The 57485-nt window shown below is 71.3% G+C and carries 48 protein-coding genes (1 of these 48 only partly in view); 21 read left to right on the forward strand and 27 right to left on the reverse strand.

Features of this window, described 5'->3' with window-relative positions:
- Positions 1-65: 65 nt before the first annotated feature.
- On the reverse strand, positions 66-1061 hold the full coding sequence (locus ABCS02_RS16335; RefSeq protein ID WP_345836721.1) for a stage II sporulation protein M: 996 nt from the start codon (positions 1059-1061) through the stop codon (positions 66-68).
- 17 nt (positions 1062-1078) lie between these two features.
- On the opposite strand from ABCS02_RS16335, the gene ABCS02_RS16340 reads away from it, so the two are divergent.
- Entirely contained in the window at positions 1079-1942 is an 864-nt protein-coding gene (locus ABCS02_RS16340; protein ID WP_345836722.1) for an RDD family protein, read from the forward strand.
- A 46-nt stretch (positions 1943-1988) separates the two neighbouring features.
- Positions 1989-2891 carry a cyclase family protein gene (locus ABCS02_RS16345; RefSeq protein ID WP_345836723.1) on the forward strand — a complete coding sequence of 301 codons (903 nt, stop codon included), beginning with the start codon at positions 1989-1991 and terminating at the stop codon, positions 2889-2891.
- 20 nt (positions 2892-2911) lie between these two features.
- On the opposite strand, the gene ABCS02_RS16350 is transcribed toward ABCS02_RS16345, so the two are convergent.
- Genes ABCS02_RS16350 through ABCS02_RS16365 form a run of 4 tightly spaced genes read right to left on the reverse strand, consistent with a single transcriptional unit; the run spans position 2912 to position 6667 of the window.
- Positions 2912-3463 (reverse strand): GNAT family N-acetyltransferase, encoded by a 552-nt coding sequence (locus ABCS02_RS16350; protein ID WP_345836724.1) that lies wholly within the window; start codon positions 3461-3463, stop codon positions 2912-2914.
- Complete coding sequence (gene ahcY, locus ABCS02_RS16355; RefSeq protein WP_345836725.1) at positions 3463-4944, reverse strand: adenosylhomocysteinase; 1482 nt, start codon at positions 4942-4944, stop codon at positions 3463-3465. The genes ABCS02_RS16350 and ahcY overlap by 1 nt, the downstream gene beginning before the upstream one ends.
- A 43-nt stretch (positions 4945-4987) precedes the next feature.
- Entirely contained in the window at positions 4988-6430 is a 1443-nt protein-coding gene (locus ABCS02_RS16360) for a phosphomannomutase/phosphoglucomutase (RefSeq protein WP_345836726.1), read from the reverse strand.
- Between the two features lie 24 nt (positions 6431-6454).
- Complete coding sequence (locus ABCS02_RS16365) at positions 6455-6667, reverse strand: DUF3499 family protein (protein WP_345836727.1); 213 nt, start codon at positions 6665-6667, stop codon at positions 6455-6457.
- 42 nt (positions 6668-6709) lie between these two features.
- On the opposite strand from ABCS02_RS16365, the gene ABCS02_RS16370 reads away from it, so the two are divergent.
- A complete protein-coding gene (locus ABCS02_RS16370; protein ID WP_345836728.1) occupies positions 6710-7153 on the forward strand; it encodes a metallopeptidase family protein in 444 nt (147 codons plus the stop codon).
- A 25-nt stretch (positions 7154-7178) separates the two neighbouring features.
- On the opposite strand, the gene ABCS02_RS16375 is transcribed toward ABCS02_RS16370, so the two are convergent.
- The 5 genes from ABCS02_RS16375 to ABCS02_RS16395 form a co-directional block, all read right to left on the reverse strand.
- The gene (locus tag ABCS02_RS16375; RefSeq protein WP_345836729.1) at positions 7179-8609 is read right to left on the reverse strand and encodes a DUF5719 family protein; all 1431 of its coding nucleotides are present in this window, start codon (positions 8607-8609) and stop codon (positions 7179-7181) included.
- Positions 8602-11877, reverse strand: coding sequence for a glycosyltransferase (locus ABCS02_RS16380; protein ID WP_345836730.1), 3276 nt, complete (start codon positions 11875-11877; stop codon positions 8602-8604). The genes ABCS02_RS16375 and ABCS02_RS16380 overlap by 8 nt, the downstream gene beginning before the upstream one ends.
- Positions 11878-11948: 71 nt before the next feature.
- Positions 11949-12269 (reverse strand): WhiB family transcriptional regulator, encoded by a 321-nt coding sequence (locus tag ABCS02_RS16385; protein ID WP_345836731.1) that lies wholly within the window; start codon positions 12267-12269, stop codon positions 11949-11951.
- A 183-nt stretch (positions 12270-12452) separates the two neighbouring features.
- A complete protein-coding gene (gene galE, locus ABCS02_RS16390) occupies positions 12453-13415 on the reverse strand; it encodes a UDP-glucose 4-epimerase GalE (RefSeq protein ID WP_345836732.1) in 963 nt (320 codons plus the stop codon).
- Positions 13416-13497: 82 nt separating this feature from the next.
- Complete coding sequence (locus ABCS02_RS16395; RefSeq protein WP_345836733.1) at positions 13498-14676, reverse strand: acyl-CoA dehydrogenase family protein; 1179 nt, start codon at positions 14674-14676, stop codon at positions 13498-13500.
- Between the two features lie 109 nt (positions 14677-14785).
- On the opposite strand from ABCS02_RS16395, the gene manA reads away from it, so the two are divergent.
- From manA to ABCS02_RS16410, 3 genes are read left to right on the forward strand one after another with little or no spacing between them, the layout of a single operon-like run.
- Positions 14786-15943, forward strand: coding sequence for a mannose-6-phosphate isomerase, class I (gene manA, locus ABCS02_RS16400; protein WP_345836734.1), 1158 nt, complete (start codon positions 14786-14788; stop codon positions 15941-15943).
- 14 nt (positions 15944-15957) lie between these two features.
- Positions 15958-17304, forward strand: a complete 1347-nt coding sequence (locus ABCS02_RS16405) for an O-antigen ligase family protein (protein ID WP_345836735.1) — start codon at positions 15958-15960, stop codon at positions 17302-17304.
- Positions 17305-17314: 10 nt separating this feature from the next.
- Positions 17315-18604, forward strand: coding sequence for an O-antigen ligase family protein (locus ABCS02_RS16410; RefSeq protein WP_345836736.1), 1290 nt, complete (start codon positions 17315-17317; stop codon positions 18602-18604).
- An 18-nt stretch (positions 18605-18622) separates the two neighbouring features.
- Here ABCS02_RS16410 and ABCS02_RS16415 read toward each other — a convergent pair whose 3' ends face one another.
- Positions 18623-20659 carry an FG-GAP-like repeat-containing protein gene (locus ABCS02_RS16415; RefSeq protein WP_345836737.1) on the reverse strand — a complete coding sequence of 679 codons (2037 nt, stop codon included), beginning with the start codon at positions 20657-20659 and terminating at the stop codon, positions 18623-18625.
- A gap of 197 nt (positions 20660-20856) precedes the next feature.
- Here ABCS02_RS16415 and ABCS02_RS16420 point away from each other — a divergent pair, with 197 nt between their 5' ends.
- Positions 20857-23520 (forward strand): GH25 family lysozyme, encoded by a 2664-nt coding sequence (locus ABCS02_RS16420; RefSeq protein ID WP_345836738.1) that lies wholly within the window; start codon positions 20857-20859, stop codon positions 23518-23520.
- A gap of 39 nt (positions 23521-23559) precedes the next feature.
- Here the strand turns inward: ABCS02_RS16420 and ABCS02_RS16425 are convergent, their stop codons facing one another.
- Both ABCS02_RS16425 and ABCS02_RS16430 read right to left on the reverse strand, forming a co-directional pair.
- Positions 23560-24540, reverse strand: coding sequence for a glycosyltransferase family 2 protein (locus tag ABCS02_RS16425; protein ID WP_345836739.1), 981 nt, complete (start codon positions 24538-24540; stop codon positions 23560-23562).
- The gene (locus tag ABCS02_RS16430) at positions 24540-25811 is read right to left on the reverse strand and encodes a glycosyltransferase family 2 protein (protein ID WP_345836740.1); all 1272 of its coding nucleotides are present in this window, start codon (positions 25809-25811) and stop codon (positions 24540-24542) included. The genes ABCS02_RS16425 and ABCS02_RS16430 overlap by 1 nt, the downstream gene beginning before the upstream one ends.
- Before the next feature lie 131 nt (positions 25812-25942).
- On the opposite strand from ABCS02_RS16430, the gene ABCS02_RS16435 reads away from it, so the two are divergent.
- On the forward strand, positions 25943-27103 hold the full coding sequence (locus tag ABCS02_RS16435) for a hypothetical protein (RefSeq protein WP_345836741.1): 1161 nt from the start codon (positions 25943-25945) through the stop codon (positions 27101-27103).
- Complete coding sequence (locus tag ABCS02_RS16440; protein ID WP_345836742.1) at positions 27100-28191, forward strand: glycosyltransferase family 1 protein; 1092 nt, start codon at positions 27100-27102, stop codon at positions 28189-28191. The genes ABCS02_RS16435 and ABCS02_RS16440 overlap by 4 nt, the downstream gene beginning before the upstream one ends.
- On the opposite strand, the gene ABCS02_RS16445 is transcribed toward ABCS02_RS16440, so the two are convergent.
- From ABCS02_RS16445 to ABCS02_RS16455, 3 genes are read right to left on the reverse strand one after another with little or no spacing between them, the layout of a single operon-like run.
- Positions 28167-29327, reverse strand: coding sequence for a glycosyltransferase family 4 protein (locus ABCS02_RS16445; protein ID WP_345836743.1), 1161 nt, complete (start codon positions 29325-29327; stop codon positions 28167-28169). The genes ABCS02_RS16440 and ABCS02_RS16445 overlap by 25 nt on opposite strands.
- Positions 29324-30979: a DUF2142 domain-containing protein gene (locus tag ABCS02_RS16450; protein ID WP_345836744.1), complete on the reverse strand. Its 1656-nt coding sequence runs from the start codon at positions 30977-30979 to the stop codon at positions 29324-29326. Before ABCS02_RS16450 ends, ABCS02_RS16445 begins: the two co-directional genes overlap by 4 nt.
- A 7-nt stretch (positions 30980-30986) precedes the next feature.
- Positions 30987-31703, reverse strand: a complete 717-nt coding sequence (locus ABCS02_RS16455; protein WP_345836745.1) for an acyl-ACP--UDP-N- acetylglucosamine O-acyltransferase — start codon at positions 31701-31703, stop codon at positions 30987-30989.
- An 87-nt stretch (positions 31704-31790) separates the two neighbouring features.
- On the opposite strand from ABCS02_RS16455, the gene ABCS02_RS16460 reads away from it, so the two are divergent.
- From ABCS02_RS16460 to ABCS02_RS16475, 4 genes are read left to right on the forward strand one after another with little or no spacing between them, the layout of a single operon-like run.
- Complete coding sequence (locus ABCS02_RS16460; RefSeq protein WP_345836746.1) at positions 31791-32891, forward strand: DegT/DnrJ/EryC1/StrS family aminotransferase; 1101 nt, start codon at positions 31791-31793, stop codon at positions 32889-32891.
- The gene (locus tag ABCS02_RS16465) at positions 32888-33853 is read left to right on the forward strand and encodes a Gfo/Idh/MocA family oxidoreductase (RefSeq protein WP_345836747.1); all 966 of its coding nucleotides are present in this window, start codon (positions 32888-32890) and stop codon (positions 33851-33853) included. Before ABCS02_RS16460 ends, ABCS02_RS16465 begins: the two co-directional genes overlap by 4 nt.
- 2 nt (positions 33854-33855) lie before the next feature.
- Positions 33856-34329, forward strand: coding sequence for a GtrA family protein (locus tag ABCS02_RS16470; RefSeq protein ID WP_345836748.1), 474 nt, complete (start codon positions 33856-33858; stop codon positions 34327-34329).
- A 2-nt stretch (positions 34330-34331) separates the two neighbouring features.
- Complete coding sequence (locus ABCS02_RS16475) at positions 34332-35294, forward strand: glycosyltransferase family 2 protein (protein WP_345836749.1); 963 nt, start codon at positions 34332-34334, stop codon at positions 35292-35294.
- A 64-nt stretch (positions 35295-35358) separates the two neighbouring features.
- Here ABCS02_RS16475 and ABCS02_RS16480 read toward each other — a convergent pair whose 3' ends face one another.
- The 3 genes from ABCS02_RS16480 to ABCS02_RS16490 all read right to left on the reverse strand — a co-directional run bounded on the left by ABCS02_RS16480 (position 35359) and on the right by ABCS02_RS16490 (position 42047).
- Positions 35359-36750, reverse strand: a complete 1392-nt coding sequence (locus tag ABCS02_RS16480; protein ID WP_345836750.1) for a hypothetical protein — start codon at positions 36748-36750, stop codon at positions 35359-35361.
- A 97-nt stretch (positions 36751-36847) separates the two neighbouring features.
- Positions 36848-39403 (reverse strand): hypothetical protein, encoded by a 2556-nt coding sequence (locus ABCS02_RS16485; RefSeq protein WP_345836751.1) that lies wholly within the window; start codon positions 39401-39403, stop codon positions 36848-36850.
- A 145-nt stretch (positions 39404-39548) separates the two neighbouring features.
- The gene (locus tag ABCS02_RS16490; RefSeq protein ID WP_345836752.1) at positions 39549-42047 is read right to left on the reverse strand and encodes a glycosyltransferase; all 2499 of its coding nucleotides are present in this window, start codon (positions 42045-42047) and stop codon (positions 39549-39551) included.
- Between the two features lie 198 nt (positions 42048-42245).
- On the opposite strand from ABCS02_RS16490, the gene ABCS02_RS16495 reads away from it, so the two are divergent.
- Together ABCS02_RS16495 and ABCS02_RS16500 are read left to right on the forward strand one after the other, a co-directional pair.
- Entirely contained in the window at positions 42246-43172 is a 927-nt protein-coding gene (locus ABCS02_RS16495; protein ID WP_345836753.1) for an ABC transporter permease, read from the forward strand.
- 3 nt (positions 43173-43175) lie between these two features.
- Positions 43176-44435 (forward strand): ABC transporter ATP-binding protein, encoded by a 1260-nt coding sequence (locus tag ABCS02_RS16500; protein WP_345836754.1) that lies wholly within the window; start codon positions 43176-43178, stop codon positions 44433-44435.
- 25 nt (positions 44436-44460) lie between these two features.
- On the opposite strand, the gene ABCS02_RS16505 is transcribed toward ABCS02_RS16500, so the two are convergent.
- Together ABCS02_RS16505 and ABCS02_RS16510 are read right to left on the reverse strand one after the other, a co-directional pair.
- Entirely contained in the window at positions 44461-45438 is a 978-nt protein-coding gene (locus ABCS02_RS16505) for an NAD-dependent epimerase/dehydratase family protein (protein WP_345836755.1), read from the reverse strand.
- Complete coding sequence (locus tag ABCS02_RS16510) at positions 45395-46372, reverse strand: glycosyltransferase domain-containing protein (protein WP_345836756.1); 978 nt, start codon at positions 46370-46372, stop codon at positions 45395-45397. Before ABCS02_RS16510 ends, ABCS02_RS16505 begins: the two co-directional genes overlap by 44 nt.
- 66 nt (positions 46373-46438) lie before the next feature.
- On the opposite strand from ABCS02_RS16510, the gene ABCS02_RS16515 reads away from it, so the two are divergent.
- Positions 46439-47296, forward strand: a complete 858-nt coding sequence (locus tag ABCS02_RS16515) for a hypothetical protein (RefSeq protein ID WP_345836757.1) — start codon at positions 46439-46441, stop codon at positions 47294-47296.
- A 60-nt stretch (positions 47297-47356) separates the two neighbouring features.
- Entirely contained in the window at positions 47357-48223 is an 867-nt protein-coding gene (locus tag ABCS02_RS16520; protein ID WP_345836758.1) for a glycosyltransferase family 2 protein, read from the forward strand.
- 19 nt (positions 48224-48242) lie between these two features.
- Here ABCS02_RS16520 and rfbA read toward each other — a convergent pair whose 3' ends face one another.
- Both rfbA and rfbC read right to left on the reverse strand, forming a co-directional pair.
- Positions 48243-49106 carry a glucose-1-phosphate thymidylyltransferase RfbA gene (gene rfbA, locus ABCS02_RS16525; protein WP_345836759.1) on the reverse strand — a complete coding sequence of 288 codons (864 nt, stop codon included), beginning with the start codon at positions 49104-49106 and terminating at the stop codon, positions 48243-48245.
- A gap of 15 nt (positions 49107-49121) precedes the next feature.
- Positions 49122-49727: a dTDP-4-dehydrorhamnose 3,5-epimerase gene (gene rfbC, locus ABCS02_RS16530; RefSeq protein WP_345836760.1), complete on the reverse strand. Its 606-nt coding sequence runs from the start codon at positions 49725-49727 to the stop codon at positions 49122-49124.
- 71 nt (positions 49728-49798) lie between these two features.
- Here rfbC and rfbB point away from each other — a divergent pair, with 71 nt between their 5' ends.
- The 3 genes from rfbB to ABCS02_RS16545 are packed head-to-tail and all read left to right on the forward strand — an operon-like array spanning position 49799 to position 52795.
- Positions 49799-50788 carry a dTDP-glucose 4,6-dehydratase gene (gene rfbB, locus ABCS02_RS16535; protein ID WP_345836761.1) on the forward strand — a complete coding sequence of 330 codons (990 nt, stop codon included), beginning with the start codon at positions 49799-49801 and terminating at the stop codon, positions 50786-50788.
- Entirely contained in the window at positions 50788-51675 is an 888-nt protein-coding gene (rfbD, locus tag ABCS02_RS16540; RefSeq protein WP_345836762.1) for a dTDP-4-dehydrorhamnose reductase, read from the forward strand. The genes rfbB and rfbD overlap by 1 nt, the downstream gene beginning before the upstream one ends.
- On the forward strand, positions 51647-52795 hold the full coding sequence (locus tag ABCS02_RS16545; RefSeq protein WP_345836763.1) for a glycosyltransferase family 1 protein: 1149 nt from the start codon (positions 51647-51649) through the stop codon (positions 52793-52795). Before rfbD ends, ABCS02_RS16545 begins: the two co-directional genes overlap by 29 nt.
- A gap of 58 nt (positions 52796-52853) precedes the next feature.
- Here ABCS02_RS16545 and ABCS02_RS16550 read toward each other — a convergent pair whose 3' ends face one another.
- From ABCS02_RS16550 to ABCS02_RS16565, 4 genes are all read right to left on the reverse strand, one after another.
- Positions 52854-54059 carry an acyltransferase gene (locus ABCS02_RS16550; RefSeq protein ID WP_345836764.1) on the reverse strand — a complete coding sequence of 402 codons (1206 nt, stop codon included), beginning with the start codon at positions 54057-54059 and terminating at the stop codon, positions 52854-52856.
- A 112-nt stretch (positions 54060-54171) separates the two neighbouring features.
- Positions 54172-55530, reverse strand: a complete 1359-nt coding sequence (locus tag ABCS02_RS16555) for an LCP family protein (protein ID WP_345836765.1) — start codon at positions 55528-55530, stop codon at positions 54172-54174.
- Positions 55527-56030: a 5-(carboxyamino)imidazole ribonucleotide mutase gene (gene purE, locus ABCS02_RS16560; RefSeq protein ID WP_345836766.1), complete on the reverse strand. Its 504-nt coding sequence runs from the start codon at positions 56028-56030 to the stop codon at positions 55527-55529. Before purE ends, ABCS02_RS16555 begins: the two co-directional genes overlap by 4 nt.
- A gap of 80 nt (positions 56031-56110) precedes the next feature.
- The gene (locus ABCS02_RS16565; RefSeq protein ID WP_345837330.1) at positions 56111-57301 is read right to left on the reverse strand and encodes a 5-(carboxyamino)imidazole ribonucleotide synthase; all 1191 of its coding nucleotides are present in this window, start codon (positions 57299-57301) and stop codon (positions 56111-56113) included.
- A 68-nt stretch (positions 57302-57369) separates the two neighbouring features.
- Between ABCS02_RS16565 and ABCS02_RS16570 the strand changes: the two genes are divergently transcribed.
- Positions 57370-57485, forward strand: the start of a protein-coding gene (locus tag ABCS02_RS16570; RefSeq protein WP_345836767.1) for a GtrA family protein. It continues 451 nt past the right edge of the window; 116 of the gene's 567 nt are visible here — the first part of the coding sequence; the start codon lies at positions 57370-57372; the stop codon falls past the right edge of the window.

Raw genomic sequence — 57485 nt, forward strand, 5'->3', positions numbered from 1 at the left:
AACTTCGGCCCCGTTGGGGGTTTTCGCCGCCCCTACCCGCGCCTTGCGCCACGAATCGTGAGGGCTCAGCCGGCGACGACGCGGCGGTCGCCGGCCTCGAACTCGGTGAGGTCGCCGGTCTCGCCGGCGCGCACGGCGCGGCCGCCGACGAACAGCATGTAGAAGAGGTACGCGCCGAGCGCGAGCGCGCCGATGGCGATCTTCAGCCAGACCGGGAGCGCGGACGGCGTCACGAAGCCCTCGATCAGGCCGGAGACGAACAGGCTGATCACACACCCGATCGCGACCGTGAACAGCGCGCGGCCGTCCTCCGCGAGCGCCTGCCCGCGCGTGCGGGCGCCCGGCGCGATCCACGCCCAGAAGATCCGCAGGCCCGCCGCGGCGGCGACGAACACGCTGGTGAGCTCCAGGAGGCCGTGCGGCAGGATGTACGAGAACAGCACGTCGCCGCGGCCGTACGCGAACATGACGCCCGCCGCCGTGCCGATCCCGACCGCGTTCTGGATGAGCACGTACGGCACCCACAGCCCGGTGATCCCGAACGCGATGCACTGCGCGGCGATCCAGGCGTTGTTGGTCCACACCTGGCCGGCGAAGGACGCCGCCGGGTTGTTCGAGTAGTAGTCGACGAACGAGTGGTTCACGTACTGCTTCAGGGCGGCATCGTCGCCGAGGTTGCGCAGCACCTCCGGGTTACCGGTGATCCACAGCGCGTAGAGCGTGGATACGATGACCGTCGCGACCGCCACCGCCAGCACGATCCAGCGGATCCGGTAGAGCGCCGCCGGGAGCTGGAGGGCGAAGAACCGCGGGACCTGCGAGAACAGGTTCGAGCCGGCGCCCGTGAAGCGCAGCCGCGCCGAGGCGAGCGTCACCGAGAGCCTGTCACCCACCGCGGTCGAGCCTGCGCTGGTCTGGATGGCCGACAGATCGGCCGCCCCGGACTGGTACAGGTCGATCAACTCGTCGGCGTCGCGGCCGTCCAGGCGACGGCGGCGGGCCAGCCGGGAGAGCCTGTCCCAGTCGGCGCTGTGCGCGGCAGTGTATGCGTCGAGATCCATCTGCTTGAATGATAGCCATGACGGCATCCGCGCCCCTCCTCCCGAGTGGGGGCCTTTCGGCCACCGGGCCTGCGCCCGAGCGAGAGCTGGTCACGGGCGAGGCCGTCACCCTCGACGTCAAGCCGGCGAGCTACATCCTCCGCGCGGCCGGGACGATCATCGACTGGCTGTTCTCCATGCTCGTCATGCTCGGGCTGATCCTGCTCCTGGTGGGGACCGGCGGCGGGCTCGACCAGGCGCTGCAGCGCGCGCTGGTCATCCTCATCCTCGTGTTCGGGACGGTGATCATCCCGACCGGGATGGAGCTGCTGACCCGCGGACGTTCGCTGGGCAGGCTTGCGGTCGGCGCCCGCATCGTGCGCGACGACGGCGGCGCGACCGGCTTCCGCCACGCGTTCATCCGCGCCCTCGCCGGTGTGCTCGAGATCTACCTGAGCTTCGGCGGCATCGCCGCCCTGACCGGCCTCCTCAACTCCCGCTCCAAGCGCCTCGGCGACCTGCTGGCCGGCACCTACAGCCAGCTGGAGCGGGTCCCCCACCCGCAGCCGCTCACGCTGTACCTGCCGCCGCAGCTCGCGGGCTGGGCGCTGAACGCGGACGTCGGGAGGCTGCCCGACCGGCTGTCGCGCCGGATCGCTCAGTTCGTCCGGCAGGCCCCGCAGCTGACCGCCGCGGCCAGGTACGGGCTGAGCACCGAGCTGGCCCGGGAGGCGGCGCCGTACGTGTCGCCGCTGCCGCAGGTCGACGCCGAGGCGTTCCTCGTCGCGGTCGCCGTGCTCCGCCGGCAGCGGGACGCCGCCGGCCTGGCGCTGGAGGCCGAGCGGCTGCAGGGGCTGGAGCCGGTGCTCGACGCGCTGCCGCACTCCTTCCCGGACCGCTGACCCGCCGGCCGCTGACCCGTCCCCTCCCGCACACCCAGGAGCGCCGATGACCGAGTACCGTGCCCACTTCGACGCGAGCGTGTCGTTCGTCAACGGCGGCGGCCTGACCGCGGAGGGGTTCCGACTCGACGTGCCGTCGGCGTCGATCGGCGAGGCGGAGGTCGCGGAGCTCTTCGTCCGCCACCTCGGCCTGGCGCTCGTGGGCGCCGTCGAACTGCGGGGGCTGCGGATCGTGGCCGAGCCGCACCGCGGCAGCCGCGGGATGGCGACGCCGTCGCCGGACGCCCCGGCGCGCCGCGTGGTCGACCTCAGCCACCGCATCCGCGCCGGACTGGTCACCTACCCGGGCCTCCCCGAGCCGGTCATCACCCCGCACCTCACCCGGGAGGACTCCCGCGCGCGCTACGCCCCCGGCACCGAGTTCGCGATGGACGTCATCACGATGATCGGCAACACCGGCACGTACATCGACAGCCCGTACCACCGCTACGCGGACGGCGGCGATCTCGCCTCGCTCGACCTCGCGACCCTGGTCGGGCTGCCCGCCGAGGTGTTCCACCTGGAGGACGCCGCCGAGCGCGGCATCCCCGCCTCGGTGTTCTTCGACCGCGACCTGGCGGGCACAGCCGTGCTGCTGCACACCGGCTGGGACACCCGCTTCGGGACGCCGGCCTACGCGTCCGGAGCGCCGTACCTCACGGAGGCCGCCGCGCAGCACCTCGCCGACGCGGGCGTGACGCTCGTCGGGATCGACTCCCTGAACATCGACGACACCGAGAGCGGCGGCTCACGCCCGGCGCACAGCATCCTGCTGGCGCACGGCATCCACGTGGTGGAGCACCTGACGCGGCTGGGCGACCTGCCGGCGCGGGGGGCGCGGTTCACGGCGGCCCCGCCGGCGGTGGAGGGGTTCGGGACGTTCCCGGTGCGGGCGTTCGCGGAGGTGTGACGAGCCCTCCTGAGCCCCGCTCAGTCGTGCAGGATCCGCTGGAACAGCACGTGGTCCTGCCAGCGCCCGGCGATCTTCAGGTAGTTCGGCGCGACGCCGATCCGCTCGAAGCCCGCGCGGGTGAGGACCGACTGGGAGGCGTGGTTGGCCAGTAGGGTCGCCGCCTGGACGCGGTGCAGGGCGTAGTCGTCGCGGGCGGCGTCGAGCAGGGCCGACAGCGCCACCGACGCCAGGCCGCGGCCGGTGTGGTCGCGGTCGAGCCAGTAGCCGACCATCGCGCTCTGGAAGGCGCCGCGGACAATGTTGCTGAGGTCCATGCCTCCCGCGATCTCATCCCCGTCCACGATCACGAGCGGCACCGCGGTCTCCAGCGAGCGGAGCGCCAGGAGCTCCAGCGTGCGGGCTCGCTGCCCGGCCTCGGTGAAGAACTCCTCCGAGCGCGTCGGGTCCCAGGGGGCCAGGTGGCCGCGGTTGCGGACGTAGGCGGCGGCGAGCGCCGCGGCGTCCTCCTCCCGGCGCAGGCGCAGGAGGAGGCCGCCGGGGAGCTCCCGGTCTGCGAAGTCGAGCGCCATCAGTAGCGGTAGTGGTCGACTTTGTACGGGCCGTCGACCGGCACGCCGATGTAGGCGGCCTGCTCGTCCGTGAGGGTGGTGAGCTGGACGCCGAGGGCGGCCAGGTGGAGGCGCGCGACCTTCTCGTCCAGGTGCTTCGGCAGCACGTAGACGCCGATCGGGTAGTCCTCGGTCGAGACGAAGAGCTCCAGCTGGGCGAGCACCTGGTTGGCGAACGAGTTGCTCATCACGAAGCTCGGGTGGCCGGTGGCGTTGCCGAGGTTCATCAGGCGGCCCTCGGACAGCACCAGGACGCTGCGGCCGTTCGGCAGCCGCCACTCGTGCACCTGCGGCTTGATCTCCACCTTCTCGGCGCCGGGCAGCGCCTCCAGGGAGGCCATGTCGATCTCGTTGTCGAAGTGGCCGACGTTCGCGACGACGGCGAGGTGCTTCATCGCGAGGATGTGGTCGAGCGTGACGACGTTCACGTTGCCCGTGCCGGTGATGAGGATGTCCACCTGGTCGATGACCGACTCCAGCGTGGTGACCTGGAAGCCGTCCATCGCGGCCTGGAGGGCGTTGATCGGGTCGACCTCGCTCACGATGACGCGGGCGCCCTGGCCGCGCAGCGCCTCCGCCGCGCCCTTGCCCACGTCGCCGTAGCCGGCCACGAACGCGACCTTGCCGCCCATGAGCACGTCGGTGGCGCGGTTCAGGCCGTCCGGCAGCGAGTGGCGGATGCCGTACTTGTTGTCGAACTTGCTCTTGGTGACCGAGTCGTTGACGTTGATCGCCGGGAACAGCAGCTCGCCGTGCTTGGCCAGCTCGTACAGGCGGTGGACGCCGGTCGTGGTCTCCTCCGTGACGCCGAGGATGCCGTCGGCCACGCGCGTCCAGCGGTCGGGAGAGGTCGCCAGGGAGGCGCGCAGCGCGGCGAGGATGACGCGGTACTCGTGGCTGTCGCCCTCGGCGTCGGCCGGAACCGCGCCGGCGAGCTCGAACTCGCGGCCCTTGTGGACCAGCAGGGTGGCGTCGCCGCCGTCGTCCAGGATGAGGTTGGGGCCGGTCCAGTCGGCGCCGGCGGCCGCGGCCTCCGCGCTCCAGTCGAAGATCTGCTGGGTGCACCACCAGTATTCGTCGAGGGTCTCGCCCTTCCAGGCGAACACCGGGACGCCGGCGGGCGCCTGGACCGTGCCGTGCGGGCCGACCGCGATGGCCGCGGCTGCCTCGTCCTGCGTGGAGAAGATGTTGCAGCTCGCCCAGCGCACCTGCGCGCCGAGGGCCACCAGGGTCTCAATGAGCACGGCGGTCTGCACGGTCATGTGCAGCGAGCCGGCGATGCGGGCGCCGGCGAGCGGCTGGGAGGCGCCGAACTCCTCGCGGAGGGCCATCAGGCCGGGCATCTCGTTCTCGGCGAGCCGGATCTGGTGCCGGCCCGCCTCGGCGAGCGAGAGGTCGGCGACGCGGAACGGCAGGGACGTGTCAGTGACGGCGGAAGGCATGCCGTCATTCTCCCATGCGCGGCCTGTCGCGCCAGCCGGATGGCTATTCGGCGCGGACGAGCGCGAGCACCTCGTCGCGGATGCGGGTCATCGTGGGGGCGTCCGCCGCCTCCACGTTCAGGCGCAGCAGCGGCTCGGTGTTGGACGGGCGCACCGAGAACCACCAGAACGGCTCGGTCTCGTCCGTGTAGCCGGTGATCGTGAGGCCGTCCAGCTCGTCGAACTCGGCGCGGCCGGTGAACGCCTCCACGACGCGCGCGTAGGCGGCCGGGACGTCCTCGACCGTCGAGTTGATCTCGCCGGACTGCGAGTACGGCGTGTACTCCGCCGCCAGCTCGGACAGCGGGCGCTCCTGCGCACCGAACTCGGCCAGCATGTGCATCGCGGCCAGCATGCCGTTGTCGGCGCTCCAGAAGTCGCGGAAGTAGTAGTGCGCCGAGTGCTCGCCGCCGAAGACGGCGCCCGACTCGCGCATGGCCGCCTTGATCAGCGAGTGGCCCACGCGCGTGCGGTAGGCCGTCGCACCCGCGGCCTCGATCGTCTCCGGGACGATGTTGGACGTGATCAGGTTGTGGATGACCGTGATCTCGGCGTCCGGGTCCTCCGCGCGGGCGCGGTCGATCTCGCGGAGGGCGACGATCGCGGCCACGGCGGACGGCGACACCGCGCCCCCGGTCTCGTCCACGACGAAGCAGCGATCGGCGTCGCCGTCGAAGGCGAGGCCGAGGTCGGCGCCGTGCTCCACGACCGCCGCCTGGAGGTCGACCAGGTTCGCCGGCTCCAGCGGGTTCGCCTCGTGGTTCGGGAAGGTGCCGTCGAGCTCGAAGTAGAGCGGGACGATCTCGATGGGCAGGGCGGGCAGCCCCGCGGCCTCGCCGAGCACGGCGGGGACGGTCAGTCCGCCCATGCCGTTGCCCGCGTCCACCACGATCTTGATGGGGCGGATGCCGCTCAGGTCGACCAGGCCGCGCAGGTACGCGGCGTAGTCGGCGAGGACGTCCTGCTCGCGATAGGAGCCTGGCTCGGCGACGGGCTCCAGCCCCTCGGCCAGGTAGACGGCCGCACGGTCGCGGATGGCGGCGAGGCCGGTGTCCATGCTGAGGCCCTGCGCGCCGGCGCGGGAGAGCTTGATGCCGTTGTAGGTGGCCGGGTTGTGGCTCGCGGTGAACATCGCGGCGGGCGCCTGCAGCGCGCCGGAGGCGAAGTAGGACTCGTCGGTGGAGCACAGCCCGATCGACACGACGTCCGCCCCGCGGGCCTGCGCGCCGCGCGCGAACGCGGCCGCGAACTCCGGCGAGGAGTCGCGCATGTCGTGGCCGACGACGACCTCCGAGCCGGCGGCGCCGATCTCGTCGACGAAGGCCGCGGCGATCGCGGTCACGATCTCGGGGGTCAGGCCGCTGCCGACCAGCCCGCGCACATCGTAGGTCTTGATCACTCCGGAGAGGGCGTCGCGGTAGTCGTCGATCGAGTCAGATGTGTGCACCCGGTCACACTACTTGATCGGGCCCTACCTGACGTCGCCGAAGACCTCGTGCCGGACGATCTGCCAGCCCTGCGGCGCGGACAGGCGCTCCGCGTGGATGGCGCACAGGTCGTACGAGTGCGGCTCGTGGTGGAGGCTGAGCGGGCCGAGCACCGCCATCGAGTCCGCGTAGACGTAGGTGAGCGTCGACACAGCGTCGCGCGGACACGCGACACGGGAACACGGGCGGCTCAACATCGGCCTCAGACTACCCGAGCCCCACCGACGTAGGATTGCGACATGCCCCGCAACCGCCGCACCAGCAGCAACCCCCCGGCGACCAGCCGGTGGCGCAGCCGTCACGGACGCGGCGCGCGCGGGCCCGTCACCGGGCCGCATCTGCCGATGCTGCAGAACCGCATCGACTTCTTCGACATGACCGTGGCCTCCACCGCCGACTACCTCAAGGGCGTCTGGCCGGAGGAACTGGCCGACGTGCACTTCGAGGTCGCCGCCACGCCGGTGGGCAACACCGGGAGCGACGGCGTCGACCGCTGGTACGTCGACCACGCGCGCCGGCGCGTCGTGCTGTACCGCGTGCCGATCCAGCGGCTGACCAAGCTGCACCGCGACGACGACCTCCACCGCCGGATGTACATCGAGGGCTGCGTCTTCCGCGCCGTCGCCGAGCTGCTCGGCAAGGACCCGTGGGACCTCGCGCCCGACCGCTTCCGGCACTTCTGAGCCGAAGCGCGGTCGCGGCCCGGCCTCAGTGCGGGTAGACCTCGATCGGGGCCGCGAGCGGGCCGGCGGGCGAGACCGCGAAGGCGCTCGTCTGCCCGTCGCCGGTGAAGCTGACGCCGACCACGAGGCCGTCGCCCCCGGTTATCGTGTACCGGCCGCTGTGGACCGCCGCGCCGATCCCGCCCTCCGCCGGCACCGTGAGCGCGATCGGCGGGCCGGACTCCGGCTGGATCTTCACCTTGACGTCCTTGTCGGCGGCGTTGGCGAAGTGCAGGCGCGGGCCGGGTCCCGGCGGCACGGCGACAAGCTGGGAGTCCGTGATCGGCGGGGAGGACACGAACCACGCGAAGTCCCGCGTCTTGGTCCCGATGACCGAGGTGCGGACGGCCGCGACGACGGGGACGCTCGATCGCACGGTGACGTCGAAGTTCCCGTCCTTGAGGTGGTCGAGCGGGATCTCGGCGACGTTGCCCGCCTTCACCGTCTGCGCGTAGGAGTTGCCCGCGGCGGTTCCGGTCTCCCCCACGGCGCCGACGGTGATCTGGGCGTCCTGGGTCCCCGGCACGAAGACGCGCACGGTCGGGAACTCGACACTGACCGCCTCCGCCGACTGCGCGGCGGTGACGGCGGCGAGCGAGGCGATGGTCACCCCGGAAATGGTCTGCACCCGGGAGGGCGCGCCCGTCGGGCCGGCGAGCTCCACGCCCCGCGGGTCGATGCCCTGCTCGAAGCTCTGCTGCATGGTGGCCACGACGGCGCCGCCGGTGGTGGTCACGTGGACCACGGGCGCGGTGGCGGAGGGCGCCAGGCCTGCGAGCGGGACGACCTTCTGCGCGCCGGCGGGGACGACGATGCCTGTCGCGCCCGGCGCCGCGACCCGGCCGGTCTCGGTGTAGATGTCGAGGTTGACGGTCGCGTCGACGGAGGTCGGGTTGGAGAGCAGCACGAGGCTGGTCTGGCCGAGGGTGGTCGCGCCGGCGACGAGCCAGCTGTCGGCGCTCGCCTCGGCGCAGGAGGCCGCGGCCAGCCCGGCGAGGTCCGGGCTGCTGACACCCTGCACCTGTGCTCCCGCGAACAGCGGAGGGCGGGTGGCGCCCTGCGGGGTCGCCGCGGTCAGCGCGAGCGGGGCCTGATCGGCCGAGTCGGTCGAGGCGTCCGGCTTGAGGTTCCTGGTCTGGGTGTCGGGCCCGTCGGTGCCGTAGACGGTCGAGAACCGCCCGATGGCGCTCGGCTGCGAGGCCTGGCCGGCGTCGGCGGCGAGGGCGAGCGCGGGACCGGGGCAGACGCGCTGCTGGTCGGCCGGGACGGGGTGGACGGTCTTCGACGGCGCGTCGATCGCGAAGCCGGACAGCGGGAGCAGGGTCGCACCGGCGATGACGACGGCGGCGATGCCGATGCCGACGACGCCTCCGATCGCGCGGACGCCGCCCTGGGCGAGGGCACGGCGGTCAGCCACGGTCGCTCCTCTCGATGGCGGGACGGGGCCGGATGATGGTCTCGTCGAGGCCGTCCTCCAGTGTGGTCGGGGCCTCGAACGAGACGGCGGCCTGGAGGGCGAAGTCGTGCGCGGTCGCGTTCGGGCCGGTGGCGGGCTCCGGCGCGATGGGTTCGGGCTCCTCGACCGGGGCCGCGGGGGCCGCCGACTCGTGCTCGGGCTCTGGCTCCGGCTCCGGCTCCGGCTTCGGGGAGGTGGTCTCCTCCGGCTCCGGTTGCGCCTCGCGGGCCTCGTCCTCGTCCGCGGACTCGACCACGGCCTCGTCCTCCGGCTCGGCGTCCCATTCGTCCAGGCTCTCGCCCGCGACGGGGACGTCGCCGTCCGACGGCGGGACCGGCTCGTCGTCCGGCTCGATGGCAGGAGGCTCCCCGCCGTGCTTGCGCGCAGGGCGGCGGGAGTTCAGCTCGGAGACCCGGTCGGCGGACCGCGTGGTCGGGATGGCCAGCAGCAGCGTGAAGCCGACGATCAGCCCCTGGACGAGGAGCACGATCACGCGCCACATCCCGCCCGCGTCGGGCGGGATCAGCGCCGCGGGCGGCTCGACGGTCGTTCCGCGGTCGAAGGCCCACAGCGAGCCGGTCGTGGTCTGGCCGACGGGTGCGAGCAGCGCGTTCGCGTCCATCGCGACGGCCGCACGCGCTCGGGTCGCGTCGGCCGCGGTGGTGTCCGGCTTGGCGCCCACGTGCTCGTCCAGCGCCGTCGCCGACGGGGTGAGCAGCACGAAGTCGATGCCGAGCCGCTTCAGCTCGCCCGAGGCGTCGAAGCCGCTGCGGGACGCGAGGTTCCCGGCGAGCGTCGCGAGCTCCTGCTGTCCCGACGACAGCGAGCGCTCGGTCGAGCTCAGCGTGGTCTGACCGTCGAGGGTCTGCCCGGCCCCGCGGACGATCTCCGCCCGGATGCCACCGTCCGGCTGGGGGGTGATCCGCAGCGTGCCGGTGCGCGGCTGGGTCGCGGCCTTCGCCGTCACCACCGCCGGCATCGTCCGCCCGTCGCTCGCCGTCACGGAGGCCTGGCCGTCGTGCGTGGCGAGCGCGGACGGCACGGCCGCGATCGCGATGGTCACCATCGCGACCCAGGCCGGTGCGAGCGCGCCGCGCCGGAGCGCCGAGAGCGCGAGCACGGCGGCGCCGATGAGTCCGAGCCAGTAGAGGCTCACGGCGCTCCCGGGCCAGATCGGGACGACCGCGGACCCGGAGACCTCGAGCTCGATGTGCAGCGCCGTCACGGCGGTGAGGAAACCGGCGAGCGCGACCAGCAGCGCCACGACCGCGCGGACGGTCCCGCGCAGGAAGAGCGCGAGGATCGCGAGGATGCCGAGCGGCGCGAGCAGGATGGGCACGATGATCGTGCTCGGCAGTGCGCCGAGCCCGAACGCGTGCGCGAGGGCGTGCCAGCCGCCGAGCGCGCCGTCCGGGAAGCCCAGTGCGAGCTGCCAGGCCGGCGTCTGCCTCGCGTCGAGCGGGACTCCGGGGTCGGCGAAGATCGACAGCCAGGCCCCGCGGGAGGCCTGCTGCCAGACCAGCGGCGCGAACAGCACGACGGCCGGCAGCGGGATGAAGACGATGCGCGCGGCGCGGCGGCCGGCGAACACGATGGCGGCGATCCAGGCGATCACGAGCGCCGGGATGAGCACCGGGGCGCAGGCGACGGTCGCGGCCGCGATCAGGGCCGTCGTGGCGCTGGCCGTCCACGACCGGCGCGCGGCGAGGCCGGCGAAGAACAGCCACGGCAGGAGGATGTGCGCGAGCACGGCGCCGGGACGGCCGCCCTGCAGCGCGACGAACAGGGTCGGCGCCAGCGCGTAGACCACGGCGGCGAAGGCCCGGAGGGTCGGCCGGACGGTCAGCCGCGCGGCGGCGAGCCAGGCGCCGAGCGCCGCCAGCGGCAGGGCGAGCAGCCAGAGCACGACGAGCGAGACGCTCGGCTGCCAGAAGGTGAGGGTGCCGAGCACGGCGAGCACGGCGGAGAATGGGTCGGCGGCGCCGGTGAAGCCGAGGTTGATGTCGCGCCAGCCGTAGCCGAGGTTCGCCCAGAGGTCGCCGACCGAGGTGTTCAGCGGCAGCATCCCGCCGCCGGTGATCGCCCCGGAGCCGGCCAGCGGGTAGAAGAGGAGGACGCCGACGGCCAGCATCGCGAGCACCGCCCAGCCGCCTCCTGCGCCCCAGAAGTCGAGCTCCTGGCGCTCGCCCTGCTGGCGGACCATCGCCGCCTCCCGCTTGAGGGCGCGGCCGCGGCGCACCTCGGCGAACGGCAGCCGCAGCGGCGCGATGGCCGCCCAGCCGACCGTGCGGGCGCGGGAGAGCCGGCGGCGGGCGCTGCCGATCGCCATGCCGGAGAACGCGACCCGGAAGGCCGCGCCCAGTTCGCCGCCGACCGAGCCGGGCTCCTTGCGGAGCAGGCGGAGGATGGAGCGCAGGATCGCCAGCGGCACGAGGGACAGCCAGTGCGGCACCAGCGCCCAGCCCGGCGCGTAGACCATCCGGCGGTGGAGCTGCGCCCTGCGGCGCTCCCCCGCGAGCTTGCGGCGCACCGACCACTTGCGGGACAGGTTGGGGCCGGCCACGCCGTCGCCGCCGACGGCGACCCTGGCCTGGGCGACGAGCGTAACGCGGTAGCCGGCCAGGCGCGCCCTGGTGCAGAAGTCGAGCCCGGTGTCGACGGCGGGCAAGGCCGGGTCGAAGCCGTCGAGAGCGTCCCAGACCGGCTGGCGGACGAGCATCCCGGCGGACGACACGGCGAGCACGTCGCTCAGTCCGTCGTGCTGGGCCTGGTCGAGCTCGTTCTCGACCAGCGGGAGGGAGGCGCCGAAGGGCGTCATCGACTCGCCGAACTCGCGGATGAACGCGGCGTCCTCGGCGTCGACCAGCTTGGGGCCGACGACGGCGACGGACGGCGAGACCTCCAGCGCGCCGATCAGCGCCGCCAGGGCCTCCGGCTCCGGCGCGGTGTCGTGGGCGAGCAGCCAGAGCAGCTCATCGGACGAGGTGGTGGGCGGGAGCACGCGCACGGCGGTGGCGATGGCCGTGCCGAAGGACAGCTTCTCCGGGCTGCGGAGGAGCTGGGTGGGCTTGGCGTCGGCGAGGAGGCGGGCGGCGTCGTCCGTGCTCGCGCAGTCGACGGCGATCACGGCGTCCGGCTGTCGGGTCTGTGCCGCGAGGGCGTCGAGAGTGCGCTGCAGGCTGGTGCCGCCGCTCGGGGCGACGACGATGGCGGTGACTCTCGGATACATCGGGAGTCAGCCTAAGTTGGGGCTGCGCCGATCCCGGTAGTGCATCGGGCGCGGCGCGTATTCGACCCGGCTCAGCCCGCGCGCTTGCGGAGCTTGCGGCGCTCGCGCTCCGAGAGGCCGCCCCAGATCCCGAACCGCTCGTCGTTGGCGAGCGCGTATTCGAGGCACTGGGACCGGACTTCGCACGAGGTGCAGATCCGCTTGGCGTCGCGAGTGGAGCCGCCCTTCTCGGGGAAGAACGCCTCCGGATCCGTCTGCGCGCACAGGGCGTCGGACTGCCAGGCGAGCGGGTTGTCGTCCTCGACAGCCGCCCGGACTCCCGGAACCCCGAGTCGCACCGGATCCACGAACCAGTCGTCGGGTACCCCAGAACGATATTCAGGAATTGCCATATCGGTTCCCCACCCTCTAACTGACGTACACGTTTGTCGTGTCGCAATAATTACACCGTTGTCATTCGCTTCCGTCAAGTCGCGAATCGTAAAGCCCTAACGCCTGGTCGAGACTTCACGACGCGCCGGGGCTCGACAACAATCGCGACACGCCCGACCTGTCTACCCCCGTCGGGCTGCAGGTCAGGACGCCGCCTGCCGTGCTTCCCAGGCGCTGCCTACCATTTCCTCGAGGGAGTGGCGCATCTTCCAGTCGAGGTCGCGCGCGGCGAGCTCTCCTGAGGCAACGATCCTCGCCGGGTCCCCCGGCCGTCGAGGCCCCACTTCTGGGGTGAAGGCGATACCGGTCACACGGGCCACGGTCGACATGATCTCGCCCACGCTGACGCCGTCGCCGCTGCCCAGGTTGTAGACGGGCTGGATCGGCTCCCCCGCGTCCAGGCGCTTGGCCGCGGCGACGTGCGAGACGGCCAGGTCGGCGACGTGGATGTAGTCGCGCACGCAGGTGCCGTCCGGCGTCGGGTAGTCGTCGCCGTTGACCCGCGGGGTCCGGCCGGCGACGAGGGCGTCGAAGACCAGGGGGAACAGGTTGTGCGGGCTGGTGTCGCGCAGCGCGGGGTCGCCGGAGCCGACGACGTTGAAGTAGCGGAGCGAGGTGTGGCGGAGGCTCGCGGCGACGCCCTGGTCGCGCAGCAGCCACTCCCCGATCAGCTTGGACTCGCCGTACGGCGACTCCGGGCTCTTGGGGGTGGACTCGGTGACCAGGTCCACGTCCGGGGTGCCGTACACCGCGGCGGACGAGGAGAAGACGATCGCGTCGACCCCCGCCTCCTGCATCGCGGCGAGCAGCACGGCGGTGGCGGTGACGTTCTGCTCGTAGGTGTGCAGCGGCCGCTGGACGGACACGCCCGCGTACTTGAAGCCGGCGACGTGCACGACGCCGCTCACGGTGTTCTCCCGGAAGATCCGCTCCAGCAGCGCGCCGTCGAGGATGGTGCCGCGGTAGAAGGGCACGTCGGCGGGGACGAACTCCTCATGCCCGCTGGACAGGTCGTCGACCACGACGACGTCGATGCCTTCCGCCCGGAACGCCTGCACCACGTGGGAGCCGATGTAGCCGGCCCCTCCAGTCACCAACCACGCCACGGGCGTCCTCCTGCTTCGAACGGAACGAGGGAATCACTGCAACCCTAGCGTTCGAAGCGATGACGGCCCTCCGGTGGGCCGGTCAGACGAAGGCGGCCTCGCCGGTGATGGCTCGGCCCACGATGAGGGTGTTCATCTCGCGGGTGCCCTCGTAGGAGTAGAGGGCCTCGGCGTCGGCGAAGAAGCGGGCCACGTCGTAGTCGAGGACGATGCCGTTGCCGCCCATCAGCTCGCGGCAGCGCGCCACGGTCTCGCGCATCCGCGCCGTCGCGAACGCCTTGGCCAGGGCCGAGTGCTCGTCGCGCTGCTCGTCGCCGTCCAGCATCTGGGACACCCGCGTGCAGAGGGCGATGGAGGCGGTGATGTCGCCGATGGACTTCACCAGGAGGTCCTGGATGAGCTGGTGCTTGGCGATCGGCTTGCCGAACTGCACGCGCTCCTTCGCGTAGCGCAGCGCCGCCTCGTACGCGCCCACGGCGACGCCGACGGCGGACCAGGCGACCTCGGCGCGGGTCTGCCGCAGCACGGCGGCGGTGTCCCGGAAACTGTTCGCGTTCTGGAGGCGCAGCGACTCGGGCACGCGCACGTTCTCCAGCGTGATGTCCGCGTTCTGAACGATGCGCAGCGAGGTCTTGCCCTCGATCTTGGTCGCGGTGTAGCCGGGCGTGCTCGTCGGGACGATGAAGCCCTTCACCTGGCCGTCCTCGGCGCTCTTGGCCCAGATGACCGTGATGTCGCTGAAGGTGGCGTTGCCGATCCAGCGCTTGGAGCCGTTGAGGATCCAGTCGTCGCCGTCGCGGGTCGCGATCGTGCGCAGGCCCTGGGCGGAGTCGGAGCCGGAGTCCGGCTCGGTGAGGCCGAACGCGCCGAGGACCTCGCCGCTGGCCAGCTTGGGCAGCCACTCCGCACGCTGCTCGGTCGAGCCGCAGATGCCGATCGCGCCGAGCGCCAGGCCGTTCTGCACGCCGACGTAGGTGCTGACGGAGGCGTCGACACGGGACAGCTCCAGGGCGACCCAGCCGCGGAAGACCGCCGAGTTCTCGAACGGCGCGGTCTCCTCGAAGCCGAGGCCGATCGCGCCGGCCCCGTGCAGCACGTCCACGATCTGCCGCGGGAACTCCGCACGCTCCCAGTACTCGTTGACGATCGGCTTCAGCTCGGTCTCCAGCGCCGCGCGCAGGTTCGCGATGAAGTCGCGCTCGCGCTCGGTGAGGAGGTTCTCGAAGCCGTAGAAGTCGCTGGCGAGGGGTTCGAAGGCCATGTGTGCTCCAGTGCATGCGGTCGGCAGAGACCGCCAGCCTAGGGACCGGCCCGGGACGCGGCAAAGCGATTGGTACTTTGGTCTAACCGGATCGAAGGGAACACGACGGATGTTTGTGCGCATCGGCAACACCCCGCGCGATTACGCGTGGGGTTCCACCACCGCGATCGCCCACCTCCTCGGCACGACGCCGAGCGGGGCCCCGGAGGCGGAGCTCTGGCTGGGCGCGCACCCGGGCTCCCCCGCCTGCATCCTCGACCCGGAGGAGGCCGGAGGAGCCGCCGACCTCGCGCACTGGAGCGAGACGGCCGGAAAGCTCCCCTACCTGCTCAAGGTGCTCGCGGCCGCGGGCCCGCTGTCGCTGCAGGCGCATCCCTCGTCCGCGCAGGCCCGCGCCGGGTTCGAGCGCGAGAACGCCGAGGGCCTGGCTCCGGACTCCCCCGAGCGCAACTACAAGGACCCGTTCCACAAGCCGGAGATGATCTTCGCGCTGTCCGACCCGTTCGACGCGCTGTGCGGCTTCCGGGAGCCGGCCGAGAGCCGCGCCGCGCTCGAACGGCTGGCGGGCGGCGACCCCGCGGTGGCCGCGTTCGCCGCCTCGCTCGACGGCGACCCGCAGCAGGCTCTGCGCCGCGCGACCGAGTGGCTCCTGGGCGGCGCGCCGGAGGTCGCGGCGGTCGTCGACGCGGTGGTCGAGGCGGCCAGCACCGCGGAGGGCGTCGACGCCGACACCGTCCGGATGCTGGCGGACGCCTTCCCCGGCGACCCGGGGATCGTCCTCGCGCTGCTGCTCAACCGCGTCGCGCTGCGTCCGGGCGACGCCCTCTACCTCCCGGCGGGCAACATCCACGCCTACCTCCGCGGGCTCGGCGTCGAGCTGATGGCCGCCTCCGACAACGTGCTGCGCGGCGGGCTGACCCCGAAGCGGATCGACGTTCCGGAGCTGGTGAGCATCCTCGACTTCGCGCCGTTCGCGGTGACCCCGATGGTCCGGGAGCGGCCCGCGCCCGGCGTCGAGGAGTTCGTGCCCGACGTGCCGGACTTCCGGCTGGCGCGCGTGGAGATCGGCGGCGAGGTGCCGTCCGCCACGGTCGAGCTGCCGGGCACCGCGATCGCGCTCTGCACGGCCGGGGACGTGGAGCTCCGCGGCGCGACCGGCTTGCTGCGGCTCTCCCGCGGCGAGGCGGCCGTCGTGACGGCGGACGAGGGCACGCTGACCGTATATGCCGGCGCGGGAACACTCTTCCTGGCGACGCCGAACCGGTGAGCTATCCTTCGGGGGTGAGCAGCCCCTCCCCTTCGGCGCCCGGATCGAACCCGCTGCGCGACCGCGTCGACGCCGCCCGCGGCGCCTCCGGCACCGGGGTCTCGGTGTTCGCGGTGCTGGTGCTGTTCACGCTGTTCGCCGGGGACTTCTGGCGCAACCTGATCAGCTGGCCGGGCTACTTCGTGCTCGCCGGTGTGCTGGCGGTGGGGAGCGTCGTCCTCCTGGTGCGGCTGCGCCCGGCCGTGCGCTGGCGCAAGCTGCCGAAGTCGCTGGTGCTCTTCCTCGCGTTCGCGGTGGTCTCCCTGGCCTGGTCGGCGTATCCGGGCGCGACGGCGCTCGGGCTGGTCGCGCAGTTCGCCACGACCGGGGCCGCGCTGTTCCTCGCGTTCTGCCTCAGCTGGCGGGCGCTGCTCACGGCCCTCGCGAACGCGTTCCGCTGGATCCTCGGGCTGTCGCTGCTGTTCGAGCTGATCGTCGCCGTCTTCGTGCGCCGGCCCGTCCTTCCGCTCACGCCCGCGCAGCCGGTGCCGGCGCACATCCCGTCGGCGTTCTACTGGAGCCGCGACCTGCTCTTCCACGGCGGCCAGATCCAGGGGATCGTCGGCAACAGCAACCTCCTGGCGATGGTCGCGCTGCTCGGGCTGGTCGTCTTCGGCATCCAGCTCGCCGATCGGAGCATCCGCCGCGGGACGGCGATCACCTGGATCGTCGTCGCCGTCGTGACCTTCGCACTGACCCGCTCCTCGACCGTGTTCATCGCCGCGGTCTTCACGGCGGTCGTGCTGGGCTTCGCGCTCTGGACGCGCCGCGCCGGGCCCGAGCGGAGGCGGCCGGTGTACCTCACCGCGGCGGCGCTCGCGCTCGTGGTCGTGGTGTCCGTCGTGCTGTTCGCCTCCCGCATCCCCGTGCTGCTCGGCAAGAGCGAGGACCTGACCGGCCGGCTGACGATCTGGAACTCCGTCATCCACCTCGCCCAGGAGCGCCCGGCGTTCGGGTGGGGCTGGGTGAGCTACTGGGCGCCCTGGGTGTCGCCGTTCAAGGACCTCGCCGTGCGCAGCGGCGTCGAGTACCTGCAGGCGCACAACGCGTGGCTCGACGTCTGGCTGCAGCTCGGGATCGTCGGCCTGGTGATCTTCGCCCTCCTGGTGCTGAGCACGCTGTGGCGGTCCTGGTTCCTGGCCGTGGACCGGCCGCGTGTGGCCGTCGCCGACGACCTGCCGTACACGGCGCTCGCCCTCCTGCCGCTGCTGCTGCTGGCCGCACTGCTCGCCCAGAGCCTCGCCGAGAGCCGCATGCTGATCGAAGGGGGCTGGGCGCTCCTGGCGTTGCTCTCCCTGAAGACCAAGCAGTCCGCCACGTAGGATTCTGTCCATGGCCGAACCGCGTCGAACCCTGGTGCCGCCCGCGGTGACCGAGTTCCTCGGATCGGCGCGATTCAACTCGACCCTCGCGCTGCTGGCGGTCGTGACCGGATTCTCGACGCACGCCATCCGCGCGCTGATGGGCTGGCCCGGCCTCATCGGCGTCCTCGGCGCGATCGCCGTCCTGGCGGCGCTGTCGTTCATCGCCCAGCGCAAGCTCATCGAGTGGCACGGCCTGCTGCCGATCTCCGCGCTGGCGTTCGTCGGCTGGTGCGCACTGTCGATCATCTGGAGCGACTACCAGTGGGCGACGGTCGCCGGGGTCCTGTACCAGCTGCTGTTCGCGTTCCTGGCCGTGTACATCGCCCTGGTGCGAGACGCGATCCAGATCGTCCGGGTGGTCGGCGACGCCCTGCGCGTGCTGCTGACCGTGTCGCTCGCACTGGAGGTCCTGAGCGGCCTGCTGCTGGACCTGCCGATCCGGTTCCTGGGAATCGCGGGCAACATCGCGGCGGGAGGACCGATCCAGGGCCTGTTCGGCACCCGCAACCAGCTCAGCATCGTCGCGCTGATCGCGTTCGTCACGTTCCTGGTCGAGCTGCGCACCCGCTCCGTGCGGCCGACGATGGCGGCGTTCTCGATCACGCTCGCCGCGCTCTGCATCCTGCTGGCGCACTCCCCCGTCATCGCCGCGGTGTCGGTGGTGGTCGGGTTCGCCACGCTCGCGCTGTACCTGCTGCGGAAGGTGCCGGCCCACCGCCGGACGCTGGTGCAGTGGGCGCTGGCGGTCGTGACGATCGCGATCCTGGTCACCGCCTACATCTACCGCACCCGCGTCATCGACCTGCTCAACGCCCGCGCGGACTTCCAGGTGCGCTACAAGCTCTGGATCCAGATCTGGGAGCTCATCCCGATCAACCAGATCGCCGGCTGGGGCTGGGTGGGCGCCTGGCCGACCGACCTCTACCCGTTCAACGCCATCCAGGACGCGACCGGCACGTACCACCCGGACGGCCTGAACGCCTACCTGGACGTCTACCTCCAGGTCGGCTTCATCGGCCTCCTCATCTTCGTCGCGCTCATCGCGCTGGCCTTCGGCCGCTCCTGGCTGCTCGCCTCCAACCGCCGCAGCGTCGTCTACGCCTGGGCGCCGCTCGTGCTGGTCGCCCTGCTGGTCACGAGCGTCTTCGAGAGCTCGATCCTGATCGAGTCCGGTTGGATGCTGATCGTGATCTGCACGGTGAAGGCGTCGCAGGGCATGAGCTGGCGGCTCCGGCTGCCGCACCGCGACGGGGCCTGAGCCGGACCTGCGCTCCGGTCAGCCGATCCAGGACATGATGTTCCAGCCGGACCCGATGACCCGGGGCGTGCCCCACCCGGACTGCCCAGTGGTGGGATAGAGGACGAGCGCGCCGTCGGAGCGCTGCGCGATGACGTCGTCATGCCCGTCGCCGTCGAAGTCGCCGACCGAGACGATCGCGGTCATGCCGCCCCAGCCGCTGCCCACGACCTGCGGGGTCGCCCACCCGGACGGCGTGTGCCCGTACAGCCAGAGCCGCCCGGAGCCGTCCCTGGCCAGGATGTCGGGCTTGCCGTCGCCGGTGAAGTCGCCGATGCCGAGGACCGCCGTCATGCCGCCCCAGCCCGAGCCGATCTGCTGGCGCGCCAGCCAGCCGCCGTGACCGTTGCCGGGGTAGAGCCAGAACGCCCCCGCGGAGTCGATCGCGGCGACATCCGCTGTGCCGTCGCCGTTGAAGTCGTGCGCGGCGATGATCCTGGTCATGCCGTTCCAGCCCGAGCCGACCAGTTTGCGCGGGAGCCAGCCGCTCGCGCCGTCGCCCGGGTAGAGCCAGAGCGATCCGGACGAGTCCCGCGCGAGGAGGTCGTTGCGGCCGTCGCCGTCGAAGTCGCCGGGCGAGAGGATCGCGGTCATCCCGTTCCAGCCGGCGCCCACGGTGACGGCCGCGGGCGAGAGCCAGCTCCCGGAGCCGTTGCCGCGGTACAGCGAGAGCGCGCCGGATGTGCTGCGCGCGAGGACGTCGGCCGAGCCGTCGGAGTTGAAGTCGCCCAACGCCTCCGTCGTGCCGGCGGGCGTCGGGGACGCGAGCGCGCTCACGCCGTTCGGCGTGCCGAGGCCGGTCGGGCCGTCGTAGCCCGGGCCGGCCGTGCACAGCTGCGCCGGGGTGCAGCCGCTGCCGTTCGAGCCGGTGGTCACGTCGTTCAGCGCGGACGGCTTCGCCCACGGGTACGACGCGGGATAGGTCCCGGTCGCGGGCCGGCCCGCCAGGGCGTACATGCCCGCGATCAGCGGCGAGGCGACGCTGGTGCCGCCGAGGACCTGCCACGCCGACGAGTACGGCGCGGTCGTGGTCGGGACGTACCCCGCGACGCCGGTGTTCGGGTCAGCGACGGCGGAGATGTCGGCGACGGCCTTGCTGGCGCATCCGGTGCCCGTCTGCCAGGACGGCCTCGGACTGTAGGAGCTGCAGCCGCTGCCCGCGCCGCTCCAGGCCGACTCCGTCCACGCGCGTGCGCCCGGCGCGGGGTTCTGGACCGGCGACAGTGACGTGCCTCCCACGGCCGTGACGTACTGGGAGGCGGCGGGGAACTGGGTGCCGTAGCCGTTGTCGCCGCTGGCCGCGGTGACGACGACGCCCGGGTGGTCGTAGTACTGGTCGTAGCTGCTGAAGTCGGCGTTGTCGAGTGCGCCGTACGAGTTACTGACGTACTGGGCGCCGAGGGTGACGGCGGTCTGCGCCGCCGCACCGAGGTTGTCCAGGATGTCGTTGTCCGACTCGACGAGCAGGATGCGGCAGTTCGGGCACGCGGCGCTGACCATCTGCAGGTCGATGTCGGTCTCCGGGCCCCAGGAGTGGTTGGGGTCGACGCTCGGGTAGGAGGTGCCGCCGCGCTGGTCGACCTTGCGGAAGCAGCCGTTCGCGGTCGTGCAGGGCGGGAGGCCGTAGCGCGACCGGTAGACCGCGAGATCCGCCTCGGCGGACGGGAGGTCGTAGGCGTCGACGACCGCGACAGTGGCGCCGCCGCCGGCGGTGGCCGCGGTCGAGAGGTCGTATGCGGCCTGGAGGTCGGACGGCCCGTAGCCGGTGGGGTTGCCCGTCGACGGGGAGGCGACGCCCTCCACGACCTCGGCGAAACACGCCGCGTGCCCGGGCCGGGGATCGGCGCAGGTGCGCTTGTGCGGGTGACCGGCGAGCTTCGGCGACGCCGTCGCGGTCGGCGGCGGGGCCGACGGAGACGGCGGCCCTGCGGCGAGCGCGGGCTGCGCCGCGACCCCCGTGAGAGCGGTGGACGCGAGCACGGCCACGATGATGAATGCCCTGGTGAATCGCGGCACCGGCAACCTCCCCGAATAGATCGCCAGTCACAGTACCAGTCCCAGGAGACGGCCTTTCTGCCCCCACTTGTGGGCTGTTCATCGCCGAACACGCGGCGGATCGGGTGACTGCTTGCGTATCCGCGTATACCATCATCGTGCGCGGCGGCCCTACCGACCGGGACCCGACGCGGCGCATCCCGAGCGGGAGGCTTCCGATGCACACCAAAAAAATCCCATCCCTGATCACCGTCGCCACGGCCGTCGTCGTGGCGACTCTTGTGACGTGCGCCGGCCTCGCTCCGGCGACCGCGGCCCCCGCCACGGGGAGCACGGCGACACCGGCCCCGGCGGCGACCGCCGGCGCCACGGCGACGCCCGCGCCGGCCACCAGCCCGGCGAGCACGGCCGCACCGGCCGCGACTGCCGGCCCGGCTGCGCCGACCCCCACTCCGACACCCGCGCCGTCATCCGGGACTTCGCCCGTGACCGGCGCGAACCCGGATCTCGCCACGCAGAACAAGGCGCGCAACCACGCGATGGGATCGACCATCCCGCAGAACCAGCCGGGCTCGAAGACGGCGTCGCCCAACGTGACCGCGTCGCCGAGCGCCGTCCCGCCGGGGCTCCCCGGGCTCGACGTCAGCGGCTGGCAGACCGGCATCAACTGGTCGCAGGTGGCCGCGAACGGCGCGAAGTTCGTCTACATCAAGGCGACGGAGTCCACCGACTACGTCTCCAGCCAGTTCGCCAGCCAGTACAGCGGCTCGTACGCCGCCGGGCTGACGCGCGGCGCCTACCACTTCGCCACGCCGGACACGAGCTCCGGCGCCACCCAGGCCAACTACTTCGTCGACAACGGCGGCGGGTGGTCGCAGGACGGCCGGACCCTCCCGCCGCTCCTCGACATCGAGTACAACCCGTACGGCGCCACCTGCTACGGCCTCAGCGCGCAGGCGATGGTCAACTGGATCGCCGACTTCTCCAACACCGTCTTCAAGCGCACGAGCCGCTACCCCGCGATCTACTCGACCACCGGCTGGTGGACGCAGTGCACCGGCAACAGCGCCGCCTTCGGCATCAACCCGCTTTTCATCGCGCGGTACCCGAACAGCATCTCCGACGGTCCAGGCACCCTCCCCGCGGGCTGGGGTGCATACACGATGTGGCAGTGGGCGGACTCGGGCATCTTCCCGGGCGACCAGGACGTGTTCAACGGCAGTGCGGCCGCCCTCCAGCAGCTCGCCATCACCGGGCGCGCGATGGCGCAGCCGATCATCGGGGCCGGCGACCTGAACGGCGACGGCAAACCGGACCTGCTCGCGCGCAAGCCCGACGGCAGCGTCTGGTTCTACGCCGGGACGGGAGCCAGCGGGTCCTCCGCGGGCTACCTCAACGGGGTCCAGATCATGTCGGGCTTCGGCATCTACGACCAGATCATCGTCGCCGGTGACCTCAACGGCGACGGCAAACCCGACCTGCTCGCGCGCAAGACCGACGGGACGCTGGTCTTCTTCCCGGGGACGGGCGTCATCGACGCCACCCACAGCGGCTTCGGCCCGGCGGTCGTGCTCGGCCAGGGCTGGGACATCTACACCGACCTGATCGCCGCCGGCGACGTGACGGGCGACCACAAGCCCGACCTGCTCGCCCGGCGCCCTGACGGCTCGCTCTGGCTCTATGCGGGAACGGGTGCCGTCTCCGGGAGCAACGTCGGCTTCGCCAACGGCGTGCAGATCGGCGTCTCGTGGAACATCTTCAGCCAGGTGCTCGGCGCGGGCGACCTCGACGGCGACGGCTTCAACGACCTGCTCGGTTTCCGCCCGGACGGCTCGCTCTGGCTCTACAAAGGCTCCGCCTCCGGGTTCGGCACCGGAACCCAGGTCACGATCCCCGGGCTGAGCGCGAGCGACCTGCTCATCTCGTCAGGGGACGCGAACGGGGACGGCAAGCCGGACCTGCTCTCCCGGACCAGCTCCGGCACGCTGAACTTCTTCGCCGGCACCGCGCGCGGCCAGGCGGCCTATGGCGGCGCCCAGATCGTCGGGTCCGGCTGGCAGGCGTTCACCAGCGTCATCGGTTCCGGCGACCTCAACGGCGACGCGAAGCCCGACGTGGTCGCCATCCGGAACGACGGCACGCTCTGGTGCTATCCCGGCCGCGGCACGACCGGCGGAATGAACTCCGGCTACAGTGCGGGCGTGCTGATCGGGTCGGGCTGGGGCTCCTTCACCCGGGTCGTCGACGGCGGTGACGTCGACGGCAACGGGACGCGCGACCTGATCGCCGTCCGGAACGACGGCAGTCTCTGGCTCTACCCGTCCACGGGAAGCGTGTCCACCGGGTCCGGCGCCTATTCGGCCGGCATCCAGATCGGCAGCGGCTGGGGAGTCTTCACGCAGGTGATCGCCGGAGACTACAACGGCGACGGCGTCCAGGATCTGCTCGCGACCCGCGCCGACGGATCGCTGTGGTTCTACCCCGGCATCCGGCACACGTCGTCCTCGACGGCGTGGTTCGGCCAGGGCGTCCAGGTCGGCAACGGCTGGAACGGCTTCACCTTCGCGAGCTCCGGCGACGCCAACGGCGACGGCAAGGCCGACCTCGTCGCGAAGCGCTCCGACGGGACGCTGTGGTTCTACGCCGGCACCGGCAGCACGTCGTCGGGCGGGATCGGCTGGGGCGGCGCCGCGCTCCTGGGCGGCGGCTGGAACACCTTCACCTCGGTCACCGGCACGGGCGACCGTTCGCCCGGACGCTCGGGCGACCTGATCGGCGTGCGCAACGACGGAGCGCTCGTCTACTACCCGAACACGATCATCCCGATCCCCGGCTACGCGTCGGCCGTGACGGCCGGCTCGGGCTGGAGCATGTTCGGCTGACGGCATCGGCCTGAGGCCGTCGCCGTGCAGGTGACGGTCTCAGGCGGGCTGGACGAGGTCGCGCAGCACGTCGGCCGTGCCGCGGCTGGCGAACCGCTGGTACTGACCGGTGCGCGCGAGCCGCAGCACCGGGAGGGCGCGGGCGAGCCGGTTGGCGGGCATCTCCGCCCGCGTGGCCTCGAACGCGGCCTTCGCGCGGGCCGCGTCCAGATAGCCGGGAGGGACGAGGTCGCCGAGCGCGGCCAGCCGGTCGGCGAGCACCGCGAATCGCCGCGCGAGCAGCCGGTTTCGGTCCGCTCTCGGCTCGAGCACGCGCCCGATCTTGCGGCGGAGGGTCGGTGCGCCGACGCCGATCTGGTTGGCTCCGTGCTGGCGGTAGTCGATGGTCGCGCCGGTCTCGACGTCGACCCGTCCCGTCGCGGCGGCGATCGCCGCCAGCCACTCGTCGTGCACCCACGGCTCCGGGAACGGCAGGGCGAGCTCGAGCAGGGACCGCCGGAAGAGGACGGTGGCGCCCGTGGCGAGGTTGCGGCGCAGGAACGCGTCGAAGGCGTGACCCGTCCGCTCGGCCTCCAGCTCCTGGGGCGACACCTCCAGCGACTCGAAGAGCGTGCGGCCGAGCGGCGCGCCCTCCGCGTCCACCAGGTCGGCGTCGGTGTGGAGCAGCAGGAGGTCCGGCTCGGCGGCGAAGCGCCCGGCGAGCGCCGCCAGCCTCCCGGGATGCCAGACGTCGTCCTGGTCGCTCAGCGCCACGACCTCGCCGCCGGCGGCGCTGACCGCGCGCTGGAAGTTCTGCGTCACCCCGAGCGGGCGGTCGCCCTCCAGCACGGTCACGGCCGTCGGCGACGGCTCCTCGGCGACCCTGCGGACGATGTCCAGCGTGCCGTCGCGGGAGCCGTCGTCCGACACCACGAGCTCGTCCGGAGGCGGATCCTGGGCGAGGATGCTGCGCACCTGCTCTTCGACGAAGCGCGCGCCATCGAAGGTGCAGAGCGCGACGCTCGTACGCGGAGCTGTCATCAGCGCCGCTTCAGGCCCACCGACAGAACGCCGAGGAACATACCCGCCATCACCGTCTGCGCGCCGAGGATCATCAGGACGGCGGCCGGGATCGCGGCGCGGACGGTGGCGATCGCGTGCAGAGCGCCGAATCCGGACGACGCCCATCCCGAGAACTGGACGACGCCGACCACCAGGCCGACGAGGAACAGCGCGACACCGGCGAGAGCGCTCGACTCCAGGCTGATCCGCCGCTCCAGCCGGTCGAAGTTGCGGCTGCGCGGAATGCGGAACCCTTCATGCTGAGCGAATATCTTGGTCAGGATCGCGAAGATCACGCCCTGGTAGCCGACGGCGGCGAGCGCGGCGAGGTACACCTGGCTCGCCACGTCGAAGCCGACGTCGCCGACGACCAGCGGGCCGAAGCTGAGGTACAGCGTGCCGAGCATGCCGATCGCGAACGCGGCCGTCCCCGGAACGAGGAACAGCCACCGCGGGCTGAAGATGAGGAGGAACCGCAGGTGGCGCCAGCCGTCGCGCCAGCTGCGCAGGTGCGGAGGCCGCGAGCGCCCGTCCTTTTTGAGGGTCGTGGGCACTTCGCTGACCCGGCGGCCTTCGAGGGACGCCTTCACGACCATTTCGCTGGCGAACTCCATGCCCGTCGTCTGAAGCCGCAGCGACTGGATGGCGGCCCGGTTGAACCCGCGCAGTCCGCAGTGGAAGTCGCGGATCGGCGAGCGGAAGAAGAGCCGGCCGATGGTGGAGAGCACCGGGTTGCCGAGGTACTTGTGCAGGGGCGGCATGGCGCCGGGCTCGATCCCGCCGCGGAACCGGTTCCCCATGACGAGCTCGTCGCCGGCCCGGAGCCGCTCCAGGAAGGCGTCCAGGTCGGAGAAGTCGTAGCTGTCGTCCGCGTCGCCCATGATGACGTAGGTGCCGGACGCGGCCGCGATGCCGCCGATGAGCGCCGCGCCGTAGCCCTTGTCGGGCACGTCGACGACGCGGGCGCCGTGGTCGCGGGCGATCTGCTGCGAACCGTCCGTGCTGCCGTTGTCGGCGATGACGATCTCTCCGACGACGCCACTGCGCCGCAGGTAGCCCTGGGCCTTGTCGATGCAGGTCGCGAGCGTCTCCGCCTCGTTCAGGCAGGGCATCACGATCGACAGCTCGATCGCGTCCACGGACGTCTGCGCGGCAACGGTCGGAGCCGGGACCGCGGGGGCGAGGCGGGCGGGCTCGACCGATCGCGCGAACGGGCCGTCGGCCAGCGCGGGGGTGTCCGTAGTCGTCATGACCGTGGCCGTTCTGTCGTCTGTCAGGGCGTGAGAGCGATCTGATAATAACCGGAAGCGCGCCTGAATCCGGCCAGGAGCGCGCCGGATGCGATAGTGGTGACTGTGACACGCACGATGAGCAGCGGCGAATGAGCCTCGAGCCGCCCCCCGAACTGGGGCTGCGCAGGGCGATGGTCTCGTTCGTGACCCTCGTCGGCGGAGTGCCGCTCGCCGTCATCCCGGCCGCGACCGTCTCGATCGCGTCGCGGGTGTTCCCGCTGCCGGAGCAGGGCGCGATCGCGGTGGCGACGATGGTCGCCACGTTCGTCGGGCAGCTCGTGTTCGCGGTCGTGGTGGAGTCGCGGCTCAGCTCCGCCTCGACCGAGCGCCGGGTCACCTTCCCGCTCTGGCTCGCAGGCCTCTCGATGCTCGCCGCGATCGCGGTCGCTGTCGCCTACACGAACGCCGTCGTGCTCTGCGTGGCCCTGCCGGTGCTGGTGGCCTCCCTCGAAGTCGGGCGCGGAGTCTCGGTGGCGGAACGGCTGGACACCCGCGAGTTCTGGGCGGCCGTCACGGTCGGCGTCGGCGCGCTGGCGGGGGTCGTCGCCGGTTTCGCGCGCATCGAGTGGGCGCTGATCCCCCTCGTCGCCGGCATCTTCGTCGCGACGGTCATCCGCTCGATGCCGGTGTCGCACCACGCCTCGCGGCCCGAGCCGCGCGTGATGGGCTGGGTGGTCACGGACGTGGCGATCACCGGCGGCATCTACCCGCTGCTGAACGCGACGGTCCTCGCGCTGCTCGGGCCGGCCCAGGCGGTGCTGTTCACGTCGATCTCCACGGTCTCCGGACTGCTCGCCATCCCGCTGAACTTCATGCGGCTCCGCCTGCTGAAGGCGCACTCGCGGCTGGACATCGTCGTCTCCGCCGCAGCGGTCGTCGGCGCCATCGTGGTGATCGTCGTGTGCGAGTGGCTCGGCGTGTTCGGCTACGCCTTCCACGGCACCTGGACGGAGGCCGCGACGGCCGTCCCGCTGTTCGTCGCCTGCCTGTGGCGGGCGGCGTCGCTGGCGTCGACCATCCCGTTCGCGAGCCTCCGTCGGATGGGCGAGGCGAAGCTGCTGACGCTGCTGCGGGCGACCGCGGCGGTCGCGACGTTCCTCGCCGCCCTCGCCGTGGTCGCGACGGACGACCTGGTCTGGATCTTCGCCGTCCTGCTCGGCGGCGAGCTCTTCCAGGCCGTGCTCTACGAGTCGGCACGGCGACGGAAGGCCGCGGAGCGCCTCGCCGCGCACGAGGGTGCTGCCGGATGACGGCGCGCATCCTCGTCGACCTCCTGTTCCTGACCGGGGGCAAGGGCGGCATGGAGTCCTACGTGCGCCGGCTCTACGGGGCCATGCCGCGCGCCGCCGACGTGGAGTTCGTCGGGCTGGCGTCCTCGGAGGCCGCGCGGCTCGACCTGTCCTGGTTCCCCGGCGACGTCGTCGACTCGGGCGTGAGCGGCGAGGGCCGCGTGGCGTGGGCGCTGGGCGAGCTGCGCGCCGTGTCCCGGCACGCCCGCCGGATCGGCGCCGACCTCATCCACGCCCCGGCCAACGTCGGGCCGCACCGCGCCCCCGCGCCCGTCGTGCTCACGCTCCATGACGTCCTGCCGTTCGCGCACCCCGAGTGGGTCCCCGGCCGGCACGGCACGGTCCTGCGCTGGCTGATCCGGCGCACGGTCGCGAACGCGGCACGGGTGCTGACCGTGAGCGACGCGTCCGCCGCCGGCATCGTGCAGGCGCTCGGCGTCGACCCGGGGCGCGTCGTCGCGATCCCGCTCGCCGGCGACGCCGCCGCCGTCCCGTCACCCCGCGTCGCGGCGACCCGGCCGGTGGTGCTCTGCGTCGGCAACCGGATGCCCCACAAGAACGTCGAGACGCTCGTGCGGGCCATCGCCGGACTCCCCGCGGAGGCACGTCCCCGCCTCGCCCTCACGGGAGGCGGCGCGGACGACCCGCTCCGGCCGCTGGCCGACGAGCTCGGCGTCTCCGCCGACATCGACTTCCTCGGCTGGGTCTCCGCCGACGAGCTGGAGAGCGCCTTCCGGCGATCGTCGCTCGTCGCCTTCCCGACCCGCTTCGAGGGGTTCGGCCTGCCGGTGCTCGAGGCGATGTCGCGCGGCCGCGCTGTGCTGTGCTCCGACCTTCCCGTGCTCCGGGAGGTCGGCGGTGACGCGGCCGTGTATCTCGACCCGTCCGACGTCGCGGCCTGGACGCGCACGCTCGGCGAGCTGACGCGCGACGACGCCGAGCTCGACCGCCGCGGGGCCGCGGGCCTGGAACGCGCGGGCGAGTTCTCCTGGGAGCATGCCGCCGGCCGCACCCTCGCGGAGTTTCAGTCCGTCCTGGCGCGCTCGTAGCGCCGGAGGAGCTCGTCCACCGACGCCCGCAGGTTGCGGGTGGCGCTGGCCTCGGCGAACCAGCGCCTGGTCGACGCGCGCAGCTCGTCGCCGCCGTCCAGCGCCCGCACCACCGCGCCGCCCAGCTCGGCAGGCGAGACGCTGGGCGACAGGAAGCCGTTGACCCCGTCCTCCACGAGGTCGGCCGCCGCGTTGTCCTCGCCGGCGACGACGACGCTGGGCGTGCCGTGCGACGCCGCCTCGGCCACCACCAGGCCGAACCCCTCCCGGCGGGACGGGTTCACCAGCACGGACGCGCGCGCCATCAGGTCCTCGAGGTCGTCATCGGGGACGCGCCCCAGGACCTCCGGCTCGACGCCGGCCTCGCGCGCCGCGGAGAGCAGCGCGGGAGTCTCCGGCCCCGACCCCGCGACGACCAGCCGCGCGCCGGGGTGCGAGCGCTGGACCACGCGCATCGCGGCCGGCAGGGCGTCGAGCTGCTTGTCCGCGATGTGGCGGCCGGCGAAGAGGATCAGGTCGCGGTCCGTCTCCGGCTCGACGCTCGGCGCCGCCGCCCCGGCGAGGTCCATCAGCCCCAGGACGAGGCCGCCTCGCCCGCGCCGCCGGGCCTTGCGGAGCGTGAACGAGCTGTTGACGGTGACCTCGTCGCTCAGCCGGAGCCCGATGACCTGGAGCAGCCAGGCGACGGAGCCGACGACCGGCCCGGAGTACTCGAACCATTTCCGCAGGGACCACACCTCGAGCCAGTCGGCCACCAGCCAGCTCCTGGTCCCGCGCAGCGCCAGCCGTGCGGCGAGGACGTTGAGCGGGGGAAGCGCGCTCACCACGACGATGTCGTAACTCCCGCGCGAGCGGCGAAGGGCGCGGTACGTCGCCCGCGCGAAGCCGACTGCGGCCCGCGGCATCCGGTCGCCGTGCTCGTCGGCGATCTCGCCCCGCCAGATCTCCCGGATGGCGAAGTCCACGGACGGGGCCTGCCCGGGCGGCCACTGCGCGCGGGTCAGATAGTCGACCGCGGCGCCGCGCTCGGCGAACCGCTCCGCGAGCGCGCGGTACACGCGCTCCCCGCCGCCGGTGTTCACGGGGTAGAGGCAGTCGTAGACGACGGCCACCGTGAGCGGTGCGTCCCCGCTCACCGTGCGACGGCCTCGTCGCCCGCGCGCGGCCCCAGGTCGGCGGCGGCGGCACGACGGGCCAGGAGCCCGACGAAGGCGGCGAACGCGGCCGACAGCACGACGAACAGCACGACCAGCGTCATCCAGCCGAGCGGAGGCTGCCACTGCGCGTGCTGGAACATCCGGGTGATGGGCGTGCTCTCCCCCACCACGTAGCGGCGGAGGGCGAGCACGAACGCGGCGACGCCGAACAGCCACAGCAGGCCGGCGACCACCCAGGTCGCGCGGACGGAGAGGAAGGCGATCCGCCTCCCGCCTCTACGGCCGAGCACCCAGCCGGCGAGGGCGATCACCGAAAGGTAGAGGAACAGCCCGTAGCGGCCCTGCCAGATGACCCCGGTCTGGTGGGTGCTGTACGCCTGCACCAGGACGGGCACCAGGAACGCCGCAGCGCAGGCCACGGCGAGCGTGACGAGCTCGCGCCGCCGCGCGGAGAGGAACGCCAGCCCGCCGACGAGCGCGAGGGCGGCGATCGCCGGCCAGAACGCCCACCCGGGCAGCGGTGCGTCGAACCAGCCGAAGTAGCCCAGCGCCTGGGTCAGGAAAGCGGGGGTGCCGCGGACCATGTACGCCGCGCCTGAGAGGAAGCTCGCGCCGACCAGCGGAGCGTCGCCCTTCTCGGCCTGGCTGGACAGGCTTCCGCCGACGAGCGTCCAGCCGACGGAGAAGACGCCCCCGAGCGCGAGCAGGATCAGCCACGGATACGACGCCCGCCGCCGGAACACGGCCAGGAACGACCGCACCCCCGTCGCGACGACGCACAGCGCGACCAGGACCACGACCCAGAGCGGCCCGAGCGCCCTGGCGTTGGCGAGCACGATCCCGGAGACCGTCACGATGGTCCACAGGTAGCCGAGGCCCAGTCCCGGCGCGGACGACGACTCCGGCGCCTCCGCCCCGAACCGGCGCAGGAGGCGGAGGAGCGAGACCGTGAAGGCGAGGCCCGCGACGATCTCGACGCCGTTCGGGTTGATGGCCCCGTTGAGGTAGACCACCATCGGCAGCGCGGCGAACGACAGCGCGAGCGGCATCCAGCGCGCACGGGGTGACGCGACCGCCGCCTGCACGGCCCAGGCGAAGAACAGCGCGCCGAAGAGCGCGCTCGCGACGCGCATGGCATAGATGCCCGCCGAACCGCCGAGCAGGAGGCTCGGCCAGCCGACGACGTAGTAGTAGATGGGGTTGTACGCGCTCACCCAGCTCGCGGACCAGAGCGTCCCGCCCGGTGCGCCCAGGGAGCTCCCGCAGTCGGCCGGGGTGTTCGGGTGGTACACGAAGCACATGATCTGGGGGTTGACCGCGTACGACGGGGGCAGGTCGACCACAAGGTTGCGGATGCCGGGCTCACGGTGCCCGATGGCCTCGCCGCGCACCTGCGCGATCGCCTTGACGGCGTGGGCGCTCTCGTCGGGGACGGAGAAGATCGGCGAGGCGAGGGCCCAGCTCACGCAGAGCGCTGCGAAGAGGGCGAAGGCCGTCCAGAACACCCAGGCGGTCCGCTGCACGGCGGGCGACGAGGCGCGCTCGGGCGCGGAGACGCCTCGCGCCACGACGTCGTCCGGCACGGAGCCGAGCGCGTCCGCAGCAGGGGCGTCGATTCGGGGTGAGGGCACAGACGGATTATGCCCTGCCGACCGCATCCGTGCGCTCAGCCCACTCCGCGAAGCGAAGCGCGAGGTCGGGGTGCTCCGGGCGCAGCTCCGCGGAGCCTCCCTCGGCGTAGAGGCGGACGAGCTCGTCGACCGCGTCGTCGGGCAGGCCCGCGCGCCGCATCCCCACCGCGTTCGCGCCGCGCACGCGCGCCGGGTTCCCGAAGGCCTTCGCCCACGGCGGCAGGTCCCGGGTCACGACGGCGCCCATTCCCACCATCGCGCCCGCTCCGACGTAGCGCCGCTGGTGCACGGAGACGCCGAGCCCCAGGTTCGCGCCGTCGCCCAGCTCCACGTGCCCGGCCAGGAGCACACTGGAGGCCAGGGTCACGCCGTCGCCGAGCCGGCAGTCGTGCGCGATGTACGACTGGTTCATGATGAACGCGTCGTCGCCGACGACGGTGCGGTCGTGCCAGCCCTGGTGGATCTGCGCGTACTCGCGGATCGTGTTGCGGCTTCCGATCGTGACGCCGTTGCCCGCGGAGAACGACGCGGCGTCACGCGGATGCTCGAAACCCCGCACCTCGGGAGGGGCGCCGACGACGGCGCCGGTCCCGAACCAGTTCCCGTCGCCGATCTCCACCGGGCCGATGATGACGGCGAGCGGGCCGATCGTGTTGCCCGACCCCAGCCGGACGTCGCCGATGAGCTGAGCGGACGGATGGATCGAGTTCGCGGCGTCGCTCATCGCTCGCAGGCCCGGCTCGGAGAGACAAGGTAAGGTGGCAGCGCATACTTTTGTCGCACCCCCATACCCTAACCACACGAAGGCTCCATGATTCCCATCACGACGGTCAAGTTCGGTCCGGAAGAAGAGCGTGAGGTCCTCGAGGTCCTCCGCTCCGGGTCCATCGCTCAAGGCCCGAAGGTGGCGCGGCTCGAAGACGAGTTCGCCCGCATGCACGGCGTCCCGCACGCGATCGCGGTCAACAACGGGACGACCGCGCTGGTCGCCGCTCTGCAGGCACTCGACCTGCAGCCGGGCGACGAGGTCGTCACGTCGCCGTTCACGTTCGTGGCGACGCTGAACGCGATCCTGGAGGCCGGCGCGACCGCCACCTTCGCGGACATCCGCTTCGACGACTTCAACGTCGACCCCGCTTCCCTGAAGGAGGCCGTCGGCCCGAACACCAAGGTGCTCCTCCCCGTGCACCTGTACGGCCAGATGGCCGACATGGCGCCGATCGCCGAGCTCGCCGCCGAGAAGGGCCTGCGCATCCTGGAGGACGCCGCCCAGTCCCACGGCGCGACCTACGACGGCCGCTTCGCCGGCAGCTACGGCCTCGGCACCTTCTCGCTGTACGCGACCAAGAACCTCACCACCGGCGAGGGCGGCCTGATCACCACGAACGACGACGCGATCGCCGACACGCTGCGCGTGATGCGCAACCAGGGCATGCGCGCCAGGTACGTCTACGAGATGGCCGGGCACAACTACCGCCTGACCGACCTGCAGGCGGCCCTCGGCCTCCCCCAGCTCGAGCGCTACGCGTCGATCGTGGAGGCGCGCAAGCGCAACGCCGCCCGCCTCATCGAGGGCCTGGAGGGCGTCCCCGGCGTCGTCGCCCCGCGCGAGCTGCCCGGCCGCTCGCACGTGTGGCACCAGTTCACCATCCGCGTCACCGACGAGGCGCGGGTCGACCGCGACACGTTCGTGCAGCGCCTCGCAGACGAAGGGGTCGGCGCCGGCGTCTACTACCCGCGCCTGCTGTGGGACTACGACGCCTACCGCCACCACCCGCGGGTCCTGCGCCGCGAGGCGCCCGTCGCCGAGCAGGTCGCCCGTCAGGTCGTCTCGCTGCCGGTCCACAACGCCCTCTCCGACGACGACCTCTCGACCATCGTCGCGGCCGTGCGCAAGGTGGCCGGAGCATGACCGCCGCACGCATCGCCCTGGTCGGCGCCGGCACGATGGGCAGCCACCACGCCCGCGTGATCGCCCAGTCCTCGCGCTCCGAGCTGACCGTGCTGGTCGACCCGCGCGAGTCCGTCGGCACCGCGGTCGCCGAGCGCTTCGGAGCGCAGTGGCTTCCCGAGCTGCCCGACCTCTCCGACATCGACGGCGTGGTCGTCGCGGCCGCGACCGAGGCGCACTACGACCTGGCCATGCAGGTGCTGTCCCAGGACACCCCGCTGTTGGTCGAGAAGCCGGTGGCCGACAGCCTGCTGCGCACCGAGGAGATCCTGGCGCTGGCCGACGAGCGCGACCTCCCCTTCATGTGCGGCCTCCTGGAGCGCTACAACCCCGCCGTGATGACGGCGCGCGAGCTGATCGCCGAGCCGGTGCACGTCACCGCCACCCGCCACTCGCCCTACGCCCCGCGCATCCGCACCGGCGTCGCGTGGGACCTCCTCGTGCACGACGTCGACCTGGCGATCGGGATCATCGGCGCCGCGCCCGGCAACGTGGAGTCGCGGCTCGGTCACTTCCACCCCGACTCCCTGGCGGACGCCGAGGACGTGGCGGAGACCCTGCTCGACTTCCCGGGCGGCGCCATCGCGCACATCTCTGCCAGCCGCGTCGGCCAGCGCAAGATCCGCCAGCTCTCGATCTACGAGCGCGACCGCCTGATCGAGGTGGACCTGCTCCGCCGCGATGTCACGGTCTACCACCACGTCTCCGAGAACTCGGTCGACGACGGACGCGGCTACCGGCAGCAGACGGTCATCGAGATCCCGGAGCTGGTCAGCTCGGCGGAGCCGCTCACGACGCAGTTCGGGCGATTCCTCGACGTGATCGACGGCTCGGCCGACGCCGCGGCCGAGCGCGGGACGATCCTGGCCCCGCACCGCGTCATCGACCAGGTGATCGCGCGCCGCCCCGTGCTGCAGGGATGAGCGTGCCCGCCGCCGCAGGAGAGCCCACCGAGGAGAGCAAGCGCGTCCATCCGGTGCGCGCGTTCGCCGACCACCCGGTCGTCCGCTACCTCGTCGCGGGCGGGCTGGCGTTCATCGTCGACTTCACGCTGCTGTGGCTGTTCCACGAGGTCTTCGGCTGGGCCACCTGGCTCGCGGCCGCCGTCGCCTTCGTCATCAGCTTCGCGTTCACCTACACTATCCAGCGGGTGCTGGGCTTCAGCTCGCAGGTGCCGCACGGCCCCGCGCTGATCAAGTACACTCTTCTGGTCGTCGTGAACACCGTGGCGACCGCCGTCATCGTCGCCCTGGTCGACCAGTCCCCGTTGAGCTGGGCGGGCGGCAAGGTCATCGCGACCGCCGTCACGACGGTGTGGAACTACTTCGCGTATCGCTACTGGGTCTTCGCCGGCCCCCGACGATCGAGCACGGCCGCCGAGGCCGCCCGAGAGGACTGAGGATGTACAACGGCGCACGGATCGCCGCAGTGGTGCCCGCCTACAAAGAGGCACTGATGATCAACACGGTCATCGACACCATGCCGGACTACGTCGATCACATCGTGATCGTCGACGACCACAGCCCCGACGACACCAGCGGTGTGGTGAAGGCCAACCCGGACCCCCGCATCACCCTCATCCGGCACGAGGCGAACCAGGGTGTCGGCGGCGCGATCATCACGGGCCACCGCGCGGCGATCGAGCTCGGCGCCGACGTCAACGTCATCATGGCCGGCGACGCCCAGATGGACCCGACCTACCTGCCCGCGCTGATCGACCACGTGACCACGGAGGGCTACGGCTTCGCCAAGGCGAACCGCTTCTTCGCGCCCGAGTCGTTCCACGGCATGCCCCGCTACCGCATCTTCGGCAACATCGTGCTGTCGTTCATGACGAAGCTCGCCTCGGGGTACTGGCACCTGTTCGACCCGCAGAACGGCTACACCGCCATCCGCACGGATGTGCTGCGCCGGGTGCCGCTCGACCACGTGGCACGCCGCTACTCGTTCGAGAACGACCTGCTCATCCACCTGAACATCCTCCAGGTGCCGGCCGTCGACGTCCCCGTCCCCGCGGTCTACGGCAACGAGGTCTCCAGCATCAAGCTCGGCCGGGTCGTGCCCGAGCTGCTCAGCCTGCTGACGCGCGGTTTCTGGCGACGGATCTGGTACCGCTACGTGCTGTGGTCGTTCTCGCCCATCGCGCTCCTGCTGGTGCTCGGCCTGATCCTCTCGCTGTTCGGTCTGGGAGTCGCGATCTGGGTGTGCTTCCAGATCGCCGCCTCCGTGGTCGCCACCGCCGCGACCGTCATGCTCGCGGCGCTCCCGCTCATGCTGGGGACGCAGATGCTGATATCGGCGCTGCAGCTCGACATCCAGGCCAGCCCGTCGAAACCGACCTACCCGCCGTTCTCGGCCACCTAGACGCCCGTACACGACGAAGGGGGCCGCTGCAGTCGCAGCGGCCCCCTTCCTCGTTGTCCGACGGTCAGCCCGGGATGCTCATGACCGCCACGTAGCTGGCGAGTCCGACGGCCGGGGCCAGGTAGCGCGTCCAGACCGCGCGCGTGAACAGCACGCCCGCGCAGGCGAGGAAGAACGGGATGAGCGACATGCCGTACCGCGGCGGGAGCGAGAAGTAGTACCCGCTCACCGCGATGTTCGCGACCGCGAGGATCGGCCCCGCGAGGAGCGCCACCACGAACGACCCGAGCGCCAGGGCTTCGTGCTGGGTGCCGCGCTTGGACGCTGCCAGCAGGCCCAGGACGCCCGCCACGATCACCCAGGTCATCAGGGTCGCCGCGATGACGGCCGCGAAGCCCACCTGGCTGGGCTGGATCGCCCCGTTGGCGACGCCGGGGAAGAACTTGAACACCTCGTCGACGAAGGCCTTCTTGCCGAACGGCGTGGAGACCCCCTGGTCCGGGAAGGTGCCGACGGTCAGGGCGTTCCTGATCAGAATCCAGATGACCTGGCCGACCAGCGAGGCGACCAGGGCGATCGCCCCGATCAGGACGCGACGGTCGCGGAAGAACGTCCTGGTCCGTTCACGCCAGACGCCCTCGGACCGGAAGGCGTCGTTCGCCGCCATGATCAGCAGGATCAGCACCGCCGCGGCGACCGCCATGAGGTTCTGCAGCTTGGCCAGCGTGACGAGCACGCCGAACACGACGAACAGGATCGCGCCGCGTCTGCCCGGTCTGCTCAGCATCGTCAGCCCGAACAGCATGAGCGAGCCCGCCAGCAGTGAGGTGGCGTCGGTGCTGATGTAGGTGTTCGACCAGTACGCGGAGAGCGAGCCGACCATGAGCAGGCCGAGGCCGGCCGCCGTTGCGGGGTGGACCCGGAGCCGACGCAGCGAGAGGTAGAGCAGGATCGCACCGGCCGCCAGCCACGTCCAGCCGGTCAGTCGCCCGGCCTCGGTGATGTCGGTGATGCCGAAGAGCCGGAGCGGTTGGGCCATGAGCCACGTCGCGCCGAAGTACAGCGGTGTGTAGAGGTCGGCCGTGGTCTTGCCCGTGTTGGGCATGCGCGCGACGTCGGCGGCCGTCCAGTGCTCGCAGAACGAGTCCGGGTAGAAGCCGATCGTCCGTACACCGTGGCACGACAGGTAGAGCCGGGCGTACTGGCCGGTCTCCTCACCCTTGTGCACGATGATCTGCGTCGGCACCTTGGCGAGGTAGTCGATGTAGACGTACTCGTCGATCGGCGAGACCGTCGCGTGCTGCGGGGTGATCCAGACGCCGAGCAGCAGGCTCGCGAGGCCCAGAACGACGCAGAGGATCGTGTCGATGAGCCGCGGCCGCGAACGGAACCGGCCGGGGCGGCTCGCGTCCGCTTCGGGACGATCGATGTCGGAGGAGGTCGTTTCGAGGCTCACGCGAGAGTCTCCCCGAGCAGATCTGTGCACTCGAGGGCAGGGGTGTGGGCCAATCTCTTGCCTTTCTGGAGAGGGGTGCACGCGGGAGAGCGTGTCGTCACTTGACGACGACCTGCGTGCATCCCAGGAGTGTAGTCGACCCGAACGGCGTCAGCGGCACGCCCTTGGCGCACAGCTTGTAGGTGCCGGGCTGGGTCACTCCGACCACCGTACCTGAGAATCCGTGGGCCGACCCGAACGCGGGGAACGCCCTGCCGACGTCGGCGCGGGTCCCGGAGGCCGGGACCTGGAGGCTGACCACCGTGTTGTCCGGCTTGGTCACCTCGATCGAGACGGTGGCGGGGCTGGCCGGCACCGCCGGGTCGACGGCCCAGCCGCTGGCGGAGATCGTCCAGTTGCCCGTGGTCCCCGCCGCCGCGGCCCAGTCCAGCGACCCCACCAGCTGGTTGGCGGTGATGGTCAGCGACCGGCAGCCGATCAGCGCGTTGCCCCGGTTGTACGTGGATTGGGCGATGCCGAAGGCGCACAGCCGGTAGGTGCCGGTCTTGGTGACGGTGAAGCTCTGCGTGAAGCCGTGCAGGCTTCCCATCCCCGGGAAGGCCCGGCCGATGTCGTCGCGCGGGTTCGTGGACGCCGTGCGGATCGCCTGCACGGTCCCGTCCGGCTTGTCGAGGTACAGGTCGACGGGGATGGACGTCCCCGGCGCGCCCTGGTCGAGCGCCCACCCGGACGCGTTGACCTGGGCCGCTCCCGCGGTCGCCGACATCCAGAAGCCGTCGAGCGACCCGATCGGGGTCACCTGCGGGACGGTGACCGGGAGGCACCCGAGCATGGCGTTGGCGGCGCCGAACGGGGATTGCCCGATCCCGAACGCGCAGACGTTGTAGGTGCCGGGCTGCGAGAGCACGAGCGATCCGGAGAAGCCGTGCGCCGCCCCCGCGCCGGGGTAGAGGCGCGCGATGTCGTTGCGCGTCCCCGTCGTCGGGACGCGCTGTGCGGCCGTGGTGCCGTTCGGCCTGTCGATGTACACGTCGACGGGGATGCTCGTGCTGAGCCACGCGTTGTCGACGGCCCACCCGCTGAACAGGATCGAGGTGCGGCCGTCCGTGCCGAGCGAGATCATGGCGGAGTCGAGGACGCCGGCCGGATTGCTCGCGCCGAGTTGCACAGTGCGGCAGCCGACCGAGGCGTCGGCCTTGCCCGCCGCCGTGTGGCCGGAGATCGTCACGCAGACCTGGTACGCGCCCGCCGGCCCTGCCGGCACGGTGACCGGGATCGAGAACCCGTGCGCGGCCCCCGCGGCCGGATAGGCCGTGGCGACGTCGGGACGTGCGCCGGACGCCACAGCGGTCGCCGTCGCTTTGGCGCCGGTCGGGCCGGTCACCGTCGCGGTCGCCGTGGCGGCGGTCGCCGCCGACGTCGGGTCGAAGCCCCAGCCGCTCGCGGTGAGGGTGGCGCCGGTCGCCGTCGCCGTCGCGCCCACGGAGTCGAGGCTGCCGATCGCCGCGGTGCCGTTCACGGTCACCGTCCGGCAGCCGAGCAGCCAGCCCCCGGCGCCTCCGGTCATCGGGAAGACGCAGACGTTGTAATTGCCCGGCAGGGTCGCGGGGAACGTCGACTGGTAGCCGTGGTTCGGCCCGGCGGCCGTGTAGACCGCTCCGACGTCCGGGCGGGAGGTGTTCGCCTTGATCTCGTAGCCCTTGGTCGTGCCGTCGGGCTGGTCGATGTAGATGTCCACGAGCGCGGTCGTCGCCGGAGCCGAGCGCTCGATCGCCCAGCCGGACACCAGGATGCCGGCGCCGCTGTCGGTGTAGCGGACGGAGACGTCGTCCAGGCTGGCGAGCGGATCGACGGTGCCCGTCGGCGACCCGAACCACTGGTTGTAGTAGACCCAGAAGTTGCGGTTCCCGTAGCTGGAGCACGAACCGCCGGCGCCGTACAGGTTCGCGAGGGCCGCCTGGTCCGGCTGATACGGCGTGTAGTAGTACAGCGCGGCCGTCGCCAGGTTCTTGATGGTGATGACCGGCGCTGCGCAGCCGGGGCTGGGGCTGTAACGCACCGCCGAGGGCGAGCCGACCGGGAACCAGGTGAAGTAGTTCGAGGTGCCGGGCGGGTTGCCGTAGCGCACGAGCTGGTGGGCGGCGCTGTAGATCTGGTTGAACACTCCGTAGTAGGAGGTGTCGCATCCGGAGGTGTCGGGGCAGGCGTAGCCCATCGCCTTGTTGAGCTGCCCGGTCGTCGGGGCGGCCGCCGTGATCAGGCCCTGCTCCTTCTGCAAGGTGACCAGGATGACCTTCGCGCTGATGCCGCACGCCTGCTGGACCTTGAAGATGATCGCCGCCGTGGACTCCGTGCCTCCGCCCGCGTACGCGTTGCACATGGCGTCCGCCGCCTTGCTCGACGTGGCGAACTGCCCGACCGCGAGGCACGAGCTGGTCTGGCACGACACCTTCGAGCTCAGGAAGGACTGGACCTCCGCCTGGGTCATCGCGTTCGCGTTGTAGAAGTTCGCGTCCGAGATGATGTTGGACGGATCGAAGTCGGAGCCGGACAGCGCGTCGGCGCGATCGGGCGCGGACCAGCCGCCCATGACGGCGGCCGCGATGGCGACCAGGAGCACGAGAGCGCTCGCGACGACGCGTTTCGGAGTCATTCCGGTTCTCCTCGCCCGGTGAGAATGGCCCCAGTGAGACCCGCAGGATGGAACGTTTCGTCCAGCCTATTGGCTCACCACGCGAAAAGCTTGCGTTTTTTGCCGCTCACGCGCGCAAACAGCACCCCCGTTCGGGTGGTGCCCGTCACAGCTCGGAGGCCTGCTTCCGCCGTTCGTTGCGCGCCTTGTACCGCTCCATGACCGCCGACACGCCTCCCTCTTTGAGGTAGTACGCGGCCCGATCCAGGTCGCGGCGGATGCCCGTCCGGGGCACGACCTGGACCTTCTTCACGGCCTTGCCCGCGGAGGACTTCGAGTTCACGTCCTTGTCCGCCGCCCGGACCGGACGCCGGCAGAACTCGATCAGCGGCGCCAGCGCGCGACTCCAGCGGAAGTCCTCGCGGACCCGCGCGACGGCGGCGCGCGCGGAGGCGGCGGCCTCCTGGTCGAACAGGTACCGCTCGATCGCCTCGGCGAGCGCGTCCACGTCCCGCTCCGGCACCGAGGCGCCGAGGCCCTCCTTGGCGACCAGATCGCCGAACGAGTCGCCTGCGGTCGTCACGATCGGCAGCCCCGCCCACAGGTAGTCGAGGATGCGGGTGCGGAACGAGAAGGTGGTCTCGACGTGCTGGAAGTGCGTGGAGACGCCGAGGTCGGCGTCGAGCAGGTAGTTCTGACGCTCCTCGTACGGCACCCAGCTCTCGTTGAAGAACACGTTCGTGCCGAGCAGGCCCAGGTGCTCGGCGAGGACGCGCGCCTGCGAGACGGCCTCCATCTCCGGTACGTCGGGGTTGGGGTGCTTCACGCCCATGAAGAAGAGGCGGAGGTTGTCGTGACGCTCCACGAGCTGCGCGACCGCCCGGATCAGCGTCTGGGGGTCGAACCAGTTGTAGATTCCGCCGCCCCAGACGATGACCTTGTCGTCCTGCCCGATGCCGGGGACCGCTCCGCGGATGGCGTGCTCGGTCTGCTCCGGGTCCTCCGACGGGATGCCGAACGGCGCGATCGCGATGAGCGAGTCCAGCTCGGGGTCGCGGGAGTACGTGTACGCGTTGATCCGGCCGAGCGCGGCGAGCTGGCCGAGCCAGAAGTGCCGCTGCCGGTCGCTGGCGCAGAGGAAGAAGTCGCCCTGGTCGAGCTGCTGGTTGAGCGTCTCAGTGGCGTCGCCGATCTGCTTGTTCCACTGCTTGAACGTGTTGCCGCGGCCCTGCTCGAGCTGCTCGAGGTGCATCGGGTCGTAGACATCGACCACGAGGATCTTCTGCGACTTGGCCAGCGCCGGGAACAGCGCGAGCGCGTTCCCCTGGAGGACGATCACGTCCGCCCACTTCTCGTGCTCGACCACCGTCGAGGGGTGGTGGTGCGAGATCGTCGCGAGCTCGAACGGCGCGTCGATGGGAGACACCGACGTCATCGACAGCAGCCGGACGTCGTGCTCGTGCGCGAGCTCGCCCGCGATGTGCCACGAGCGGATCGCGGGGCCGGCCATCCTGGCCCCGATGGGGTCGCCCGTGATGACCAGCACGCGCCGCCTGCGGCCCGCGTTCTCCAGGACGTCCAGGCTGGCGACGATCTTGGCGTAGCCGTCGAGGTACGACTCGATCGGGTACGCGGGCTCGTCGAGCTTCCCGAAGAGCGTGATGAGCTCGCGGTCCGTGCGCACGCGCGTCGCCTGGATGGCGCGGCGCTTGTCGGTCATCTCGGGGAGGAGCTCCACGAGGCGGTCGATCGCGAAGACGCCCGCCATGGTCGACTTGGGCACGTCGAGCGTGCGCTGGTCGTCGCCGCCCGGGTTGCGGAGGTCGAACTGGGTCGAGTCGAGCCCCCCGCGACCGACGGCGCGGCGGACGGCCAGCAGCAGCGCGGCGGAGAAAGTGTCGTCCAGCAGCTCGTCGCCGAGGTTCTTGTAGAGCGTGTAGAGCGCGTTGCGCTCGAGGAGGTACTCCTCGCGGAAGTTGCCGAACTTGTTCATCGACGCGTGGTGCTTGTGGTAGGCCAGCGACGCCGGCTGGAACCGGAAGCGGTAGCCGGCGAGGTTGAGGCGCCAGCCGAGGTCGACGTCGTCGTAGAACATGAAGTAGTCGTCGTCGAAGCCCTCGAGCTGCTCGAACACCTCGGCGCGGATGAACATCGCCGCACCGGTGCCGAAGAGGACGTCCTTCTCTTTGTCCCAGGAGCCGCGGTCCTGCTCGCCGGCGTGCGGCTTGTAGCCCATCCCGTACCAGGTGATGGCGCCGTCGACGAAGTCGACGTCCGTGCCGTCCCAGTCGAGCACCTTGCTGGCGACCGCCCCGATGTCCTTGCCGGTGGCGAAGGTGTCGATCGCGGTGCGGATCCAGTCGGTGTGAGGTTTCGCATCGTTGTTGAGGAACGCGACGAACTCTCCGGTCGACTTCGAGACGCCCAGGTTGCAGCCTCCGGTGAAGCCGAGGTTCGCTCCGGAGTCGATCAGGACGATGTCGTCGCCGAGGGCGCTCAGCTTCTCCATGCTGTCGTCGCCGGAGCCGTTCTCGACGACGACGATCTCCAGCAGCTCGGCCGGCCAGTTCAGCGCCCGCAGGCCCGCGACGCACTCGATCGTGTCGTCGGCGCCCCGGAAGTTCACCAGCACGACGGAGACGACACCCGGTCGACGCTTCTTCATCATTCGTCTCGTTCCTTAAGTCTTTTCCACTGCGTTCGGCCACGGACCCCGCAAAGTCTAGTCGCACCCGATCACGGCCCCACCGGTGCACGCACAGGCGCTACCGAGGTTCGCACCCGCTCAGCGATTAGAATGACCTTCTGTCAATCGCCGGGATCACCCGCTTCCGGCGCTCACACGAGAAGGCGGACGAGAACGATGAGTACAAGCGCAGCCGACCTCCGGGCGCTCGCCATCGAGGAGACCCCTTTCCAGACGGTCAGTCAGAAGCAGGGCTTCTTCCGTGGAAGCGGACGGTCCATCGCCGACGTCTGGGCGCACAGGGAGTTGCTCGGCCTCCTCGTCAGGCGCGAGATCAAGGCCCGCTACAAGGACAGCTCGCTCGGCCTGGTCTGGAGCCTGGCGCGACCGCTCATCCAGCTCCTCATCTATTACTTCGCGATCGGGCAGGTGCTGGGCGCGGCCCGCAACACCCCGGACTTCGCGATCTTCGTATTCACCGGCCTGACTATCTGGGGCCTGTTCAGCGAGATCGTGTCCAGCTCGACCGGCTCCATCATCGGCAACGGCGGGCTGGTCAAGAAGGTCTACCTGCCGCGGGAGATCTTCCCGCTCAGCAGCGTGGGCGGGGCGCTGTTCAACTTCGGGGTCCAGCTCGTCGTGCTGGTGATCGCCATCCTGGTCCTCTCGCACTTCCCGATCGGCGTGACCCTCCTGCTCGCGCCGCTGTCGATCGTGATGCTCGTGGTGTTCGCAACCGCGGTCGGGCTCGTGCTCTCCGCGGTCAACGTCTACCTGCGCGACACGCAGCACTTCGTCGAGATCGCCCTCCTGGTGCTGTTCTGGGCCTCGCCGATCGTGTACCCGTTCACGTTCGTGCACAACGCCCTGCACGGGAACTGGATCGAGCAGCTCTACCTCGCGAACCCCGTCACCATCGCCGTCATCGGCATGCAGAAGGCGCTCTGGGCCGGCGGCCTGGAGGGCGCGGGCGCGACCGCCCAGGTCTGGCCCAGCCAGCTCGGGCTGCGCCTGGTCATCATGCTCGGCATCAGCCTCATCCTCCTCTGGCTCTCGCAGCGCGCGTTCGCCAGGCTTCAGGGCAACTTCGCGCAGGAGATCTGACCCGTGACCGACATCCCCCTGATCCGCGTCGACGACGTCTCGAAGCGCTTCGTCATGCACAAGGAGAAGTCCCTCAAGGAGCGCATCCTCAACTTCTCCGCGTCGCGCAAGCACCGTGACGACTTCTGGGCGCTCCGCGACGTCTCGCTCGACATCGACATGGGCTCGACGGTCGGCCTGGTGGGCCACAACGGCTCGGGCAAGAGCACGCTCCTGAAGGTCATCGGCGGCATCATCGAGCCGACGACCGGCTCCGTGTCGCGCCGTGGCCGGATGGCCGCCCTCCTGGAGCTCGGCGCCGGCTTCCACCCCGACCTGACCGGCCGCGAGAACGTCTACCTCAACGCCGCCATCCTCGGGCTGACCCGCAAGCAGACCGACAAGTACTTCGACGCGATCGTGGACTTCTCCGGCATCGAGGACTTCATCGACACCCAGGTCAAGTTCTACAGCTCGGGCATGTACGTGCGCCTGGCGTTCGCGGTCGCGGTGCACGTCGACCCCGATCTGCTGCTCGTGGACGAGGTCCTCGCCGTCGGCGACGAGCCGTTCCAGCGCAAGTGCATGGACAAGATCGAGGAGTTCCAGCGCGAGGGCCGCACGATCGTTCTGGTCAGCCACTCCGCGGAGCAGGTCGGCCGCCTCTGCGACCGCGTCGTGGTGCTGAACCACGGCCACCTCATCCACGACGGCAGCCCCACCGAGGGCCTGCGCGTGCTTCGCCAGGGCTTCGAGCAGCAGCGCATCGACCACGACGCCGCGCACCCGACCACCGTCGCCCCGAAGACGGCGACCATCGACAGCATCGTCGCCCTGCCCCGCGTGGACGGCGTCGTCGACACCTCGCGCGAGCCGGCCGACAAGTCGGAGGCCATCCTGCTCGAGCCCGCGTCGGATCTGGTGATCCGCTACCGCTACCGGCTCACCGCTCCCCAGGAGCCGCTCGCCGCCGGCATCGCGATCGAGACCGCGACGGGACTCGCCGTCTACGGCCTCAACACCAAGATGCTGGAGACGACCATCCCTGCCGAGCCCGGCCTCCACGAGGTGGACTTCGTGATCGACCGCAACGCCCTCGGCGCCGGCACCTACTCGGTGCGCGGCAGCCTGGAGGAGGTCGCCGGGACGTCGCTCGACCGGATGACGCCGGCCTCCATGTTCGAGATCGCGCCCTACGACATCGGCTCGGGCATCGTCCGGCTGGACGCGTCGGCGGCGGTCGTCGGAGCCGAGGCGGAGGTGCCGTCCGGGCTCAGCGCCTGAGAGCGCACGCTCCGCGACGGCACGCTCAGAGCGAGCGGATCCACTCCCACTGCCGCCGGAGGCCCTCCTCCAGCGTGACCTTCGGCTCCCAGCCCAGGGCCTCGCGTGCGCGCGTGCTGTCGCCGCCGGTGCGGAACACGTCGCCGCGCACGGGGTCCAGGCGCTGCACGTCCAGGCGCTCACCGGTCACGGCGGCGATGGTGTCGAGCACCTCGTTGACCGAGACGCTGCTGCCGCCGGACAGGTTCATCACCCGCGGCAGGGCCGAGGTCGCGTCCAGGCCGGCGATCAGGGCGTCGACGATGTCGCCGACGAACGTGAAGTCGCGGATCTGCTCGCCCGTTCCGTAGACGGTGATCGGCGAGCCGTCCCGCGCCGCGCCGAGGAAGCGCGTGAAGGCCATGTCCGGCCGCTGCCGCGGACCGTACACGGTGAAGAAGCGGAACGCGGCCGTCTGTACGCCGAAGCTCTCGGCGTAGAGGCCGGTCAGGTGCTCCCCCGCCAGCTTGGTGACGCCGTAGGGCGACAGCGGGCGCGGCAGCATCTCCTCGTGGGTCGGATAGGTCTCGGCCTGGCCGTAGACGGACGACGACGACGCGTAGAGGAACCGCGTGCCAGGAGAGGTCCGCACGATCGACTCCAGCACCCGCTGGGTGGCGTCGACGTTGGCGCGCGTGTACGCCACGAAGTCGTCGCCCCACGACTTGCGCACGCCCGGCTGGCCCGCGAGGTGGACGACGGCGTCGGCGCCGTCGAGGACGGGCGCGAGATCGACCGTGTTGAGGTCGGCCTCCACGACGGTCAAGCCGGGGCCCGCGACGGCGTCGAGCGCGGCGCGCTTGAGCGCCGGGTCGTAGTACGGCGTCAGCGCGTCGACGACGACCACCTCGTCGCCCCGCCCCAACAGGGCGGCGACCAGTGTGCTCCCGATGAAACCGGCGCCGCCGGTGACGATGACCCTAATCGTGGCTTCCTCTCGCCCGCATGCGCTTGGCCGAGTCACCGACCCAGCGGATGGGCGCGGAGGCCTTCCACGAGGTGCTGGTCAGCAGGCCCTGGAGCTGGCCGCGCCACTCCGCCTCGATCCTGGCCTGATCGCGGGCGGCCGCCAGGCGCGTCTCGTGCAGTTCGCGACGCGTCTCCTCCAGCAGACGGTGGTCGTCGGCCTGGTCGGCGAGCTGCTTGGAGAGCTCGGCCGTCTCGCGCTTGAGGCGCGCGACCTCGGCGAGCAGCGGCCCGGCGTTGCGCTTGTTGTTCTTGCCCAGGTGGATCTTGCGGCCGACCTCGACCGGCCAGCTGTGCAGGTCCGAGTCGAAGTTCTCCAGCTCGACCGCGTTGACGCGGAGGCCGGACAGGCTGAGCGTGACGTTCGCGGAGAGCTGGTCGCGGCGCGAGAACCGGAGGACGTGGTCGAACCAGCGCTCCATCGCGACCTGCACCTCCGGGGTGTTGCGCCGGGCGATCATCCCGTTCCAGTAGGGGTGCTGCTGGAGGAGGTCGGGGTAGAGATCGGCGTAGTGCAGCAGCTGCTCCTGCACCCGGGCGGCGTCGTCGTAGTTGAGCGCGACGACCTCGTCGAACTCGTCGATGACGCGCTCCCGGTAGCTGTGCAGCGACACCGCGTAGTCGGCGTCGGCCAGCCACGCGTCGAGGATCTCGTCCGGGGTCTTCTTCAGCAGCACCGAATTGTCGATGTACAGCGTCTCCTCGAACCCGGCCACGTCCTCGTGACCGCGGATCTTGAACTCGCGCTGGCTGCGGACCAAGTCGAGCGGGAACATCGGCTCGACGTGGACGATCCTCCAGGTCTCGCTCGTCAGCGCCGCGTCGTCGGTGAAGCAGATGAACGGGATGTCCGTCTGCGTGGCGACAGGCTGCTCGAGCAGCTCCTCGTATCCACCCAGCAACGCCGTATAGACAGCACGACGTCCGCTCATTGGTTCTGGCTCCTTCGGGTAGACGATCCTGAAGACGATATCACCTGGCCACTGTAGGGTTGTCGCATGCCCCGCCTGGTATTCCTCTACGCCGAGCCGTTCCGAGGAGCCGGCTCGACGGTGATGCGGGGCTTCCAACTCGCCGACCTCGCGCGCGACCAGCTCAGCCGGCACAGCGTGCACGTCAAGGCCCTCGGTTCCCGCGTGCGCAACTCGACCGTCTTCCTCACCAAGGGCGCCCTGAAGCTCGCGACCCCGGCGCAGCTCGACGAGCTCGTGCGCCACGGCAACCGGCTCCTGTTCGACCCGGTGGACGAGCTGCCGCCCGGCACCACCGCCCGGTTCGCGGACGTCCTCGTCGCGAGCTCGCTGACCGCGTTCGAGGAGTACGGCCGCGCCTACCCCGGCACCCGGGTCGCCCTGGTCAACCACCACGTCGACCCGCGGCTCGACACGACGCAGCCGCCGCGCGACACGTTCCGCGCCGGCTACTTCGGCGAGAGCATCAACGCCGTGCTCACCCCGCGGATCGAGGAGACCGTCGACGTCGTCCCGATCGACACCTCGCGCGAGGACGCCGGCTGGCTCGCGCGGGTCGGCGACTACTCGTTCCACTACGCCGTGCGCCTGCACCGCGAGCTCGACCACTACAAGCCGTTCCTCAAGGGCTTCACCGCAGCCCACTGCGGCGCGCCGGTGCTCATCCAGCGCGACCAGCAGGAGGCCGTCCGCTGGCTCGGCGGCGACTACCCGTACCTGATCGACGCCCCGGTCTCGGAGCAGCAGATCCTCGACGCCCTCGCCGAGGCCGAGTCCGACTTCGGCGGTCCGCGCTGGCGCCGGGCGCTGGCAACGATGGCCGGCATCCGCTCGCGCACCACCCCGCAGCGCATCGGCGAGGAGCTCGCGGCGGCGGTGCTGTAGCCGCCGGCCTCCGCGCCCGCGCACCGGTCCTCGCAGGCTGTCGATCTATGCTGGAGGGCGATGTCCTCACCCGTCCCCTCCCGCGCGACCGCCGTCGTCACCGTCAGCTACAACTCGAGCGGCGAGCTCGGCGGCTTCCTCGACTCCGTCGACAGCGGCGAGCTCGCACCGCACACCTACATCGCGGACAACCTGTCGGCCGACCTGGAGGCGACCAGGGCCATCGCGGCCGCGCACAACGCGACGGTCGTGGAGGTGGGCGAGAACCGCGGCTACGGCGGCGCCGTCAACGCGGCCGCGGCGGCCCTGCCGGACGAGGTCCGCTACATCCTGGTGTCCAACCCGGACGTGCGGCTCTCCCCGGACACCGTCCGCGTCCTCGTGCAGACGCTGGAGGACCGCCCGGAGCTCGGCGCCGTCGGCCCCCGCGTGCTCAACGTGGACGGCACGCCGTACCCGTCCGCGCGCTCCTTCCCGTCGCTGCGGACCGGGATCGGCCACGCGGTGTTCTTCTCGCTCTGGCCGGGCAACCCGTGGAGCCGCCGGTACCTGTCGCACCGCGACGGCTCGCTGGAGCCGCGCACGGTCGACTGGCTGTCCGGGTCGTGCGTGCTGGTCCGCCGGTCCGCGTTCGACCAGCTCGGCGGGTTCGACGAGGGGTACTTCATGTACTTCGAGGACGTCGACCTCGGCTACCGGCTCGCCAAGGCGGGCTGGAAGCGGCTCTTCCTGCCGACGACCAGCGTCGTCCACTCCGGGGCGCACTCCACGACCACGGAGTCCGCCAAGATGATCCGCGCGCATCACGACAGCGCCTACCGCTACCTGAGCCGCAAGTACTCCGGCCCGCTGCTGGCGCCGCTGCGCTGGATCCTCCGGCTGGGCCTGGACCTGCGCGCCGCCTACCTCACCCGCCGGGCAGCGTAGGCGTCGGCGGGGGTGGGCGTCAGCCCTCCAGCAGCCGCATGAGGTACTGGCCGTAGCCGCTCTTCACCAGCGGCGCGGCGAGCTCGGCGAGACGCTGGTCGTCGATCCAGCCCGCCCGCCAGGCGACCTCCTCGACGCAGCCGACCTTGAAGCCCTGCCGGTCCTCGATCACGCGCACGTACTCCGACGCCTGCATCATCGACTCGAATGTCCCGGTGTCGAGCCACGCGGTTCCGCGGTCGAGCACCTGGACCTGCAGGTTGCCGGACTCCAGGTAGCGCTCGTTGACCGTCGAGATCTCCAGCTCGCCGCGCGCGCTGGGCTCGATGGTCTTGGCGATCTCGACGACAGAGTTGTCGTAGAAGTACAGGCCGGGGACGGCGTACTTGCTCTTGGGCCTGACCGGCTTCTCCTCGATGGAGAGCGCGGTGAAGTTGTCGTCGAACTCGACCACGCCGTACGCGGTCGGGTCGCTCACCTGGTAGGCGAAGATCAGGGCGCCGTCGATGTCGTTGTGCTGCCGCAGCGACGAGCCGAGGCCGGTGCCGTGGAAGATGTTGTCGCCGAGGACGAGCGCGACCGACTCGTCGCCGATGAACTCCTCGCCGATGATGAACGCCTGCGCGAGCCCGTCCGGCGACGGCTGCACCGCGTACTCCAGCCGGATGCCGAGCTGCGAGCCGTCGCCGAAGAGGGCGCGGAACTGCTCGTTGTACTCGGGCGTGGTGATGATGAGGATCTCGTTGATCCCCGCCATCATCAGCGTCGACAGCGGGTAGTAGACCATCGGCTTGTCGTAGATGGGCATGAGCTGCTTGGAGATGCCCTTGGTGATGGGCCAGAGCCGGGTGCCGGAGCCGCCGGCGAGGATGATTCCGCGCATGGTGTGGGGTCGTCCTTACTTGTCGTTCAGCGAGGCGTAGAAGGCGCGCGCAGCATCCCAGGTGGGGAGCAGTCCGCTGTCTTTCGCCTGCAGGAGGCCGGGGGCGTCGGTGTCCTTGGCGGAGAGCAGGAGGTCGTCCGCCGGCAGGGGGAAACCGAGGGCGATGTCGCCGTCGAGCGGGTTGATCCCGTGCTCACGTCCCGGGTTGTACACGTCGGTCACCAGGTAGCTCACGGTCGCGTCGTCGGTCAGCGCGACGAAGCAGTGGCCGAGGCCCTCCGCCACGTAGATGGCGCGGCGGTCGGTGTCGTCCAGCAGCACGGAGTCCCACTGGCCGAACGTCGGCGAGCCGACGCGGATGTCGATGACGAAGTCGAGCACGGCGCCGCGAGGCGCCATCACGTACTTGGCCTGGCTCGGCGGGATGTCGGCGAAGTGGATGCCCCGGACCGAGCCTCGGCGCGACACCGAGGTGTTGCCCTGCTTGAGGTCGAGCGAGTGACCCACCGCCTCCTCCAACCGGTCGAACCGGTAGAACTCGAAGAACAGGCCGCGGTCGTCCGCGTGCTGCACCGGGGTGATCTCGTAGGCGTCGGGGATCGAAAGTTCTCGGATCTGCACCCGTGGAGTCTACCAACGGGGCCTCACGGTAGACTCGACGCCGGTTCACCGACAGAAAGCAGCCCATCCGCATGAAGATTCTCGTCACCGGTGGCGCCGGGTTCATCGGCTCCAACTTCGTCCGCCGCACCCTGCAGGACGCCTACCCGGGCCTGGAGGGCGCCGAGGTCGTCGTCCTCGACGCACTGACCTACTCGGGCAACCTGGCGAACCTCGCCCCGGTCGCGGACTCCCCGCGCTACACCTTCGTCAAGGGCGACATCCGCGACGGCGGCCTGCTGGACGAGCTGTTCCCGACGATCGACGCCGTGGTGCACTTCGCCGCCGAGTCGCACGTCGACCGCTCGGTGCGCGACGCGTCGATCTTCGTGGAGACCAACGTCCTCGGCACGCAGCAGCTGCTCGACGCCGCCCTGCGCAACAAGGTCGAGCGCTTCGTGCACGTGTCCACCGACGAGGTCTACGGCTCGATCGCGGAGGGCTCGTGGGCGGAGGACCGCCCGCTGGAGCCGAACTCCCCGTACTCGGCGTCGAAGGCCGGCAGCGACCTCCTCGCCCGCAGCTACTTCCGCACGCACGGGCTGAATCTGTCGATCACGCGCTGCTCGAACAACTACGGCCCGTACCACTTCCCCGAGAAGGTCATCCCGCTTTTCGTCACCAACCTGATCGACGACAAGCACGTCCCGCTCTACGGCGAGGGCAACAACATCCGCGACTGGCTGCACGTCGACGACCACACCCGCGGCATCGCGATGGTGCTCGTCAACGGCCGCGCGGGCGAGATCTACAACATCGGCGGCGGCACCGAGCTCACCAACAAGGAGCTCACCCAGCTGCTGCTCGACGCCACCGGCAAGGACTGGTCGTACGTCGACCGCGTCGCCGACCGCCTCGGCCATGACCTGCGCTACTCGGTCGACATCTCCAAGATCCAGAGCGAGCTCGGCTACGAGCCGCTGGTCCCGTTCCAGCAGGGCCTCGCCGACGTCGTGCAGTGGTACCGCGACAACCGCGACTGGTGGGAGCCGCTCAAGGCCCGCGCCGCGCTGGACAACTGATGCGCGTCCTCGTCGCCGGAGCGAACGGACAGCTCGGCCAGGACCTGCAGAAGGCGCTGGCCGCGCACGGGCACGAGGTGACGGCGCTCGGCCGCGCCGGGCTCGACGTGACCGACCGTGAGGCGGCCGTCGCCGCGGCCGCCGGCCACGACGCCGTCGTCAACGCCTCGGCCTACACCAAGGTGGACGACGCCGAGACGCACGAGGACGAGGCCTACGCGATCAACGCGCTCGGCACCGAGAACCTCGCCGTCGCCGCCGCGCAGGCCGGCGCCCGGTACGTGACCGTCTCCACCGACTACGTGTTCGACGGCCACGCCACCGAGCCGTACGCCGAGGACACCGTGCGCGACCCGATCAACGCCTACGGCCGCACCAAGGCGGCCGGCGAGGAGCTCGCGCTCGCCGCCCACCCGGACGGCACGTACGTCGTGCGCACCGCGTGGCTCTACGGCGCGGGCGGCCCGAACTTCGCCAAGACGATGGTGAAGCTCGCCGGCAGCCACGAGACGGTGAGCGTCGTCGCCGACCAGCTCGGCCAGCCGACGTGGACCGGCGACCTCGCCGAACAGATCGTCTCCCTCCTGGAGTCCGACGCTCCCGCCGGGGTCTACCACGGCACGAACTCGGGCCAGGCGAGCTGGTTCGAGTTCGCGAAGGCGGTCTTCAGCGCGGCCGGATTGAACCCTGATAGGGTCACACCGACCGACAGCGCGACGTTCGTCCGTCCCGCACCCCGACCGTCCTATTCCGTGCTCGCGCACGGGGCATGGGCGAAGGCCGGACTGGCGCCGATGCGGTCGTGGGAGGCCGCCCTGGCAGACGCCGCACGGCAGGGAGTCCTGGACCTGGAGACGAATGACGACACTCAGCGTGGTGGTCGATGAGCTCACCTCGGCCGAGACCGGCGGAGCCCGCCGGTACACCGAGGAGCTGACCCGTCAGCTGATCGCCACCGCACCCGCAGGCTGCGAAGTGCGCGCGTACGTGTCCAACGTCCCCGACGAGCAGCTCGCCGAGTTGCGCGCCGCCCTCCCCGGGCTCGCCGACCTGGTGCGGCTGCCGCTCGCCCGCCGCGAGCTCTCGCTGGCCTGGCAGTCGGGCATCGCCGTGGGCGGCGTCCGCGGGATGGTGCACGCGCCGAGCCTCCTCGCTCCGCTGCGCAAGCACGACACCCTGAACAACGGCGACCAGGTCGCCGTGACGATCCACGACACCCTCGCCTGGACGCATCCCGAGTCGCTCGGCACCGCGACGGTGATGTGGACGAAGTCGATGGCCAAGCGCGCCCGCAAGCACGCCGATGCGATCGTCGTCCCCACGCACGCAGTCGCGAACAGCCTCGCGGACTCCCTCGACTTCGGCGACCGCATCCGGGTCATCGGCGGCGCCCCCGCGACGACGCTGCGGCTCCCGGCCGACGCCGACGAGCGCGCCGCCCGGCTCGGCCTGCCGCCGGTCTACGCGTTCACGCTCGGCTCGATCATGCCCCGCAAGGGCATCGCGCCGCTCATCCGCGCCATCGCGCGGCCTGAGGCCCACGACATCCCGCTGCTCATCGCCGGCCCGGACCGCTACGGCGACGGCACGGCGACCGGTGTGGCCGCCGCGGCGGGCCTGCCGGAGGACCGCGTGCGCGCGCTGGGGCGTCTGGACGACGCCGACCTCGCGGTCGTGCTCGACCGGGCAACCCTGTTCGTCTACCCGAGCCTCGCCGAGGGCTTCGGCCTGCCGATCGTGGAGGCGTTCAAGTTCGGCCTCCCGGTCATCCACTCCGACGACCCCGCCCTGGTGGAGGTCGCCGCCGGCGCGAGCCTGGTCGTGGAGCGGCCGGCCTCCGCCGAGGACGACGCCGGCTACAGCGAGCGCCTCGCCGGCGCGATCGGCCGCGTGCTCGACGAGGCGGAGCTGCGCAGCCGCCTGGGCGTGCTCGCCTCCGACCGCGCCCGCGCCTTCAGCTGGCGCGACTCCGCCGAGCGCGTCTGGCAGCTGCACGCCGACCTCTGACGCGATTCGTGCCGAATGGCGCGAATGCGCCGGTGAAAGCCGCCATTCGTGCCGAATGTCAGCGGGTGGCGGCGCGCTCCGCGTGCTCGGCGTGCTCGACGCGCTCAGTGGGCTCGGGGCCGAACCAGGCGCGATAGCGCGCGGAAGCCCACTCGCCGGCGGCCTTCGACCAGCCGTGGCTGCGCTTCTCGATCAGCCAGGTGAAGCCGACCGCGACCAGCCCCGCCAGCGGCACGGCGAACAGCAGCGGCACATACCAGGCCTGCCCGGCGAACAGGTACGTGCTGAACAGGATGATCGGCACGTGCACCAGGTACAGGCTGAACGAGATCGCGCCGAGGAACTGCAGCGGACGCGACTCGAACACCGCACGCAGCGGGGTCCAGCCGATCGCGGCGACCACGAGGCCGGCCGCCGCCAGCGGGAGCAGCCCCTTCAGCACGTTGTCGAGCTCCGGGATGCTCCCCACGCCCGGGCCGATCAGCCACGGCGCGATGAGCAGCAGCGCGCTGCCGACCGTGAGCCCGGCCCACAGCGGGTGCCGGAACCAGCGGGTGTTGATCCGCGCGGCGGCGTCGCGGACCACGTCGAGCCGCACGGCGATGATCGCGCCGACGAAGAACGCCGGGAAGTACTGCAGCTCCCCCGATCCGGCGTGCGCGCCCAGCCAGGTCAGCGCGCAGGCCAGCGCCAGGCCGCCGATCCACCACCTGCGCACGGCGAGCGCCGCGATCGCGAACACCGGCAGCAGCAGCGAGAACGCGAGCTCCCAGCGCAGCGACCACAGCGGGTTGTTGATCTGGCCGTCGCCGCCGAGCAGGTCGATCGCCTTGACGATGTACTCCCACGAGAAGTTCGGGGTCGAGGAGTTGCTGAGCCATGTCCCGCTCGGCTGGGTGCTGACCTGCGGGATGGCGGCCACCCACGCCGCGGCGAGCACGACCGACGCCGCGACCGGCACCATCAGCCGCACCACGCGGCGCGGGAAGTAGGCGACCCAGTCGAAGCCGCGCCGGCGCACCGCGGGCAGCGTCACCACCAGCCCGGACAGCACGAAGAACACGATCACCGACTCCACGCCGGCGGAGGCCAGCTTGAGCGGCGTGTAGCTGATCCACCACATGAAGGACCCGGCTGGGGCGTGGCCGCCGCCCGGGGCCCCGGGGAACTCCGGGTTGGTGTAGAGGGCGTGGTGGAAGACGACGACGACCGCCGCGAGCCCCCGGAGTCCGTCGAGGGCTGTCAGGCGTGCACTGCTGTTCATCCGCGTCTTCTGGTCCACACTTCCACCTGTACCCGTCATAGGCGGGCGACGGTACCGGCGGGCGCTGGGTGGTTCCTGTGACCTGTTCAGGGGTCAGCTGGGACGGGTGGGCTCAGTGGCCGGACGGCGTGGGCGTCGACGGCGTCAGCGCCGTCTTCACGAGCTGGCGGATCTGCGTGTAGTCCGGCTTCGTCGGGTCGATCGCGGGAGGCACGAGCTCCAGTTTGTCGACGGGCTGCGCGCGCGTCTTCATGCCGAGGTCGACGAAGTAGCCGAGCATCGACTGCGGGATGTCGGTCTTCATCACCTGCGCGCCGGCGTGGGCGATGTCCTGGAACTTGGTGACGACGTTGAGCGGGTTGAACTGCTTGAGGATCGCGTCCTGCAGCTGCCGCTGGCGCGCCATCCGGTCGTAGTCGCTGGTGCCGTGCCGTGCCCGCGCGTACCACTGGGCGTGGTAGCCGTCCATGTGGTGCTCGCCGGGCTGGATCCACTCCACGACGCCGTTCAGGTTCTCGTCGCCGCCGATCGGCACCTTCTCGGTCACCGTGATGTCGACCCCGCCGAGCGCGTCGATCAGGTCGGCGAAGCCCTGCATGTCGATGAGCACGTAGTACTGGATGGTCAGTCCGGTCGCGCCTTCCAGCGCGTCGCGCATCGCCTCGATCCCCGGCTCGCTCTGCTGCTTCTTCGCGTTCGGGTACAGGCCGGACTTGTAGAGCTCGACCTCGGTGTAGATGGAGTTGAGCTGGCAGACGTCGACGTCGCACTTGTCGTGGTAGCCGTAGCCGTCCGGGTAGACGGCCCGCAGCGGCGATTTCGGGGAGAACGGCACCGGGTTCAGGTCGCGCGGCAGGCCGATCGTGACGGCCTTCCCGGTGCTCGCGTCGATGCTGACGATCGACATGCTGTCCGGGCGCAGCCCCTGCCGGTCGGGCCCGGCGTCGCCGCCGAGCAGCATGATGTTGTAGCGGCCGTCCACCGGTGCGACGGGGGCGCCGTCGGCGAAGATGTCGCCGAGAGCGCCGCGCGCCGAGCCGGCGACCGCCGAGCCGTAGGCCGCGGTGCCGGCCAGCCCGACCAGCACCAGGACGGAGAACGCGGCGATCCAGCCGCGCATCTTCGCCCGCGCCTTGATCAGCCGGACGAGCCGCAGCGTGTCGAGGGTGAGCACCACCCACAGCACGGCGTACGCGATGAGCAGGATCTGGACGACGGTGAGGCTGCCCGCCTGGGTCGCGAACGTGTACAGCGACGACGGGGACGCGATCACCAGGATCAGCGCCACGAGCCCGAGCAGCCACAGCGCCAGGGTCGCGTAGATCCCCACGCGTCCGAGGGCGCGGTTGCCCGCGACGAGCTGGGGCGTTCCGGGGAGCAGGATGTTGAGGCCGACGAGCCACCATCCGCGCGCGGTCATCTCCCCCGGCGACGACGCGTCGGGGTTCCGCAGCGGGGTCCGCGAACTCATAGCCGCGACTGCAGCGCCCGGTTCTTCTCCTCCACGCTCGCCTCGAGGTCGGCGGCGAAGCGCGCAAGAGCGGCGGACAGCTCCGGGTCGGAGGTGGCGAGGATCTTGACGGCGAGCAGCCCGGCGTTGCGGGCGCCGCCGATGGACACAGTCGCGACGGGGACGCCTGCGGGCATCTGCACGATCGACAGCAGCGAGTCCAGGCCGTCCAGCCGCGCGAGCGGCACCGGCACGCCGACGACGGGGAGGGTGGTGACGGCCGCGATCATCCCGGGCAGGTGCGCGGCGCCGCCGGCTCCGGCGATGATGACGCGCACACCCCGGCCGGCCGCCTCCTTGCCGAAGGCGATCATCTTCTCGGGCGTGCGGTGCGCGGAGACGACCTCGACCTCGTGCGCCACACCGAACTCGGTGAGCACCTTCGAGGCCTCCTCCATCACCGACCAGTCGGAGTCGGAGCCCATGATCACGGACACGACGGGCTGGGACTGTGCGGGCATGCGACCCAGGATAGGTGCGGCGCGCGGCGTGGGTGGGTTAGGCCCGCCGCGAGGGACGGAGATTCGGGACGAATCCGGGCTCAGCCCTCGAAGAAGGAGGCCGCCGCGCGGGCGCGGTAGGCCACGTCGTCCAGGTCGTCGCCGCTCACGGTGACGTGGCCGACCTTGCGCCCCGGCCGCGGCGCCTTGCCGTAGCCGTGGAACTTGGCCTCCGGATGCGCCGCCAGCGCCGCCGGGTAGCGGTCCTGCAGCGTCCCCTCGGCGGGGCCGCCCAGGATGTTGACCATCACCGACCACTCCTCGCGCGGCGCCGTCGAGCCGAGCGGGAGGTCGAGGACCGCGCGCAGGTGCTGCTCGAACTGGCCGGTGACCGCGCCCTCGATCGACCAGTGGCCGCTGTTGTGCGGGCGCATGGCCAGCTCGTTGATCAGCACCCGGCCGTCGGTCGTCTCGAACAGCTCCACCGCGAGCACCCCCGTGACGCCGAGACCCTCCGCGACGTGGCGGGCGATGTCGGCGGAGGCCTGCGCCACACGGCCGACCGAGCCGGGCGCCGGGGCGATCACCTCGGCGCAGACGCCGTCGCGCTGCACCGTCTCCACGACCGGCCACGCGGCGATCTCGCCGGACGGGCGCCGCGCGACGAGCTGCGCCAGCTCGCGGCGGAAGTCCACCAGCTCCTCGACCAGCAGCGCGCCGCCGCGGCCGTCCTCGGCGAGCGCGAGGAACCAGTCGTCGGCGCCGGAGGCCTCCGACACCACGCGGACGCCCTTGCCGTCGTACCCGCCGCGCGCCGTCTTCACGACCGCGCGGCCGCCGTGGTCGGCGAGGAACACGCCGAGCTCGTCGGCGGACTCCACCGCCGCCCAGTCCGGCACCGGGAGGCCCAGCTCGCTGAGCTTGGCGCGCATCTGCAGCTTGTCCTGCGCGTAGAGCAGCGCGTCGGGGCCGGGGTGCACCGGGATGCCGCGGCCGACCAGCTCACGCAGGATCGCCGGAGGCACGTGCTCGTGGTCGAAGGTCACGACGTCCACCGTCTCGGCGAACGCGAGCACCGTGTCGAGGTCGCGGTAGTCGCCGACGCCGGTCGCGGCCAGGTCGGCGCTCATCCCCTCGGCCTCCTCCAGCACGCGGATGTCGATGCCGAGCTCCACCGCGGGAGGGATCATCATCCTGGCCAGCTGTCCGCCGCCGATCACACCGACTTTGTTCCTGGCCATCTCCGATGTCTCTCCTCGATACTCTTCACACGGTGCGCGGGCAACTCCCAGATACCGGACACCCGGGCCGCGTAATGTGGCGAACGCACTCCTATCTTCCCGCATAGCCAGGCTGGAGCATGACGACCGAGACGACCACAGCGCACCGCACGGGGCGCTTCCTCCCGCAGCTGATCAAGTTCGGCGCGGTGGGCGCCGTCGGCTTCGGGGTCAACCTCGTCGTCTTCAACGTGAT

The sequence above is a fragment of the Microbacterium sp. X-17 genome, assembly GCF_039615055.1.

Coding starts and splice junctions, on each gene's coding strand:
- ABCS02_RS16380 (WP_345836730.1), bottom strand. CDS start 11,877: ATGTATCCGAGAGTCACCGCCATCGTCGTCGCCCCGAGCGGCGGCACC.
- ABCS02_RS16410 (WP_345836736.1), top strand. CDS start 17,315: ATGGCCGAACCGCGTCGAACCCTGGTGCCGCCCGCGGTGACCGAGTTC.
- ABCS02_RS16430 (WP_345836740.1), bottom strand. CDS start 25,811: ATGACGACTACGGACACCCCCGCGCTGGCCGACGGCCCGTTCGCGCGA.
- ABCS02_RS16420 (WP_345836738.1), top strand. CDS start 20,857: ATGCACACCAAAAAAATCCCATCCCTGATCACCGTCGCCACGGCCGTC.
- ABCS02_RS16350 (WP_345836724.1), bottom strand. CDS start 3,463: ATGGCGCTCGACTTCGCAGACCGGGAGCTCCCCGGCGGCCTCCTCCTG.
- ABCS02_RS16370 (WP_345836728.1), top strand. CDS start 6,710: ATGCCCCGCAACCGCCGCACCAGCAGCAACCCCCCGGCGACCAGCCGG.
- purE (WP_345836766.1), bottom strand. CDS start 56,030: ATGCCCGCACAGTCCCAGCCCGTCGTGTCCGTGATCATGGGCTCCGAC.
- ABCS02_RS16435 (WP_345836741.1), top strand. CDS start 25,943: ATGAGCCTCGAGCCGCCCCCCGAACTGGGGCTGCGCAGGGCGATGGTC.
- ABCS02_RS16495 (WP_345836753.1), top strand. CDS start 42,246: ATGAGTACAAGCGCAGCCGACCTCCGGGCGCTCGCCATCGAGGAGACC.
- ABCS02_RS16455 (WP_345836745.1), bottom strand. CDS start 31,703: ATGAGCGACGCCGCGAACTCGATCCATCCGTCCGCTCAGCTCATCGGC.
- rfbA (WP_345836759.1), bottom strand. CDS start 49,106: ATGCGCGGAATCATCCTCGCCGGCGGCTCCGGCACCCGGCTCTGGCCC.
- ABCS02_RS16345 (WP_345836723.1), top strand. CDS start 1,989: ATGACCGAGTACCGTGCCCACTTCGACGCGAGCGTGTCGTTCGTCAAC.
- ABCS02_RS16550 (WP_345836764.1), bottom strand. CDS start 54,059: ATGAACAGCAGTGCACGCCTGACAGCCCTCGACGGACTCCGGGGGCTC.
- rfbB (WP_345836761.1), top strand. CDS start 49,799: ATGAAGATTCTCGTCACCGGTGGCGCCGGGTTCATCGGCTCCAACTTC.
- ABCS02_RS16335 (WP_345836721.1), bottom strand. CDS start 1,061: ATGGATCTCGACGCATACACTGCCGCGCACAGCGCCGACTGGGACAGG.
- ABCS02_RS16365 (WP_345836727.1), bottom strand. CDS start 6,667: ATGTTGAGCCGCCCGTGTTCCCGTGTCGCGTGTCCGCGCGACGCTGTG.
- ABCS02_RS16425 (WP_345836739.1), bottom strand. CDS start 24,540: ATGACAGCTCCGCGTACGAGCGTCGCGCTCTGCACCTTCGATGGCGCG.
- ABCS02_RS16555 (WP_345836765.1), bottom strand. CDS start 55,530: ATGAGTTCGCGGACCCCGCTGCGGAACCCCGACGCGTCGTCGCCGGGG.
- ABCS02_RS16520 (WP_345836758.1), top strand. CDS start 47,357: ATGTCCTCACCCGTCCCCTCCCGCGCGACCGCCGTCGTCACCGTCAGC.
- ABCS02_RS16340 (WP_345836722.1), top strand. CDS start 1,079: ATGACGGCATCCGCGCCCCTCCTCCCGAGTGGGGGCCTTTCGGCCACC.
- ahcY (WP_345836725.1), bottom strand. CDS start 4,944: ATGCCTTCCGCCGTCACTGACACGTCCCTGCCGTTCCGCGTCGCCGAC.
- manA (WP_345836734.1), top strand. CDS start 14,786: ATGTTTGTGCGCATCGGCAACACCCCGCGCGATTACGCGTGGGGTTCC.
- ABCS02_RS16545 (WP_345836763.1), top strand. CDS start 51,647: ATGACGACACTCAGCGTGGTGGTCGATGAGCTCACCTCGGCCGAGACC.
- ABCS02_RS16515 (WP_345836757.1), top strand. CDS start 46,439: ATGCCCCGCCTGGTATTCCTCTACGCCGAGCCGTTCCGAGGAGCCGGC.
- ABCS02_RS16460 (WP_345836746.1), top strand. CDS start 31,791: ATGATTCCCATCACGACGGTCAAGTTCGGTCCGGAAGAAGAGCGTGAG.
- ABCS02_RS16465 (WP_345836747.1), top strand. CDS start 32,888: ATGACCGCCGCACGCATCGCCCTGGTCGGCGCCGGCACGATGGGCAGC.
- ABCS02_RS16385 (WP_345836731.1), bottom strand. CDS start 12,269: ATGGCAATTCCTGAATATCGTTCTGGGGTACCCGACGACTGGTTCGTG.
- rfbD (WP_345836762.1), top strand. CDS start 50,788: ATGCGCGTCCTCGTCGCCGGAGCGAACGGACAGCTCGGCCAGGACCTG.
- ABCS02_RS16485 (WP_345836751.1), bottom strand. CDS start 39,403: ATGACTCCGAAACGCGTCGTCGCGAGCGCTCTCGTGCTCCTGGTCGCC.
- ABCS02_RS16510 (WP_345836756.1), bottom strand. CDS start 46,372: ATGAGCGGACGTCGTGCTGTCTATACGGCGTTGCTGGGTGGATACGAG.
- ABCS02_RS16440 (WP_345836742.1), top strand. CDS start 27,100: ATGACGGCGCGCATCCTCGTCGACCTCCTGTTCCTGACCGGGGGCAAG.
- ABCS02_RS16490 (WP_345836752.1), bottom strand. CDS start 42,047: ATGAAGAAGCGTCGACCGGGTGTCGTCTCCGTCGTGCTGGTGAACTTC.
- ABCS02_RS16475 (WP_345836749.1), top strand. CDS start 34,332: ATGTACAACGGCGCACGGATCGCCGCAGTGGTGCCCGCCTACAAAGAG.
- ABCS02_RS16395 (WP_345836733.1), bottom strand. CDS start 14,676: ATGGCCTTCGAACCCCTCGCCAGCGACTTCTACGGCTTCGAGAACCTC.